The sequence below is a fragment of the Cognatundibacterium aquatile genome (genome assembly GCF_014699135.1).
GTDB lineage: Bacteria > Pseudomonadota > Gammaproteobacteria > Burkholderiales > Burkholderiaceae_D > Undibacterium > Undibacterium aquatile.
This window is the reverse complement of record NZ_JACOFT010000006.1, coordinates 57,672-115,342: the sequence shown is the minus strand read 5'-3', so window position 1 is coordinate 115,342 and position 57,671 is coordinate 57,672. Positions and strand designations below refer to the sequence as shown.

The window sequence follows — 57,671 nt, the reverse complement described above, 5'->3', positions numbered from 1 at the left end:
CAACCAGCGCTTTGATGTGATGTTGCAAGAGAAAATCGGTAATTGCGAGGCTGCGATCAATAATGACGGCTTCTGGTTTTTCTCCGTAAGGGGCAAAGCCGGAGTCGGCAAAATAGATCAGGGATTCTTGCGGCAGTGTCTGACGGATATGCTGCAACACTGATAAGCCGCCAACGCCGGAATCAAACACACCGATTGGTGCATCAGGGGCAAATGGCATACGTGGTTTTCATGAAAAAGGACTGAGGCAGAATTGTGCCAGTGACTCGCTGTCTGGTCTTATTCTGCTTCAGTCCTGTGGTGATTAGCTTAGGAAACTGCGGATATTACTGAACCGGAATGATGCCGATTTTTGCCTGCCATTCTTTAGGGCCGGTGTTATGCACCGAAGTCCCGTTTGAATCGACTGCCACAGTGACCGGCATATCCACCACGTCAAATTCATAAATCGCTTCCATACCCAGATCAGCGAAGCCAACAACCTTGGCAGATTTGATTGCTTTTGAGACCAGATACGCCGCGCCGCCGACTGCCATCAGATAAGCAGACTGATGCTTCTTGATCGATTCAATCGCGACCGGGCCACGTTCCGCTTTACCGATCATCGAGATCAGACCAGTTTTTTCCAGCATCATGTCGGTGAATTTATCCATGCGGGTTGCCGTGGTCGGGCCAGCCGGGCCAACCGCTTCATCGCGCACAGGATCAACCGGGCCAACGTAGTAAATTACGCGGTTGGTGAAATCAACTGGCAGCGATTCACCTTTGGCCAGCATGTCCTGAATACGTTTGTGCGCAGCATCGCGGCCGGTCAGCATTTTGCCGTTCAGCAGCAAAGTCTGGCCTGGTTTCCATGAAGCGACTTCCGCTTTTGTCAGCGTGTTCAGATCAACGCGCTTGGATTTTTCTGTATCCGGTGTCCAGTGAACATCGGGCCAATCAGACAGTTTCGGTGGTTCGATATAAGTCGGGCCAGAACCGTCGAGTACGAAGTGCGCATGACGTGTTGCCGCACAGTTAGGAATCATCGCAACTGGCTTAGATGCAGCGTGCGTCGGATACATATTGATCTTGACGTCGAGCACTGTCGTCAGACCACCCAGACCTTGCGCGCCTATGCCAAGTGCATTGACCTTGTCGCACAACTCGATACGCAATTCTTCGAGTTTGTTTTGTGGGCCGCGCTTTTTCAGCTCGTACATGTCGATGTCATCCATCAGGGATTCTTTCGCCATCAGCATAGCTTTTTCGGCTGTACCGCCGATACCTATACCCAGCATACCTGGCGGACACCAGCCTGCGCCCATGGTCGGCACGGTTTTCATGACCCAGTCCACCAGTGAATCAGATGGGTTCAGCATCACGAATTTTGTTTTGTTTTCAGAGCCGCCGCCTTTGGCTGCGACTTTGACATCAACGGTATTGCCCGGCACCAGTTCCATGTGTACCACGGCTGGCGTGTTGTCTTTGGTGTTCTTACGTTCAAACTGCGGATCGGCAACGATGGATGCGCGCAGCTTGTTATCGGCATTGTTGTAGCCCTGACGCACACCTTCGTTTACGGCATCAATGACGGAGCCGGAAAAACCTTCAAAACGCACGCCCATACCGATTTTCAGGAATACGTTGACGATGCCGGTGTCCTGGCAGATAGGGCGGTGGCCTTCAGCGCACATGCGCGAGTTTGTCAGAATCTGCGCAATCGCATCTTTCGCGGCAGGGCTTTGTTCTGCTTCATAAGCACGCGCCAGATGGGCAATGTAATCAGCAGGATGGTAGTAACTGATGAATTGCAGGGCTGCAGCAACGGATTCGATCAGGTCGTCTTGTTTAATGACTGTCATGATGTGGCTCTTGGCTAGGTGAATGAAAAAAGCGAGGGTTCTTTGCGCTGTATCTTTGCTGTGCCGATATTGGCACAGCGAATATTGGCGCGGGTATCAACCAGTGATGTGGCGGAACCCCAATAAAGATACGGGTGTCCAGATGACTGCTCAGGAAGACCGCATGAATATTGGGAGGCAGGGCACATGATTGGTTTGAGTTTGTGCGTTGTTATTAATGTTTAGCAGCGGCTTGCTGTGTCTTGGTCATAATCTGATCGCAGTAGGCGATTGCCATCGCGGACAGCAGAAACGCAATGTGTATTGCCGTCTGCGCGATGATCACTTCTGATTTGTAATTGCCGGCATTGATAAATGTTTTCAGCAAATGAATAGAGGAAATTCCGATGATCGCCATCGCCAATTTCACTTTCAGTACCGAAGCATTGACGTGCGACAGCCATTCCGGCTGATCCGGGTGACCGTCCAGCCCGAGACGGGAAACAAATGTTTCATAGCCGCCGATAATCACCATGATTAACAGGTTGGAAATCATCACCACGTCAATTAATCCCAACACCACCAGCATGATCGTGGTTTCTGTCAGTTTGGTCGGACGATCACCGCCAGTGGAAACCGCATCAAGAATGTGTTGCAGCGCAGCTTGATTGCCAAGTGCAGCACCGATCAGGTCAACCAGTTCTACCCAGAAATGAAAGACATAAACGCATTGCGCAAGGATCAGGCCGAGATACAGTGGCAGTTGCAACCAGCGGCTGAAAAATATCAGGTTAGCGAGTGGCGATAGTTTGCTATGGGTTTCTGGTGTTGACATGTGGTGTTCTCTTCGTCTCTTTAGGGCTTACGCAAAGCCGTCCCAGTGGCGTTATGGCTCCCGACCGACCTATTCGTACTGTCTTCGTCGCCATGCTTTGCCGGTACAACTTTGCGTAAGCCCTGTCTTTATCTGCCAGGTTGACATGAATGCAGGCGGTATTTTACATGGGCACTGACTGATCGTGTGAGAACGCTGGATTTGTTGAAGCGGTTTATTTTTGTGTGGCAACAGAGTGCGGCGGCAGATCGGCACGGCATAGCATTGGTGATGCCACTGCTGTTCTCGTTGTGATTGTTGTATTGTATGAGTGGCAGGATTTTACTGCAGATCTGATGTGGTAAATTGGTATTGTTTTGGTATTGCTTGCGCTTGCAAACCGTAAGGCTTGAGTAAGTCTCCAAGTTTAAGGTTTGCCTATTACTTCGTTGATGATTTCAATCAAACTATAAAAATTGGAGACACGTATGTCAGACCTTAATACCGCCCAAAATTCAGCGTCAGATGTAAAAGCCGAATCCCGGATTTTCCCTCCGCCAGCCGCTTTCGCTGCGAATGCAACGATTTCCGGCATGGATGCCTACCACGCGATGTGCAAGGAAGCAGAAACCGATTACGAAGGTTTCTGGGCCAAACTTGCGCGTGAAAATCTGCATTGGCACAAGCCATTTGAAACGGTGCTGGATGAAACCGATGCGCCGTTTTACAAATGGTTTGAAGATGGTCTGATGAACGTGTCTTACAACTGCCTGGATGTGAATCTGCAAAAAGGGAATGGCGATAAAGTTGCTGTCATTTTCGAGGCAGATGGCGGTGAGGTCACCAAAGTGACTTACAAAGAATTGCATCACAAGGTCTGCCAGTTTGCGAATGGATTGAAGTCGCTCGGCATCACTAAAGGTGATCGCGTTGTGATTTATATGCCGATGTCAGTGGAAGGCGTGGTCGCAATGCAAGCCTGCGCACGTATCGGCGCGACGCATTCCGTGGTGTTTGGCGGGTTTTCTGCAAAATCCTTGCATGAACGTATCGTTGACGTGGGGGCAGTCGCCGTTATCACCGCAGACGAACAGGTACGTGGTGGTAAACATCTGCCACTGAAAGTGATCGTGGATGAAGCGCTGACGCTTGGCGACTGCGAAAAAGTTAAAAATGTCGTGATCTACAAACGCACTGGCGGTGCAATTAATCTGACTGCCGGACGCGATCTGTGGATGAACGATCTGGTTGCCAATCAGTCTGCTGTCTGCGAGCCTGAATGGGTCAGCGCCGAGCATCCGCTGTTTATTCTTTACACTTCCGGCTCCACCGGCAAGCCAAAAGGCGTGCAGCATTCTTCCGGCGGTTACTTGTTGTGGGCGATTCTCACAATGAAGTGGACCTTTGATATCAAACCATCTGACGTATTCTGGTGTACTGCCGATATCGGCTGGGTCACAGGCCATACCTACATTACCTATGGCCCGCTGGCAGTCGGTGCGACAGAAATTGTATTCGAAGGTATTCCAACCTTCCCGAATGCAGGACGTTTCTGGGACATGGTAGAAAAACATAAAGCGACGATTTTCTATACTGCACCAACGGCAATCCGTTCACTGATCAAAGCCGCCGATGCGGATGCCAATGTGCATCCGGCAAAATTTGATCTGTCGTCCCTGCGCTTGCTGGGCTCGGTGGGCGAGCCGATTAATCCGGAAGCTTGGATGTGGTACTACAACAATATCGGGCGTGGCAATTGCCCTATCGTTGATACATTCTGGCAGACGGAAACCGGTGGTCACATGATGACCCCATTGCCAGGCGCAACGCCGCTCGTACCTGGTTCCTGCACCTTGCCTTTACCCGGAATCATGTCGGCCATTGTGGATGAAACTGGCCATGATTTGCCGAACGGGCAGGGCGGTATTCTGGTTGTGAAACGTCCATGGCCAGCGATGATACGCACAATCTGGGGCGATCCGGAGCGCTTCAAAAAAGGCTATTTCCCAGAGGAATTCGGCGGCAAGATTTATCTCGCCGGTGACGGCGCCATCCGCAATAAAGACACCGGCTACTTCACTATTACCGGTCGTATTGACGACGTACTGAATGTGTCTGGTCACCGCATGGGCACGATGGAAATTGAATCGGCACTGGTTGCACATCCGCTGGTGGCAGAAGCAGCCGTGGTCGGCAAGCCTGATGACACCACAGGTGAAGCGATTTGCGCATTCGTGGTGCTGAAACGCAGCCGTCCGATTGGCGATGAAGCGAAACAAATTGCGACAGAACTGCGTAACTGGGTTGCCAAAGAAATCGGCCCGATTGCCAAACCAAAAGAAATTCGTTTTGGTGATAATTTGCCTAAAACCCGCTCCGGCAAAATCATGCGTCGCTTATTGCGCGTTCTGGCAAAAGGCGAAACCATCACGCAAGACGTATCAACTCTCGAAAATCCAGCCATTCTTGATCAGTTGAAAGAAGCGCAGTAATTGATTTAGCCGTTGAATAAACGACGGTTTTTCTACTCAGCAAAAACGGCATTACCTGAACGGTGATGCCGTTTTTTTTTGCCGAATTTGCGCAGAGTTTGATAGATGCAAGCGTCTGCGCATTGATGATGCTGAATGTCTTATCGCTTGTTTCCTTGTTTATTCCGGAAGAACTTCCAAACTAAATAGCTGTTCAATGGGTACTTGTAAGCAGCGTGCAAGTTTGAGCGCCAAAATAATCGATGGCACCATATTCCCCGTCTCAATGGCGTTGATTGATTTTCGGGTGATGCCACTCATTTCTGCAAGGTCCGCCTGAGTCAGATCGCGCATCGCTCGCTGCACCTTCATGGTGGTTTTCAATTGTTCATTCATTTTATTGGCTCAAGAAAAATGGGCGGATCATCGACTAGCGATCCAGTATGAGTGTGGTAGCGATGAAGACGCTGAAGCCAAGCGTCAGGCTCATGCTGCACATGAGCCAAACGTTATTTTGTTGAATGAGTTGTAGTAAAAGGGCGAGTGTCGGTTGTGCGAATAAAACGCCGATAAATCCGTAACGATAGGCACGGTGCGCGCTCGCGACACGCAGCTCGTCTTCGAGTACGGCTTTCATCGCTGAGTCATTAGGGTCTAGCTTGAGCCCTTTTTTTCGAATAGAAAATATTCCTGCAACAATGAATATTGGCAGGATTTGTAAAAGCTGCTGTAGTCGATTGCCCCAGCCAGATTCAGGAAAGAGATTGATGGCGAGGGCGATTGCTCCTAGGAGAGCAACGACAATCAATGCAAGCCACAACATTGTTCGCGAAGCGTGAATAAGCTGATCGGTTTTTGCTCTATCTGATTTTTGCATGATGATCCTCTTCCTGAAAATGAATTATCGAATAGTCTATTAAGCCGGAGAATGGTAACTCATAAAACTCAAAAAGTAACTTATAAGTTACTTTTTTTGTTTTCAATTCACGCGGTCTCATTTTGCGACAATAGGAGCTTTTAGAAAAATTAGGGTATTGAGGCGAGAGTCGGAGAAACTGTTCTCTGCTAATTCTGAAAATTGCGGAGGGTTTTGAACGAGAAATTTTGATGTGACGCGCAGAGCACTGGTGTATGCAAGCGTCTGCGCGTTGATGTGGAATTGATTAGCGAATTAGCGGCTGTTGCGGGACATGAAGATCAGGCGTTCAAACAAGTGCACGTCTTGCTCATTTTTCAGCAGGGCACCATGCAGTGGCGGCACGATGGCTTTATTGTCTTTACTGCGCAGGGCGTCGGCTGGAATATCTTCTGCCAGCAAGAGTTTCAGCCAGTCGATAAATTCGGATGTGGAAGGTTTTTTCTTCAGGCCGGCCACGTCGCGCACTTCGTAAAACGTCTGCAAAGCTTGTGTCAGTAGATCTGCCTTGAGTTTGGGGAAGTGGACATCGACAATTTTTTGCATTGTCTCTTTGTCTGGGAATTTAATGTAATGGAAAAAGCAGCGGCGCAAAAATGCATCCGGCAATTCTTTTTCATTATTGGATGTGATGATGACCAGTGGTCGATGTTTGGCGCGCACCATTTCACGTGTTTCGTAGACGTAGAATTCCATGCGATCGAGTTCGCGCAGCAAATCATTCGGGAATTCGATATCGGCTTTATCAATTTCATCGATCAGCAGCACGACCGGCTGGTCAGCTGTAAACGCCTGCCATAAAACACCTTTGACGATGTAGTTATGGATGTCTTTGACGCGCTCATCGCCAAGCTGGGAGTCGCGCAAGCGGGAGACGGCATCGTATTCGTAAAGGCCTTGCTGGGCTTTGGTGGTGGATTTGATGTGCCATTGCAGTAAGGGCATATTCAGCGCTGCCGCCACTTCTTCTGCCAGCATGGTTTTGCCGGTGCCGGGTTCGCCTTTGATCAGTAGCGGACGCTGCAGTTTTAACGCAGCGTTGACGGCAAGTTTCAAATCATCGGTGGCGACGTAGTTGTCGGCGCCATCAAAACGGAGAGTCGTAGTTTCCAGCGTCATGGTGGTATCAGAAGAGTTAAATAAGCTTATTGAGTATAAGCGAGAATCTGTAATTTTGTGAACGGATGTGCGTTTTTCTAAATTAGCAAAATCGCCTTTTGTAGAGCTACACGACACAGGACGCAACAAACTGCTGCATGGTTGTGCAAATTGTGGGTTTTTGCTGACTTTTTTTTACGCAAAATTGATTTTGATCATATAGAATGCTGAGCTACATCAAGGTGTTGTCTTCATTTTTCAGTTTGTATAATTCTTATTAAAGCTCATATGAAAAAACTGTTCGCACTCCTCGTTTTCACGAGTCTCGCTCAAGCTGCAGCAGCGGCTGAAGTTGTTGGCAATGCTAAAGATGCTGCTGATAAAAAAATTGCTATGTGCATAGGTTGCCATGCCATTCCTGGATACAAGGCGACATACCCTGAAGTTTTTCAAGTCCCGATGATCGGCGGGCAGTCTGCTAAATACATAGAAAGTGCGCTGAAAGCATACCAAAAGGGTGAACGTAAACATCCATCTATGCGCGGTATTGCTGGTAGCCTGACTGATCAGGATATCGCTGATTTAGCTGCTTACTATTCACAACAAAAATAAGAGTCGGAGATCAAGATGAAAAAAGTCAAATTACTGGCGTTGCTGCTTTCGTTCTTTTCTGTTTCTGCTTTTGCTGCGGGCAATATTGAGGCTGGCAAAGCGGCAACTGAAAAAAATAACTGTGCGTCTTGCCACGGTAAAGATTACAACTCGCCGATTGATCCGGCTTACCCTAAACTGGCTGGGCAACATGTGGATTATCTGGCGCAGGCATTGAAGGCGTATCAGCGCGGTGCGGATGGCGCGAATGGGCGTGGCAATGCGATTATGGGCGGACAGGCAAAGGCTTTGTCGAATACTGATATTCAAAATATTGCTGCTTACCTGCACAGCTTGCCTGGCAGTCTGGTACTGAAAAAATAAGCCAGAAAAACGCTCGTTCATTGAGTGCAAAGCGTAAAAAGATAAAAAGCCACGTTGAACGTGGCTTTTTTTATCGGCATCGTTGTTGTAAGGCCTCAATATAGGCCTGACCATCCGGTGGCAGCCCGGTTCGCTGGGAGTTCCAGATCATCTCACCCAGACATTCCATGATCTGATGGTGTGCTTCATGTTCTGAGTTGTATTTGTTGGCGAGCATCTGAAATGCTGCTTTGACGCCGCGTGGCTGATCGACGGAGATTTGCTCTGAAATCGACAGATGCATCGATAAATGTAGAAAAGGATTGGTTTGCCCCTGATCGACGCTGTAATTCGCCTGCAGCGCTTCTTCTGCATCGTGTAAAGTCTCATCGTATTCAGGGTGTTGCCTGATCCAGTCTGAAGCAATCGCTTCCAGTGGTGTCAGAATCTCACGTGCCTGGTTTTTTCTGTAGGTTTCGCAAAAAAAACGTCTGACATCTTGTTGGCTGGGGTTAAACATAACATTGATACCGGAGCTTAAATTTGAAGTTTGCTATTGTAGGGGATTTTTCATTTATCGCTTTGAAGCCTGAACATTTTCAGACTTCATTTATTCATCTGCCACAGTAAAAAGGAAAAACAATGCTGAATCAAGACGCCCTCGACACTCTATTTTCCCACGCCCGCACGCATAATGTCTGGCTCGCCAAGCCAGTCAGCGACGCGCAGTTGTATCAGATTTATGAATTGATGAAGTGGGGCGCGACTGCTGCGAATTCAACGCCGGCGCGCATAGTCTTTGTAAAGTCGGACGCTGAAAAGGAAAAGTTAGCTGCCTGCGTCTCTGCGGGAAATGTCGATAAGGTAAAAACTGCACCGGTGACTGCCATTGTCGGTATGGATATGGCGTTTTATGAACAATTGCCTAAACTCTTCCCGCATACCGATGCGCGTTCATGGTTCGTCGGGAATCAGGCGGCGATTGAGTCGACGGCATTTCGTAATTCGTCATTGCAAGGCGCTTATCTGATGCTGGCGGCGCGAGCGATTGGTCTGGATTGCGGGCCTATGTCTGGCTTTGACGCAGAGAAGATCGATCAAAGTTTTTTTGCTGGAACGGAAGTGAAAGTTAATTTTATCTGTAATCTGGGTTATGGCGATGCAGAGAAATTATTCCCTCGTTCGCCACGTCTCAGTTTTGAAGAAGCCTGCAAAATCGTTTAACTATTCACTGCGCCCTTATTTTTTACACTTTGTCGGGTAAGGGCGTTTTTTGTTTGTACTCGCATAAGTCAGCGATCATACAATTCCAGCATTTGGGTTTTCTGGCGATACAGGTGTAACGACCATGCAGGATCAGCCAGTGATGGGCGTCCTGACGGAATTCTTTTGGTACGAATTTCATCAGTTTTTGTTCGACAATATCAACATTTTTACCCGGTGCGATGCCGGTACGATTTGATACTCTGAAAATGTGCGTATCGACCGCGATGGTTGGTTCACCAAACGCAGTATTCATCACAACGTTGGCGGTTTTTCTGCCGACACCGGGCAAGGCTTCCAACGCTTCGCGGTTGCGCGGCACTTCGCTATGATGCTCCGTCATCAGCAGATGACAGGTCGCTATCACATTTTTTGCTTTGGTCCTGAACAAGCCTATCGTCTGAATATACGGAATTAATCCATCAACACCGAGAGCGTAAATTGCTTCAGGGGTGTTGGCGACTGTATACAGCACGCGGGTAGCCTTGTTGACGGAAACATCGGTTGCCTGAGCCGACAATAAGACCGCAATCAGTAATTCGAAAGGCGTTTTGTATTCAAGTTCTGTCGTTGGATGCGGGTTTTCTTTTTGCAGACGCGTAAAAATGGCATGCCGTTTTTCTGCATTCATGATTTATTTTGCTCCGCTTCTGCTGCAATTTTTTTTAATCTGGCGCGTTCCATTGCGGCAGCAATCACCGCCTTTTTACGTTCTTTGCTGCGTATTTCTTCCTCGCTCAGCGCAGGTTCCAATTCCAGCGCCTTTAGTTTTGCGGCAGCCTTGGCCGCCAGGCGTTCGTCATTTTCACGCTTTTCACGCGCTAAACGCATGGTTCTGAATTCAAATTGCTGACGCGCGCTATTTGCCTGTTCCTGACTCCATGCGTCCCAACCGGTTTCCCCCTCAGTCGCCGGTAACATCGCGATGCAATCGACAGGGCAGGGGGTAACGCAGAGATCGCAACCTGTGCATAACTCTGCAATCACCGTATGCATCTGCTTAGGCGCACCAATAATCGCATCGACGGGGCATGCTTGTATGCAAAGCGTGCAACCTATGCAGTAGGCTTCATCAATGACCGCAACCGGGCGTTCCCGTTCAGCACCGCGGCCGATATCGAGTGCGATCACGGGCTGACCCAGCAAGTGTGCCAGACGTTCCACCCCTTGTTGACCACCCGGAGGGCATTGGTTATAGCTGGCTTCGCCAGAGGCAATTGCGGTGGCGTATAGGTGGCAGGATGGATAGCCACATTTTGTGCATTGCGTCTGCGGAAGCAGATCTTCGATTTGTGCTGCGATGGAAGTGGACACGGGAAATGAAGTAAACAAATAAATACGTTGTGCGAAGCCGAGATTATCTACGCAAATTTCAGGAACAACAATGGAAAAAGCCACTATCCGTGAGAATAGTGGCTGCTGATTCGCCGTCCTGACGCCTTGTGGATGGCAATGAAATCAGGCGTGTTTTTGAATAAATTCAGCAATTTTTGGCGCGATGATTTCGCGCCAGCGACGTCCTGAAAAAATACCATAATGTCCACAGCCGGGCGCGACGAAATCCTGTTTCATGTTTGCCGGGATGCTACTGCAAAGTTCGTGTGCGGCCTGAGTTTGCCCCGCGCCGGAAATATCATCCAGCTCACCCTCAACAGTGAATAAAGCCACCGTTTTGATGTCCTGCGGACGCACTGGCTTGCCTTCGACTTCCCAGGTTCCTTTAGGTAAATGGAATTCCTGAAACACGGTTTTAATGGTTTCGAGGTAGTAATCGGCTGGCATATCCAGCACTGCATTGTATTCGTCGTAAAACTTGCGATGCTGTTCGGCAGATTCGTCATCGCCTTTCACCAGATGCTGGTAAAAATCCCAGTGGCTTTGAGCATGGCGATCCGGATTCATGGCAACAAAACCAGTGTGTTGCAAAAAGCCCGGATAGACTTTGCGACCGTAGCCCGGGTAGTTTGCCGGTACGCTGTAAATAACCGTATTTTCAAACCACGAGAATTTCTTTTCGGTGGCGAGGTTATTGACTTGTGTCGGCGATTTGCGCGGGTCTATCGGCCCACCCATCATCGTCATTGTTTTCGGTAAATGTGGATCGTTATCCGTCGCCATCAGGGAAATCGCTGCCAGTACCGGCACAGTAGGCTGGCATACAGAAATAACGTGTACGTCCGGGCCTAAAGTGCGGATAAATTCCTGCACGTAGTAGATGTAGTCATGTAAATGGAAGCGGCCTTCCGACAGTGGCACCATGCGGGCGTCTGTCCAGTCGGTGATGTAGACATCATGAAGCGGCAATAAGCCACGAACCGTATCGCGCAGTAGGGTTGAATGGTGCCCGGAGAGTGGCGCAACCAGCAATACTGTCGGCTGCTTTAATTTTTGCAGATCTTTTGTTGGTAATACTTTTTTAAAGTGCAGCAGCTTGCAGAAAGGTTTAATGACCGCCGTTTCCTGAGTAATTTCAACGACTTGTTTGTTGATGGTCGTTGATGTGATGCCAAACTCTGGTTTCTCGTAATCTTTTCCTAAGCGAAACATTAACTCGTAACCAGCGGCAACTCTTTGCGCGTAAGGTGTATGCGCAAGGGGAGAAACCGGGTTAGTGAATAACTTGGATGATGCTTCTGCCCATTGAGTGAGCGGGGTCAGGAAAGCGCGATTAAGTTCGTGAAGTTGATAGAGCATGATGACATCTTTCTGGTCAAAGACGGATAGTCCGTTTTCTTACAACTGATTGGATTTTAGGAAAAGTTCTCTCTGCTTATGGCAGTATTTTTATAGGGATATTGCATTGCATCATAAACCAGTTTTGAATTTTTTGGTTTTTCTGTTGCTGCTGCTGATCGTTCGTGTGCAAATTAATGTTACAAACGTGATCAGGATATAAATTTATTGCCGAATAAGTATGATTCGATCATTTTTTCCCAATAAAAAAGCGCAAAGTTTTTACCTTTGCGCTTTTTTAGAAATGATACGACTTAGTCGAATGTCGGTGTATCCACACCCAGAATCTTGTGCAGTTTTGGTGATGTTGTCGTGTATTGCATGTGAATTTTCTTTTCAGGGAAAATATACGGTGCTGCACCGAAAGCAGCCAGCGCCGCTTCGTGGAAGCCCGACAAAATCAGTTTTTTCTTACCAGGATAAGTGTTGATATCACCCACCGCGAAAATACCCGGAACATTGGTTTCAAACTTCTCAGTGTCCATGACTTTCAATTGCTTGCGTTCGATTTCCAGACCCCACTCAGCGATAGGGCCGAGTTTTGGAGAGAGGCCGAAGAACACCAGCAAATTATCCAGCGGCATGCGGCGTGTGACGCCGTCTGCACCTGTCACTTTGATTTCAGACAGCAGGTCATCTTTGGTTTCAATGCCGGTAACCTGACCGATAGTCAGTTGCATTTCATAGTTGTCGCACAGCTCTTTCATCTTAGCGACAGAGGCTGGCGCTGCGCGGAAATCGTCGCGACGATGCAGAAGCACGATGGATTCTGCTTTGCCCACCAGATTCAATGCCCAGTCGAGCGCGGAATCGCCGCCGCCGCAGATCACCAGATTTTTGCCGTGGAACTGGCTAGGATCTTTGACGCGGTAGAACACCTGTTTGCCTTCAAACGCTTCTATGCCGTCGACTTTTAAGGTACGAGGTTGGAATGAGCCAACGCCTGCCGCAATGAAAATCGTTTTGGTGATAAAGCGGGTGCCTGTCGATGTTTCGAGGTCGAAACGACCATCTTCACGACGCGCAACCAGCGTGACTTCCTGACCCAGATGGAAAGTAGGTTCAAACGGTTCGATTTGCTTGAGCAGATTGTCAGTTAATTCCTGGCCTGTGCAGACAGGAACTGCAGGGATGTCATAAATCGGTTTATCAGGATACAACTCTACGCATTGACCGCCAACTACTGGCAGAGAATCAATGACGTGGGCTTTGATTTCGAGCAGGCCTAATTCGAACACCTGAAACAGGCCAACCGGACCTGCGCCAATGATGACGGCATCTGCTTCAATAACGCCATTTGCCTGGGTAGTTTGTTTGTTTTCCATACGACTAGATAGTTCCTGATATTGCTTAAAATTATGTGGATAAGCTGGACGGAGTTATCCGCGCCAGATTAGCGCTCCAGATATTGCAGTTTGTCTTTGACATCTTTCCAGTCATCCGCATCAGTGAGCGGTGCCACTGTTTTGGTGATGGAAGGCCAGTTGCGTGTCAGATCCGCATTGATCTTGATGAATTGTTGCTGGTCGGACGGCACATCTTCTTCAGCATAAATTGCATTTGCCGGGCATTCTGCAACGCAAACGGCGCAATCGATGCATTCGTCCGGATCAATAACCAGGAAATTCGGGCCAGCACGGAAGCAGTCCACTGGGCAGACATCCACGCAATCGGTATAACGGCAGCGGATGCAGGATTCGGTCACAACGTGGGTCATAACAGTCCAATCTAAAAAATTCGGGATGTTGGCGCAGCCAGATCGCAGAAAAACACATGCTTAGGCTGCAAAGCCTTGTATTTTAAGGCAATTTAAGAGTTCTCACAAACTGCACTTATATCGTTTGCGCATAAGCAAATGCGAACAGGGATTAAAAGCGATTCTGGATGTGCGCTTTTGTCAGCGGAAACGCAAAATCTTATTTTAAGTGGATTCACGATCATTGTTATTGATATGGGTCACTATCGATGAAAATCATCTATAGCATTCATTGCTGAGATGAAAGTTTTTAAGGACGCAGCGGAACCCGGAAAAACTTCTTTTTCGAGGTTAAGATAAGCAACCACCCGCCTTTAATGTAAAGAAAGTTGTTAACTATGAAACCAGCGATTTTGGTTGCCAGAGCGATATTTCCAGAAGTATTGAGCCGTTTGCATCAGCATTTTGAGGTCGAATCGAATCAGGACGACGTGATTTTCACGCCGGCAGAGTTGGCGCAGCGTCTGGCTGGCAAAGCAGGGATACTGGCGACAGGAAGCGCGCGCATCGATGCTGCTTTGTTGCAGCAAGTGCCGGAGTTGAAAATGGTCGCGAATATGGCGGTCGGTTACGACAATATTGATTTGCCGGCTTGCTCTGCGCATGGCGTGATGGCGAGTAATACACCTGACGTGCTGAATGAAACGACAGCCGATTTTGGCTGGGCGCTGATGATGGCGACAGCGCGGCGTATTACCGAATCAGAACACTGGCTGCGGGCAGGGAAATGGAATAAATGGCGTTACGACTATTTCCTTGGGCCGGATCTGCACGGTTCCACCCTGGGAATTATCGGTATGGGGCGTATCGGACAGGCGATTGCGCGCCGTTCCACAGGATTTAATATGCGGGTGATTTATCACAATCGTTCACGGATTACACCAGAGCTGGAAGCGCAGGCGAATAACGCCAGTTATGTCAGCAAAGAAGAGCTTTTACGCGAGGCCGATCATGTGATGCTGGTGTTGCCGTATTCACCGGCTTCCCGCCACACGATTGCGGCGGCTGAATTGGCTATCATGAAGCCGACGGCAACGCTGACTAATCTGGCACGTGGCGGCATTGTGGACGATGTGGCGCTGATTGCAGCGCTGCGCGAAAAACGTATCGCTGCTGCCGGGCTGGATGTGTTTGAAAGTGAGCCGAAGTTTCACCCGGATTTTCTGACGCTCGACAATGTCGTACTGACCCCGCATATCGCCAGTGCGTCGGAAAAAACACGCCTCGCAATGGCGAATTGTGCCGCCGATAATCTGATTGCCGGTTTGAGCGGGCAGGTGCCGCCGAACTTGCTGAAACTCTGAGGTTGGTTGCCAAAAATTGACGCAAAAAAAGCCCAGATCAGGGCTTTTTTTTAATTGCGTTTTTATTGTTTATTTCAGTGAGTTAATCAGATCAATGTACTGTTGCATCGCGGCTTCCTGCGTGGTGCCTTTCAGGCCAGCCCACGCATCAAACTTGGCGCGACCGACAAAGTCCGTCATGCCAGGGCGATCGCCAGTTGCGTCGCCAGTGCTGCCTTGCTTATACAAAGCATAGATTTTTAACAGCGTCATATTGTCAGGGCGTTCCGGCAAATTTTTAGAATCTGCCAATGCCTGGTTGAATTGTTCTTGCAAGCTCATGCGGGTCTCCGGCGGTCTTTAAACGAAAGCGCAAAAAATAACACGCTGAAGATGTGTTCGCCAGCATTTCTGCTAGAGGGTTCCTTCCAGCAAGATGAGCTTAGTACTGGATCAGCGCCAGTTGAATCAGGGACGATAATTTACTGAGTTTTCCGTACGTTGACACTACCGAACTCCCTGATCAGCGAAGCGATGACTTTACCTAAATATTCCTCGCCTTGGCCACCGTGCGAATAAAAAATCACGCCTGACTCTGTTATTTTTGCGGTGCCATCCGGCATTCTTCCGGCGACAGCGGATTGAAAATCGTAACGGGCACCTGTTGGTAATGTGACGGTTAACGCACCGATGGCGGCGAATAAACTGGCGACGCGATGTGCATCAGTAAAGGAAAATTCTATCGAATATTCTATGCCCATGGCGGCCTTTCAAGTATTTGCTTCGTCGTTGCTGCGTTATGAGTGAAGCTAGGGTCAATATTGACTAGCGGTTTGGCCGCTTTCAGGAGGAGAATAAACACAATATTTTCTTCCTGATGCCTGCCTGTTATCGTGAACCCGAATTAATGGATAGTTGGTTCAGCACCGCAGCAGACTTTGTATTTTTTACCGCTGCCGCAAGGGCAGGGATCATTGCGACCGACTTTCGCTGTTTCGCGTTTTACGGTTGTGACACCGGATTTGCGCAAAGGCACCCAGAAACGGCGTATCGCGGGAATCGATGCTTCCAGCGTCAGCGCCAGTTCGTGGCATTTTTCTGGTGTGTCAACGAAGCGCATTTCTTCTTCTTCGATTTCTTCAGCGCCGAGCAAATAGATAGGTTGCAGCAAAGGGCCGATTTCTTCGGATTCCCAGGCGGCTTCCCAGGCTTCTTCGCGTAACTGCATGCCTTCCCAGAAGCCCCAGGCCCAGGTTTCGCCGTCGATGAGTTCTTTGCCGTTTTGTTCCATCACGCAGAATAAAGGTTCATATTCCTGTGGTGCGACTTCAAACGTGATTTGTATTTCATTCATAAAACGCGCGATCAGTTGCGTGATGCGCTGCATTTCTTTTTCGTTTTTGAACTTAGGTTCGCCCTGTTCCGGCAGACCCCAGACTTTCGGCAGCCATTCCGCCATCGGTATCATTTCAGGCCCGAGCGCAATCGCTGTCAGATAGCCGTGCAAGGCGTCCATCGTCATACCTTCATCGCCTACCTTATCGGACATGAGAAATTTATCGAGTTCGTTGAATTCTTTGTCGCTGAGCGGTTCGTCGAGATGCATGGTGTTACCTGTTGGTGTGATGAAAATACCGGAAGTGTAGCGCTTTGTCGTCAGGCTGTGCAGGTGTTTTCTGCGTTTTTCCGTGGAATTAAATCGTTCTCAGAGGCGCGTAAATCAAAGCCTATGCTGGATAAGCACGTACAATTCGGCTATGACAGAACAAATTTCCCCTGTAACTTTGGCCGTTTCCTTCGCCGACCTGACGCCCGATCTGGTGCTTGATGCCGTTGACAGTTGCGGCTTGCATTGTGATGGGCGTTTATTGGCGCTCAATAGCTATGAAAACCGCGTGTATCAGCTTGCGCTGGATGACGCGCCTGCTGTGATCGCTAAGTTTTACCGGCCACAGCGCTGGAGCGATGCGGCGATTCTCGAAGAGCACCAGTTTGTGCGCGAGCTGGTTGAGCAAGAGATACCCGTTGTGCCTGCGATAGTGAATGCGGCTGGCGACAGTCTGCATCAGTATCACGGCTATCGTTTTGCCTTGTTCCCGCGGCAGAGCGGGCGCGCGCCGGAAATCGGCGATGCCGCCACACTGGAATGGTTGGGACGTTTCATCGGACGCATACACGCCGTTGGCGCAATGCAGACGTATTGTCACCGACCCGCAATTGATCAGCACACCTTTGGTATCGCACCGAGGCAATGGTTGCTGGAGCATGATTTCATTCCGCCAGATTTGCTGCAGGCGTATGCATCGGTATCGCAGCAGGCGCTCGATGGCATTGCGCGCTGTTACGAGCGGGCAGGGGAGGTGCAGATGCTGCGTTTGCATGGTGACTGCCACATGGGCAATGTCTTGTGGCTGGAATCGGGCGAGCAGGCCGGGCCGCATTTTGTCGATTTTGACGATAGCCGCATGGGGCCGGGCATACAGGATTTGTGGATGCTGTTGTCCGGCAGCCGTGCCGAGATGCAGAGCCAGCTGACCGATATTCTGGTCGGTTATGAAGACTTTTTCGACTTTGATGCGCGCCAGCTGCATCTGATTGAAGCGCTGCGTACCCTGCGTCTGCTGCATTATTCGGCGTGGTTGGCGCAACGCTGGGATGATCCGGCATTTCCGGCGGCGTTCCCATGGTTTAACAGCCAGCGTTACTGGCAGGATCGCATACTCGAATTGCGCGAGCAGATTGCGCTGATGGATGAAGCGCCATTGTGGCCGGTCTGAGCTTTACTATGTACTGGTCTGCTGTCCGGTAAAATAGCGCAAATTTTTTGAACTTTTGGACTGCAATACTAAAGTCCACGCTTGATTGGAAATCACATGACCCAGGATGAACTGAAACGCGCTGTTGCCCAGGCAGCGATTGCTTATGTTGTTGAAAATGAGATTGTCGGCGTCGGCACAGGCTCGACTGCCAATTTCTTTATCGATGAACTGGCAAAAATGAAGCATAAAATCAAGGCGGCCGTCGCGTCGTCGGAAGCCACTGCGCAACGCTTGCGTGATCACGGCATCACCGTACTCGATCTGAATGAGGTGACATCCATGCCCGTGTATATCGACGGTGCAGATGAGATTACGCCGCAAGGCGCGATGATTAAAGGTGGTGGCGCTGCGCTGACCCGTGAAAAAATTGTAGCTTCCGTGGCCGATAAATTTGTCTGTATCGCCGATGGCTCTAAACTCGTCGATCAACTGGGCAAATTTCCGTTGCCGGTTGAGGTGATTCCGATGTCGCATGCGGTGGTGACGCGTAAGCTCAATGCGCTGGGTGGCGAGGCGCGTTTGCGTCTGAAAGACGGCAAACCTTTGCTGACGGATAACGGCAATATGATCCTCGATGTGCATGGCCTGCAGATCGCTGATCCGGTGGCACTGGAAGCGACGATCAATAACATCGTGGGTGTCGTGACGGTGGGTTTGTTTGCGCAACAAGGCGCGAATGTCTGCCTGCTGGGAACGGCAGAAGGCGTGAAAACTCTGCAATTCTGAGCACGCGTTCTGAGTGCTCATTCTGAGTGAAATGCGGTAATTTTCACGACAGACCTGCAACTGATCTGCGACTGATTCGCAATGGACTCAAACAGATCGGTGAACATAAAAATGGCTGTCGTTGACAGCCATTTTTGCATACTCCCCCACTAATTTAATAAAACCACCGTCATCTCCTTATAAACAAAGGGCTGCTTTATATACTGGGGGGAGTATATTTTAAGCTTCCAGGCATTCTTTTTGGCATGCCGCAGGCATGAGGTCAGGGGGGCCATGTTACTGCGGTGTGAATTCGGTTAAGTCGATTTGTCTTGCGCCTCCTTTTTTGCTGGCGCAGTCAGGGCAATATGGCGTCATTATTTCCATCGATTTCATGTAGGAGTAACAGCCTTTATCTGGCGCTGCACCGCTATGGAAATACGCTTTGTAGCAAATTCTTGCCGTTGTGGCGCTGCGGTTTTCGATGACTTCATAGCCCCAGTAACCCGATTTGGTCGTGCAAGTGCTGAGCACCACGGGTGCGCCGATGACTTGCCAGCTATCGCAAATTGCGTCTGAAAACTGTTTATGATTTTGCGGCGTAGCGATGCCGTAGGCGCCGTATATTGGTCTCACATCCAAAGGTAGTGGCGTGACGCAGGAACCGTTAGAGAGTATTTGCGGCGCTTTGCAGGTCACTGGTGTCGGCGGCGTGACGCACACACCATTCTGCGGTATTTGTGGTGCATAGCAGGTTGGCGTGACTGGGGCTGCGGTGGAAGCGGCCGGATAGCCAGCCGTCATCAGATAATTGGTCGCGTCATTGACAGCGGTTTTGCCTCGGTTTGCGAGATTGTTTTGTATCGCTGTACGGAAGGCCGCTGCCAGGGCTGTATTGCTCGGGTAGGTTTTTGCCCGCCACAGCCGGTCGATAATCTGCCGGAATTCTTCCGCAACGCTTTTGGCATAAATTAAGGCTTCGGCGGTATCCGGGTCTTGTAACTCTTCATTGCTGACAAAAATGGAATTGACCAGTGTGTCGCAATCGTAAGGGCCCGCATAGCAGAGCATGACACCGTAATAGTTTCCGCTTTGAACCGGAGTGATGGTGAAATAAAACACAGGGCGAATCGGAACCGGCGCGGTGGCGGTGACGCAACTGCCATTTTGCAGTATTTGCGGTGAGGTGCAATTGACTGACGGCGGTGCAGAACTGGTTGAGGTGCTGAATCCAAAACGGCTGAGTTGTACCGGCTTTCCGTTTGGCAGTGTCATCGTCGCGGCATCGGCGGCAGTGAAGTTGAAGCTCATATCACCTGCATTGGCTTTTAGTCCCGCTGATTTGTAGCCGCCGATTAAGGTCTGACCGCCAGCATATTCCTGCAGTGATCCGCTGAGTTTGTTCGGTGCGGATAACGTGGCGGAACTGACGTACCAGGTCGGTTCGCCAGCGTTGTCGTACATGAAGCTGCCAATAAAGGCCTGATTGCCCTGTACTTCAATAAAATAGCCGCGCCCGCCTTCTTTGTCACTCCACCACCAGCCATTCTGAAAACTGGCTGCCGAAGCCTGAAACGGCGCCGGAGTGGAAATCGGAAACCGCTGCAGTTTGACCGTAATCGCGTTTTCACCGGTATCCGGCGTGACATATAGCGTACCTTCAGTCGCGGACGTAAACGAGAGTACTGCATATCCAACCTGACTCTGCGTCGCACCTTTATAGTCACCAGTCAGACTCTGCCCACCGGCAAAACGCGCCAGCGATCCTATGAATTGTTTGTTCGACTGCATTTCCATCGTGGTGACATACCAGGTCGGATGGCCATTGCTTTCGTACAGAAAGCCAGATAAAAATATCTTGTCTCCCTGACGTTCAATCGCAAAGCCACGACCGCCTTCTGCCGGGTTCCAGTACCAGCCTGTTTCGGGCAAAACATAGATTGTGTCGCTGACCGCACCGCTTGCAGTGACGGCACGAATGCCGGCAACTGGTGCGACCGTTTCTTTATTTGCAGAGGTGTCGCCTGACCCACAGGAAACGAGTGCCAGTAACGTGAAAATGCTGAACAAGCGACTGAGAGCGGTGAGGATAGTCCGGTACATGATGTCAACCTTGTCAGAACAAATCGTGCTTAATATTTTAGCATTCTCGATTGTGCTGACATTGAAATGCTGGCTGAGGTTGCACTGATACGACACTCACCGTATCTGTAAGACGAAGCAGAGTTCTGACGCCGCTCATGCAGTGATGACGAAGTGGCGCGTCATGGTATCTCTGAGTAATGCATGTATTTGTTCTTCGTTCATGGACGAGATCGTGTTGTAGACCGAACTGGCGATGTCGAGAAATTGTGCCAGCAGATCCGGGTCGAAATGGCTGCCTGCTCCTTCTCGTAAAATCGCAATGGCTTGCTCATAGCTGAACGGTTCTTTGTATGGACGCTTTGAACACAAAGCATCAAATACATCCACAATCGCAAATATTCTGGCTTCCAAGGGAATGGCGTCGCCCTGTAGCCCACGCGGATAACCCTGGCCATCCCATTTTTCATGATGTGCCGCGACCACGGCGGCTACGCTGGGCAACCAGCCTGCTCCTTTGACGATCTGTTCGCCATGTTCAACATGGGTGCGCATAATCTGCATTTCTTCCGGCGTATGTTTTCCCGGTTTTAACAGGATCGCATCCGGAATACCGATTTTTCCGACATCGTGTAAAAAACTGCCGATGATCAGTCCTTGCATGTGTTCGCCGCTCAAACCACGCTTCTCGCCCATCAGCGCTGACATCCAGGCAACCCGATAATTGTGCGAGCCGGTATCTGAATCCCGTTTTGCGATGGCGCGCCCGAGCGCTTCCATCATCGAAATGTGCGATTCATAGATCTGCAGCGTTTTGCGTTCGTTTTCTTTCGCGAGGTAGGTGACCACCGGGTAAATCGTCATCCCGCACAGCAATGACGCAATCGCCACCATCAGCGCAACGATGCTGGCATCGGCAGAAATTTGCTGCATTTGCCATTCGGGTATCACGCGCACACCTTCAAAATAGCCGCTCAGTTTCTTTTGCTTGTCAAACAGTGGAACGAACACACGGATGGCCGTTCTTTTTTCTCCTTCCAGACTGATCGCATTATTTTCGTAGTGCGTATCCTGATAGTTTGGGCGTGCATGATGTGGCAACTGGTTTTCAACCAGACTTCCGGTCGGTGTCATTTGTTCAGCTAATTTTTTGCCTTGCGCATCGTAGACTTCGGCAATGTCGAATATGCCGCTGGTCAGAATGTTTGCGCCATTTTGTGCTTGACTGGCGTTATCGGTATCAGATTTGCTTGCATCGTTCAGAAACGCCAGCGGGCGGCGACTTTCTTCGATGGCAAACAAAACGACTTCTTTTTCGGCATTTTCGCGTGAAATCAGCCAGGCCAGAGGGCTGCCAAGTATCGCCAGCAGCAGACTGACCAGTCCTATCCTGAGTGCTGCCCGTTTTTTGTAGATGTTCATCGTTGAACCCAGGGTTAGGTGCATTTTGGAATAGAAATATCAGTGAGAATGCTCAGCATAGATGGCATTTCTGAACAAAATCTTAAGAAAACACAAAAATGCACAGGTTTCCCATAAAAACAGCAAAAACTGATTTTTTAAATAACGGTGATTCTTTGATATGACGAAATACCATCATGCCGATATCGATACGTTGCGCGCTGATTTTTATGCGTTACTAAGAAAAAAGCCCGCGAGTTGCGGGCTTTTTATCTGAGCGGAAGGTGATTATTCCGTTGGAGGTACATAACCGGCAGCGGCGTCGGCACCGTCACCAAAGAAATGTTTTTCCATCTGCGTCGCCAGATATTTACGGGCGCGGGTGTCGGCAAGGTTCAGGCGGTTTTCATTGACCAGCATGGTCTGATGTTTCATCCAGCCAGCCCAGGCTTCTTTGGATACGCTTTCATAGATCTTTTTACCCAGCTCACCCGGATATGGCGGGAAATCCAGGCCTTCAGCTTCTTTGTTTAGTTTGATGCAGTGGACCATACGGGCCATAGTAATACTCCTTAGTAATTCGTCAAAACACAGCGGACGTCACAGTCATTCAACCGCCGTGGATTATAAAGCCAAGTGATCAGAGCTGCTTGATCAACACCAATGACTTGCGCTGCCAGTTGTACATTTTTTGCCGGTCTTTCGGCAAATCATCAACGGTTGCTTTGACAAAGCCGCGTTTCAGGAACCAATGCTCAGTACGGGTTGTCAGCACAAACAGTGAATGAAAGCCAGCGCGGCGTGCGCGTTTTTCTATGTGTTTCAGAATACGTTCACCGTCGCCCTGACTCTGTACGTCCGGATTGACCGTCAGGCAGGCCATTTCGCCCATTTTTTCAAACGGGAACGGATATAAGGCAGCGCAGCCGAAAATCACGCCATCATGTTCAATCACCGAGAAGTAATTGATTTCGCGCTCTATCAGTTCGCGGCCACGTTTCACCAGCGTGCCGTCGGCTTCGAGCGGTTCTATCAGTTTAATAATGCCGCCGACATCTTCAATCGTCGCTTCGCGCAGACTTTCGAGATTTTCCGACGAGACCATCGTGCCGACACCATCATGCGTGAACAATTCCAGCAACGCAGAACCATCCATTTCATACGGCACGATATGAATACGCGGTACGCCGCCACGCGAGGCTTTGACTGCATGTTCCAGATAAAACGCAGAATCCGGCGGCAGGTAATTGGCAGCCAATTCTTTTTCTGCCTGAATGAAGGAAAGCTCGCGGATTTCAGCACCTTCGCGATCCACCATCATCGGCGTTTCTGAAATGAAAATCAGCTTGTCGGCGCGCAGCGCACTGGCGGCTGAGACGGCAACATCTTCCATCGTCAGGTTGAATGCTTCGCCGGTAGGAGAGAAACCGAGTGGCCCCAGCAAAACCAGGCTGCCACCATCAAGAATACGGCCTATGGTGTCGTAAGCGACTTTGCGCGCGGTGCCTGTCAGGCCGAAGTCGATGCCATCGACGATGCCTATCGGTTTGGCGGTGACAAAATTACCGGAAATCAGTCGTATCGCGGCGTGTGCCATCGGGGTGTTGGGCAAGCCCTGACTGAATGCCGCTTCGATATCGAGACGCAATTCGCCAGCGGCCTCTTTCGAGCATTCGAGTGCGGCGATATCGGTAATCCGGATACCATTGTGAAAACGGCCTTCCACGTTACGCAAGGCGAGTTGTTCAGCGACCTGCGGGCGGGAGCCGTGGACGATGACAATTTTGATGCCAAGTGCGTGCAATAAAGACAAATCCTGTGCCAGCACGGGCAGTGCACCTGCCATGACCAGTTCGCCAGGAAAGGCGACCACAAAGGTTTTGCCACGAAAGGCGTGAATATACGGCGCGACTGAGCGCAGCCATTGAACGAATTGAACAGGATTTTCCATCCGCCAATTATAATCTTAGACGAGAAAGCAGATGACCTTGCAACGTGGTCGAATTTCCACATTGTTGTCAATCAGACGCCGGATCTCGTATCGGTAAGTGCCTGATCGCTAATATTTGAATGGCTTAATGGTACGTGGCTTTAATCCTTTCCAGTTTGCCTGCATATAAATTCCGGGCCTTGCGCGTGGTGCTGTTGGCCTGTGCCAGTGTAAGTTCTTCTATCGCGTCCTTGGTTTCACCCAGTTTTAAATGTGCCAGTGCAAGCCATAAATGGAATTCGTCATAATTCGGGTCGCGTTTTATTTCCCGTTTGAACAGGGCTTTGGCTTCGGCGTATTCACCACGATCCATGGCCGCCATGCCACGGTTAAAGTAGTGGAAGGGAGCATTCGGTTGCAGGTTTGCCAGTCTGTCGGCATACACCTGTGCTTCAGACTGGCGGTCGACTTTGCGCAATACTTCGATCAGATTGCTGAGCGCCATCGTGTTTTCTTTTTCTTTGCTTAGAATCTGCTTGAAGACATTTTCAGATAACGCCAGATCTCCATGCTGGTGATATACCACGCCAAGGGTATTGTAGGCGGCAATGAAATCAGGGTCGCTCATCAGGGCAGCGCGTGCAAACCAGTAAGCGTCGTTGACCTGATGTTGTGCCAGCGATTCAGCGGCGCGGTTGTTGAAATACATGGCAATGACGGTGGCTTCAGCTATCAGTTCCGCACGCTGACCACGCAGATCCTTGGGAGGGAGAAAATCTATCACCATGGATTGACTATATTCCTGCGCGGAGTTCCTAAATACCGATTTGTTTCCCAATACGATATTCACATGTCCTACCGCAAAATAAATATCGTTGTTGCGGCTCCAGGATTCATTCATCATGACATTTTGAAATTGCACATTCATGCCCAGTTCTTTTGCCAGTGCTGCAGTCATCAAAACCAGCGACAGGCAATTTCCGGAGCGGGCGTTGAAGGCCTGTGCAGCATTGCGGGTCATTTCCGCATCGTATTCAAGCTTGATCTGGCCTTTGGTGGAAAGTGCTTCAAACAGGGCTTTTTGTGGGGATTTTCCACGTAGCTGGGTAGTAATTTCATTTTTTATGTACGTATGCATTTCTTTGCTGACCGCCATGACATCTTCCGCATTGATGGATGTCGGTGCCGGGCCAAAGCCCTGATCGTGAAGTTGTAGGTTACTTAATTTTTGGTTGGGTTGGCTGGCGCAGGCGCTCAGCAAACTGGCGAAGAGCAGAATAATCCAAGTTTTCATTTTAATCCTCACGCGTCTGTATTTTGACTGAAACACACTTCAATTTTGTTGATGAAACAGGTTCTTCATTTAGACAGCAATCTAGGCTACTTTGGATTGCGACATAGCTACGCAAAATGGGTCGTAGACGTAAGGTGGTGGTCTCAAATTTTTGTTTTCTTCATTATAGGTAATGAAATAATGAAAGGATTTATTTATATGATTTGATGCTTGTTGCAAGTCCGATGCGTATCGGTTCGCAATCTTGTTTTGATCGGGGTGAAACCGCAGTGTTGTGGTGAACAGCGCAACATTTCCTGTGCAGCGTAAAAATCAGGGATAATGCGCAGCGCTATGTCTTCAAATAAAACACCTAAAAATTCCCAAAAAAAAGCAACGTCCACCACGATAGATGGTTTGTCGGGGTTGCGCGAGCTACGTCAACAATTGCGGCAAGCTGCACCAGTGGCAGAAAAACCGGCAACGCCGACAGCGAAGCCACCGGTCGCGCAGGTGCGGCAACCAGCATCATTCGCATCATCCGCATCGCCAGATCAGCGTGGGCGTTCTGAGCGAGACGCAGCTAAGCCTGCGCGTGCTGGCGCGAAGCCCGCCAATGCTAAAGCTGCTAGCGCTGCCACGGCTGCTGTAGTAGCCGATGAGAGCAGTCTGCCTTTCCGCAACCCTCTGCCGGTCATTACGTTTCCGGAAGAATTACCGGTGTCCGGTAAACGTGCCGAGATTGCCGAAGCTTTGCAAAAGCATCAGGTGATCATCGTCTGCGGCGAAACCGGCTCTGGTAAAACAACGCAATTACCGAAAATTTGTCTGGAACTCGGGCGTGGGCGCAAAGGCTTGATCGGTCATACCCAGCCGCGCCGGATTGCGGCTTCATCAACTGCCAAACGGATTGCGCAGGAACTGAATTCGCCACTCGGCGAGCATGTCGGTTTTAAGGTACGTTTTACCGATACGCTGAGCAAAGGTGCGTCGGTCAAACTGATGACCGACGGTATTTTGCTGGCAGAAACGCAGACCGACCCCTTGCTGCGTCAATATGACACCATCATTATTGATGAGGCGCATGAACGCAGCCTGAATATTGATTTCCTGCTGGGTTACCTCAAGCAATTGCTGCCGAAGCGCCGCGATCTGAAGATCATCATCACGTCCGCGACGATTGATGCGCAACGCTTTGCCAACCATTTTGCCGACGATGCTGGCAATCCGCGTGGAGCAGAACCTAAACCTGCGCCGGTCATAGAAGTATCGGGGCGGCTGTATCCGGTGGAATTGCGTTATCGCCCGGTACAGGACACCGATAAAGATAAAGAGCGCGATCTGATGACTGCGATCACCGATGCGGTCGATGAGTTGTGTCGTATCGGCTCTGGTGATGTGTTGGTGTTTTTGCCGGGCGAGCGCGAAATCCGCGATGCGGCGGAAGCCTTGCGCAAACATCATCCGCCACACGTCGAGATACTGCCTTTATTTGCACGCTTGTCGGCACAAGAGCAGGAGCGGGTGTTCAAGGTATCGAATTCACGCCGTATCGTATTGGCGACGAATGTGGCTGAAACCTCGCTGACAGTGCCGGGCATCCGGTTTGTGGTTGATACTGGCCTGGCGCGCGTCAAGCGTTACAGCTACCGGAACAAGGTAGAGCAGTTACAGGTTGAATCGATTGCGCAATCGGCGGCGAACCAGCGTGCAGGTCGTTGCGGACGTGTATCAGCCGGTGTTTGCATACGCCTGTTTGACGAGCAGGAATTTAATCAGCGTATCCGGTTTACAGAACCGGAGATTTTGCGTTCCTCGCTGGCGGCCGTTATTTTGCGGATGAAGTCTTTGCGACTCACCGATGTGGAAACTTTCCCGTTTATTGAACCACCGCCGGGCAGGGCGATTGCCGATGGCTATCAGCTCTTGCAAGAGCTGGGGGCGATGGATGATACCAATCAGCTCACAGCAGTCGGTCGGCAATTAGCAAAGTTGCCGTTAGACCCGCGAGTCGGACGCATGATCCTCGCAGCGCGTGATAATCAGGCTTTGCAGGAAGTGCTGATCATTGCTGCGGCTTTGTCGGTGCAGGATCCGCGTGACCGGCCGATGGAGGCGCAAGCGGCTGCCGATCAGGCGCATAAGAAATTTGCCGATGAAAAATCTGAATTCATCTCGTATCTGAAAATATGGAAATGGTTTGAAGACGCGATAGAGCACAAAAAAACGAACCGTCAGTTGCAGGATAATTGCCGTAGCAATTTCCTGAGCCAGATGCGCTTGCGCGAATGGCGCGAGGTGCATTCGCAATTGCTGACCATCGTGAAAGAGCAGGGCTGGCGTCTGAATGAAACTGCGGCCACTTATGAACAACTGCATCTGTCTTTATTGACCGGCTTACTCGGTAATATCGGCTATAAATCTGAGGAAGAAGCGCATTACCTCGGCGCCCGTAGTATCAAATTCTATATCTGGCCCGGCTCCAGCCTGGCGAAGAAAGCCGGACGCTGGATTATGGCGGCAGAGCTCGTCGATACAAGTCGTTTGTACGGGCGTTGTATTGCCCAGATACAGCCGGAATGGCTGGAAAAAATCGGCGGTCATTTACTGAAAAAGTCCTATGGCGAGCCGCGTTGGGAAAAGCGGACGGGTCAGGTGTCGGCGTTTGAACGAGCGACCCTGTATGGATTGGTTGTCTACAGCCAGCGCCGGATTCAGTATGGTTTGTATCATCCGGTCGAAGCGCGTGAGATTTTTATCCGCGAAGCTTTGGTGGAAGGCGAGTTCGAGACACGCGCATCGTTCTTCGCCCACAACCAGAAACTGGTGCGTGAGATTGAAAATCTGGAACACAAATCGCGCCGCCTCGATGTGCTGGTCGATGCTGAACTGATCGTCGCGTTTTACGACAAGCTGATTCCGCCTGACGTGTATAACGCAGTGCTGTTTGAAGAATGGCATAAAGAAGCGATCAAAGCCAATCCCAAACTGCTGCATCTGAATAAAGACGATCTGATGCGCCACGAGGCTGCAGGCGTGACGACGGATTTATTCCCGAAAACCATGCAGGTATCCGGTGTGGCGCTGCAACTCAGCTACCATTTTGAACCCGGCAGCCCGCGTGATGGCGTGACATTGACCGTGCCTTTGTTTTCGCTGAATCAGGTCTCGGCAGAACGCTGTGAGTGGCTGGTGCCCGGCATGCTGAAAGAAAAAGTGCATTTGCTGATCAAATCCTTGCCGCAAAAAATACGCCGCCATTGCGTGCCGTTGCCGGAATATGCGGCAGGATTTTGTGAGCGCAACGACTTTGGTAAGGGCAATTTTCTGGATGCCGTGATTGCCGATATCCGCGAGCAAAAAGGTTTGCTGTGCAAAACCACAGATTTTAAATTTGAAACCGTGCCTGTGCATCTGACGATGAATTTTAAAGTGGTGGATGAACATGGCCGCCAGTTAGAAATGGGGCGGAATCTGGCGAATCTGCGTGCTGAATTTGGCGGGCAGGCGCGTGAAAGTTTCCAGAAGATTGCGAGTGCAGAAAAGTTGGCGCTGTTGGACGCACAGGGAGCAAATGTGCGTGGTGCAAATCAGGGTAAAGCGTCTGCTGCAGCCGAGACCCCGCGCACATCCGCAGCGAATAAAAATGGAAGCGCAGCGTCTGCAGGCGCAATGCCCGCGCTGAAGCAGGAAAATTTCACTGGCTGGACTTTTGACAGCTTGCCGGAATTGCTGGAAGTACAGCAGGGTAAGCAAACCCTGATCGGTTATCCGGCGCTGGTGGACAAGCTCACGCATTGTCATATCGAGGTGTTTGATGATCCTGACGAAGCAGCGCGGGTGCACCGCATAGGCTTGCGCCGTTTGTTTGCTTTGCAACTCAAGGAGCAGGTGAAGTTCCTTGAGAAAAATATTCCGGGTCTGCAGCAAATGGGCATGCAGTTTATGGCGCTGGGCTCGCAGGAAGAATTGCGCGAACAGATTATCCAGACGGCGATTGAACGCGCGTGTCTGCAGCAGCCGCTGCCAGGCAATTCGGGTGAATTCAATATCCGCCGCGAGGAAGGGAAGGCGCGCCTGAATTTACTGGCGAATGAAATCGCTCGCATGGCGGGGCAGATTCTGGCGGAATATCACAGCCTGCCGAAGAAAATTCAGGGCATCAAAGCCCACGCGCAAGCAGCGGCTGATATCCAGAATCAGTTGCAGATGCTGATCACTAAACGTTTTATTGCCGAGACGGATTTCAGCCAGCTGGCGCATTTTCCGCGTTATCTGAAAGCGATCACGATACGTATGGATAAGCTGCGTGCCGATCCGGCGCGTGACGCTAAACTGATGGCCGAGTGGAACAGCGTCGCGCAACCGTGGCAACGGACGCCGCGAAAAACAGGTGCCGATGCTGATCCTAAGTTGCTGGAATTCCGCTGGTTGCTGGAAGAGTTGCGGGTGTCTTTGTTTGCGCAGGAGTTGCGCACGCCGATGCCGGTGTCGGTGAAGCGCTTGCAGAAAGTCTGGGAAAGTATGCAGCGTTAATTGCTTTGGAAATTGCAGTGAATGTCTGAATAAATACGTGCCTTTCCAGTGCTTTTTGGCTGGAGAGGCATATTTTTATTGGACTTGCCTAGATTTTTCTGTCGTGCGTGTTAGCGCACCCTGCAATTGATCTGACTCCAGAATCGCGACGCTATCGGTTGCAGTAAAGCTTGCATTCATGGCTGCATGCAGCATCGCGGCTGCAACATCAGCGACATCTACCGCGCGGTAGCGGCGCGGTATCAGCGAGCCAAATAGGTGGGATAAGAAGATCGCGATGGCTTCGGCCGGGCGTTTATCTTTTCTGGTGCCGCCGCTAAGCAGTGATGGACGTACTATTGTCAGCGCTGAAAATCCCAAAGCACGCAAATCATTTTCCACTTGGCCTTTAACCTGTAAATAAAAGGAACCGGCATCTGCATTCGCACCAAGTGCCGAGTTATACACAAAATGTCTTGTGCCTGCGGCTTTGGCAAGGCTGGCAGCGGCTATTACATAGTTGTGGTCGATACGGGAAAATGCGGCTTGTGATCCGGCGATCTTGATCGTCGTGCCGAGCGCACATAAGACCGCATCTGCCTGCCACCAGTCTGCATTCTGCGGCAAGTGGGCATAGTCAACGATGGGGTTGTGTAGTTTAGGATGCGGCGCCAACGCGGTGCGCGTCGGCGCGATCACTTGAGTTACATCCTTGTGCGCCAGGGCTTGCGCAATTAATTGCTGTCCCACTAAGCCGGTACCGCCCAGAATTAATAATTTCACTTTTACCTTCTCTCTTTTTGCTGTGCCATCAACTTAGCGACGGCAGCGTCTGCCGGTATTTTAGATGTGAATCGGACATATTGCAGCCATCATGCTGGTCGCCGCGGCCTGTGTCAGGGTGGTATGCTGTCGGACTTTGCTCACTGCCATTTCTTTCCTGTTCCGATTTTGTATGAATCATAAACTGACTCCCGGCACCATTTTTTTACTGGTATTGGCACCACTGCTTTGGGCAGGTAATGCGGTTGTCGGACGTATGATACATACGATGGTGCCGCCAGTGACCTTGAATTTCTTTCGCTGGGCAATCGCTTTTCTGATTTTGCTGCCTATGGCGGCCAGTATTTTTAAACGTGGCAGCATATTCTGGTTTCGCTGGTATCGCTATGCATTACTCGGGCTGCTCGGTGTGGGGATGTACAACGCCTTGCAATATCTGGCTTTACAAAGTTCGACGCCCATCAATGTGACGCTGGTGGCGGCGAGCATGCCAGTCTGGATGTTGTTAATCGGGCGCTTATTTTTTCATGCATCGATTTCCCGCTTTGCGGTAGCCGGTGTGGTCGTCTCGATAGCTGGGGTATTGCTGGTGCTGTGTCGTGGCGAGCTTCAGCATTTAATGGCACTGCGTCTGGTTCCCGGCGATATGCTGATGCTGCTGGCAGCGATTTGCTGGTCACTTTACAGCTGGCTGCTGACACGTGGCGGCGACGGTGAGTTGCGTGATCACTGGTCACATTTTTTATTGGCGCAGGTCAGCTTCGGGCTGGTGTGGTCGGGTTTGTTTGCGGCGGGTGAATGGATGCTTGTTGCTCCTGTGATTCATTGGAGCAGTACGCTGATCGCTGCGATCATTTTTGTCGCAGTCGGGCCGGCGCTGATAGCCTTTCGCTGCTGGGGCATGGGCGTACAACGGGTCGGACCAAGTATCGCTGCGTTTTTCAGTAATCTGACGCCCTTGTTTGCCGCTTTGCTGTCATCGTTATTTTTAGGTGAGACGCCACAACTGTTTCATGCGGTAGCGTTTTTGCTGATCGTTGCCGGCATCGTTTTATCTTCAAGACGTTGACGTAGTCTTGCAGATTAGCTGTGTTTTATAAAGGGTCGGGAGCGCCCGCAGCGATAGAGCCGTTACTGACGATATAGGAAAACAATTGTTCGTAGCGATAACGTTCACCTGTGTCGTCAAGCTGATGGCGATTTTCCATAAATGCCTGATCCACTTCCTGCCAATCGGTGACATTCAATACCAGTTTGGCGACCGGTAACACATCATTTTCCTCAGCGTGCATGTGCGCGTAATAGAAAAGAGCATATTGCTCCGCCAGATCTCTGAAATGCGGAAAAGCCGGGGCTCCGCAAAACTCGTATTTCAGCAACGCATTGTGCAGATTGCGCACCAGGCATTCGCCGTTGCCATGTTGTTCGATCAACGCATCCAGCACATTGTCGAGCTGGTGTGTACGCTCTTTAATCTTGGAAAACAGAAATCTGTCTTCTTTAGGATGATGTACTTTTTCCGGATATTCGCTGATGTAAAAAAGAATGGCGCGGAATAATTTAAGATCAGGTGGCGCGTCTCCTTTATCTGTCGAACGCACAAATTCCAGCATGGTCTGTATGACGGCAGACAAATGCTGATGTTCTTGCTGAATGATATCGATAGATATTGGATGGAAGTTTCTGGCGCACATAACGGTCTCCGCAGAATTTTTTTATACTGTACTCTGTGCACCTTATTCGCTGTTTGATGCCGATCAAATAAAGCGAGACGTACCAACGGATTTCGTTGACTTCCGCTGATTTTTTAGGTTGATCGGTGTTCGCGTCCGCATTCGGCTCTTGTTTTACTCTCCACTTATGCTCGTTTGATGAGTATTTTTTATTGCCCTGTTTATATAAAAAAACCTCGTTCCCATTAGCAGGGAACGAGGTTGACTGACTACGCTTTCTCAGCGTTTCAGCGTTTCAGCGTTTTGCAACGATGGCTTCAATCTGATCCATGATGCTGTTCATGCGTTTAAACACTGCTTGATATGGTGCTTGCGATGCCAGATCGACCCCGGCTTTTTTTACGAGATCGTAAGGATAAGCAGAGCCGCCAGCTTTCAGGATATTCAGATAATTGTCGCTTGCGCCTGCTTGCGATTTCAGGATTTCATCGGCAAACATCGAACCGGCAGCAATCGAGGTCGCATACTGGAACACATAAAAGCGATTATAGAAATGCGGGATGTAAGCCCATTCTGTTGCATAGACATCATCGATTTTCATGACGCCTTCTTTATCGCCATGATAGCGCTTCAGGGTGTCGCCGTAGATTTTAGTAAGGCCCTCACCAGTCAGTGATTCACCTTTGTCCACACGCGCATGCACTTCGCGTTCAAAGTCTGCAAACATAGCCTGACGGAAGAACGTGCCGCGCAAATTTTCCAGTGCGGAACCCAGATATAGCAGACGCTCATCGTCGCTCTTCGCGATTTTCAGCATGTGATCAAGCAATAATACTTCGTTGGTGGTCGAGGCAATTTCAGCGGTGAAAATAGGGTAGTCAGCGGTGCTGAACGGCTGATGTTTATTCGCCAGATACGAATGCATCGCATGGCCCCATTCATGCGTGAGTGTAGAGACTGACTCGTAATCGTCGTTGTAATTCAGCAGTATGTATGGGTGTACGTCATACGCGACGCCAGACATGTAGGCACCTGAACGCTTGCGTGGGCGAGGGTAGACGTCCATCCAGCGCGCAGTGCTCGCTTTGGTCATCGCATTGACGTAATCGTCGCCAAGCGGTTTGACTGAACTCAGCATCAGTTTCACACCGTCGTCGATGCTGTAAGTGAAATTGCCGGAAACCAGTTGCGGGTAAATATCGAAGTAGCGCAGATCTTGTACTCCGAGCATTTTTGCGCGTAATTTGAAATAACGGTGTAGCGTCGGCAGATTGGCGCGGGTCTGATCGACCAGCGTGTCATATACAGCGCGCGGTATATTGTTGCCATCCAGCGCATGGGTCAGTGAATCAGGATAATTGCGCACTTTGGCATACACTGCATCGCGTTTGAGTTGTTCGTAAAACGTGACGCCGTAGCTGCGTTCAAACTCTTTCCATTTGCCCCAGAACGCATCAAACACCAGCTTGCGGTCAGCACGATTCGGTGACGCGCGGTATTTGGTATAAGCGGCCTGATCGATGGTGACTTGCTGACCATCCGACAGCGTGACTTTTGGCCACGGCATCTCTGCATTGGACAATGTTGAGTACACAGCAGCGGGAGCATTCATTGCCATGCCAAAGCTTGCGATCAGTTCTTCTCCTTTTTTATCCAGCGTGTGTTGCGTGCCGCGCAGGATGTCGTGCAGGCCAAAGCGGTAGGCGGCGAGTGATTTGTCCTGATTCAGATATGCGTCGATTTTCTTTTGCCCCAGCTTCAGTATCTCCGGACGGAAGAAAGAACTCGCTTCTTCGAGCTTGCTGCCGATGATATCCGCATTTTGCGCAATGTCTTGTCCCTCGTTGTCACCGGTATCCTGATCGCGGAATTGCGACGCATAGGTCGCCAGGCGTGCATAACGTTTCAGAATATCCGCATTCAGATCGAGACAGGATTTAAAGCTGCTGATCTTGTCGCCCAGATGACCGCTGCATTTTTGCAGCTGGACTAACTGTGTTTCCAGATTTTTTGCATCAGCGTTCCACGCAGCGCGATTGGCATACAGATCGGTAAGATTCCAGCGTTGCGCTTCAGTGTCGTTGCTGTGCGCTGCAAAACCGCTGGCAGGAAAAGCAAACGCGAGTGCCAGCAGGCTGGCGATCAGATGTTTTTGCATAGAGTCTCCGGTGTTGAGTATTGTCGGCAAAAGCCGGTAAAGGTAATCACAAACGATGTAACGAACAATGTGACAGGTGATGCGATAAAAGCAAAAATATACAGGTAAATCTATTGCATGAATTCAGGTAACAGGCAGATGAATCACAGATTTGATAAAACCCGTGCAATTCCGGAGAATCTTCTGGCTTTGCTTCGTTTGACTATTTTTTATACGATTTAGATTTCCCTTTTTCTGATTTGAAAACGCAATTTTTTGTGCCCGGCATTGTACTTGGGTGCAGTTTGACTGTCACAGTTTTGCGAACAGCAGAATTGCATTTTGATGAGGGGAATATTTTCAGATGATTCAAGTACAATGAAGCTCGTTTTTATTTCTATTGCCGCCTATGAAACGCCCCCGCTTTTTACCTGACAACATGACTTTACTTTTGCTGGGCGTGATTCTGATCGCCAGTTTTTTTCCGGTAAAAGGAGAACTTGCAGTCAGCGTTGATCATCTGTCGACACTGATGATTGCGCTGCTGTTCTTTATGCACGGCGCTAAATTATCGCGTGAGGCGGTGGTGGCGGGGATGACGCACTGGCGTTTGCATTTGCTGGTGCTGGGGGTAACATTCGCCTTATTTCCTTTGCTGGGGATGCTGCTCAAACCAGCTTTGCTGACCGTGTTAACCCCGGATTTATATCTGGGAATTTTGTATTTGTGTCTGCTGCCATCGACGGTGCAATCGTCGATTGCTTTCACCTCGGTTGCGCGTGGTAACGTTCCTGCTGCCGTCTGCAGCGCTTCCGCGAGTAACCTGCTCGGCATCTTCATCACGCCTTTATTGGTCAGCCTGCTGATTAAAGCCAACAGTGATGGACATTCCTCTGCCGATGCGATGCTGAAAATCGTTTATCAATTGCTGTTGCCGTTTGTGGCTGGACAGATCATGCGCCCGTATTTACAGGCATGGATCACTAAACATGCGAGCGTGTTAAAAATGGTCGATCAGAGCTCGATTCTGCTGGTGGTATTCGTGGCGTTCAGTGAAGCGGTCGTACAAGGATTATGGCATCAGGTGCCAACGCTGATGCTATTCGGCCTGCTGCTGATCAGTGCGGTGATACTGGCATTGGTAATGGGTTTTACTACCCTGATCAGTCGTCGTCTTGGCTTTAGTAAGGAAGACGAAATCACCATTGTTTTTTGTGGTTCTAAAAAGAGTCTGGCAAGCGGTGTACCGATGGCGAAAGTCTTATTTTCCAGCGGTTCCGTCGGCACGGTGTTGTTACCCGTGATGCTGTTCCATCAATTGCAACTGATGGTCTGCGCTGTGCTGGCGCAACGCTACGCAAATAGACCAAAATAGAAATCAACAGAATCCGGCCAATGTCAGGCCTGCCTGAATACCGGGTTTTTTAAGGAGAAATACATGCCTCGTTTTGCTGCCAATCTCAGCATGATGTATACCGAAGTCGATTTTCCTGCACGTTTTGCTGCTGCGGCAAAAGATGGTTTCACTGGAGTGGAATATCTGTTTCCCTACGATTATCCGGCGCAGCAATTACGTGAATTGCTGGACGCGAATAATTTACAGCAAGTGTTGTTCAATGCGCCACCGGGGAACTGGGCATCCGGTGAACGTGGCCTGGCGTCGTTGCCGGGGCGCGAAGACGAATTTAAGCGTGGCTTTGATCAGGCGCTGGAATACGCCCGCGTGCTGGGCAACCGTCATATTCATGTGATGGCGGGCTTGATACAGCCAGAGCAAGATAGGGCGCGTCATCGCGCGGTCTATCTGGGTAATCTGGCGTATGCGGCATTACTGGCCTCGCGTGAAAATCTGACGGTGTTAATTGAACCTATCAATACCCGTGATATGCCGGGATATTTTTTATCTGAGCAAAATATGGCGCAGGAAATCTGTGAAGAAATTGGCGTCAGCCATTTGCAAGTGCAGTTTGATATGTATCACTGCCAGATTATGGAAGGCGATATCACACGCAAGCTGCAGCGGGATATGCGCAGGCCGCAGGCTGGCATCGGTCATATACAGATCGCTGGTGTGCCAGATCGTCATGAACCATCCGAAGGCGAAGTAAATTACCCGTATCTGTTTCAACTGTTGGATGATTTGGGCTATAACGGCTGGATAGGTTGCGAATACCGGCCACGGGCGGGAACCTCAGAAGGTTTGGCGTGGATCAGACCCTGGCAGCCCGCGAAGTAAATCGCTTCCGTATCGCGCGGCGAGTGTGATCGAAATAGCCCGACGATGTAATTCTCCGCTGATGGCGTCTTCATTTCATCGTCGGTAAGCAGAATAAAAAAACGGCCTGTGTTTTTCTCAGGCCGTTTTTTTGTGTCAGTTCAGATGAAAAATTACTCGTCTGCGACTTGCAGAATCAGCTTGCCGAAATTTTTTCCATCGAACAGCATCATCAGCGTGTCAGGGAAAGTTTCTATGCCTTTGACGATATCTTCGCGGGTGTGGAATTTACCTTCTGCCATCCACTTGCTCATTTCTGCGACCGCTTCGCCATAACGTGCGGCATAATCAAAAACGACGATACCTTCCATACGCGCACGATTGACCAGCAGCGATAAATAATTGGCTGGCCCCTTAACCGGTGTTGTGTTGTTGTATTGTGAGATTGCACCGCAGATGATGATGCGGGCTTTCATATTGATACGGGTCAGCACGGTATCGAGAATGTCGCCACCAACGTTATCAAAATACACGTCTACGCCATTCGGGCAATGTTCTTTCAGTCCATCACGTACAGAACCGGTTTTGTAATCGATGCAGGCATCAAAGCCGAGTTCATTCACCACGAAATCGCATTTGTCTTTACCGCCAGCGATGCCAACGACGCGGCAGCCTTTTTGTTTGGCAACCTGACCAACCGTTTGACCGACCGCACCCGCCGCACCAGAAACGACAACAGTCTCGCCCGCTTTCGGCTGGCCGACATCGAGCAAGCCAAAATACGCAGTCATGCCAGGCATGCCGAGCGCATTCAGGTATTTCGGTAAAGGTGCGAGTGCTGGATTAATTTTGTAGAAGGCCGCTGTTTTATCGTTCGCCGCGCCAACCCAGTATTGCTGCACGCCGGTGCCGCCGGAAACATAATCGCCGACCGCAAATAAAGGCGATTTCGATGCCACCACCTTGCCGACACCGCCAGCGCGCATGACTTCATCAATCGCGACCGGGCGGATATAGGATTTGCCTTCATTCATCCAGCCGCGCATCGCAGGGTCCAGTGAAATGTAGATCGTTTGGACGACGATTTCACCATCGTTGATCTCTCTGACTTGTTCGGTGGTGAATTTCCAGTCGCTGTGTTTCGGTGTGCCGACCGGACGGGCGGCGAGGCGGTATTGTTGATTGCTGAAGCTGCTCATAGTGTCTCCTGTGTTTTTGGTGATGTCTTACGTTTTACGGATGGTGGCTATCGCTGTTTTTGCGCCAGCCTTAATATACACGAAATAGAACGTACGTGCTTTTTGTTGCCGCTATTTTAAAACGCCGTGAAATTCAGAACCGATTCTCGCTAATCTGGCACCGATGCGCGACGTACCTGCGATGAACGTGCGACAATAGTCAGTTACGGTTTTTAGCTTTGTTTTGCTTTAAAATTGCGGGTTATTCCAAATTAAATTTGCCTCACCCCCGAATGTCATGTGTATTCGGGCGAAAAAATAACATGATGACCATACGACCAGAATATATTCTCACCCTTTCTTGTCCTGATCAACGCGGTATCGTACACAGCGTTTCAGGATTTTTAGCCAATCATGGCTGCAATATCATCGATTCTGCGCAGTTTGGTGATGAACAATCCGCCACGTTTTTTATGCGTGTGCATTTCGCTGTTGAAGATGCGGGCGTCAAAGAGGCAGCATTACGCGAAGAATTTGCGGAACTCGCTCACGGCATGCAAATGAGCTGGAAGCTCAATGACGCGCACCACAAACCCGCCGTGATACTGATGGTTTCAAAAATCGGTCATTGCCTGAATGATTTGCTGTTCCGCTACAAGAGCGGTTTATTGCCGGTGGAAATTAAAGCCATCGTTTCTAATCACACCGATTTTTATCAGCTTGCGGCCAGCTACAATATTCCTTTCCACCATTTGCCACTGGCTGCAGGTGCGTCGGCTGAGGCCAAGCGTGCGCAGGAAGAAAAAGTGTTGGAAATCGTCGCTGCTAATCACGCTGATCTGGTGGTGTTGGCGCGCTATATGCAGATTTTGTCGCCGCAGATGTGTGATGCACTCAAAGGCAAAGCAATCAATATTCATCACTCTTTCCTGCCTAGCTTTAAAGGTGCGAAACCCTATTATCAGGCGCATGAACGCGGCGTGAAACTGATCGGTGCGACTGCGCACTTTGTCACTGGCGATCTGGATGAAGGCCCGATTATTGAGCAGGATGTTGAGCGCGTTGATCATGCGATGGAACCGGAAACACTGACAGCCATTGGTCGTGATGTTGAATGCGTGGTGCTGGCACGTGCCGTGAAATGGTTTGTTGAACACCGCATTTTGCTGAATGGTCACAAGACAGTGGTGTTCAAATAATGGCCTTGAAATCGATTATCTACAAAGCCGATCTGAATATCTCTGATATGGATCGTGGCTATTACGCCGACCACAGTCTGACGATTGCCCGCCATCCATCGGAAACCGATGAACGCATGATGATACGCGTGCTGGCGTTTGCCATTCACGCCGCTGAGCGTCTGGAATTCGGCAAAGGCATTTCCGATACGGAAGAGCCGGATCTGTGGGAAAAAGACTATACCGACGCGATACAACTGTGGGTGGAAGTTGGTCAACCCGATGACCGCCGTTTGTTGAAGGCCTGCGGGCGCTCAGATAAAGTGATCGTCTACAGCTTTGCCAGTGCCAGCGATATCTGGTGGAAGCAGATGAACAGCCGCCTCGATCGCGCAAAAAATCTGAAGGTGATGAATGTGCCGTCAGAACAAAGTCAGGCGCTGGAAAAACTTGCACAACGTTCTATGCAATTGCAATGCACAATACAGGACGGGCAAATCTGGATGTCCGCAGGCGATGCCTCGGTGCAGATCGATCTGGAAATGCTGAAGGATTTTGGTTGATCTGCTTTTATAAGAGTGACGTAAAAACGGCTTGCGGAGAAATCAGAGATGGCTCTGTTTTTCCGCAAGCCGTTTTACATTGATGCGACGACTTTTTTATACAGCAACACCTGCTGCATCAAAGTAACCTTCAAATAACACTGAGCTTAAATAACGCTCACCGGAATCCGGCAAAATCGCGACGATGGTTTTACCTGCATTTTCAGGTAAAAACGCGAGTCGGGTTGCTGCCGCGACCGCTGCGCCGCACGAGATGCCGGCCAGTATGCCTTCTTCTTTGGCGAGTCGCTGCGCGAACAGCACTGCGTCTTCGTTGCTGACTTGTTCCACCTGATCGATCAGCGATAAATCCAGTACATCAGGCACAAAGCCAGCGCCTATACCCTGAATTTTATGCGGCCCCGGTTGCAAAGGCAGGCCTGCGCGTTGCTGCGTCAGTATCGGGCTGGAAGTAGGCTCTACCGCAACGGTATGCAGCGCTTTGCCCTGCGTCTTTTTCAGATAACGGGAGACGCCGGTAATGGTGCCGCCGGTGCCGACGCCAGCGACAAAAATATCGATGTTGCCCTTGGTGTCTTCCCAGATTTCCGGGCCTGTCGTGCGTTCATGTACTGCCGGATTCGCCGGGTTTTTAAACTGCTGCAACAAGACATAACGATCCGGGTCGCTGGCGCGGATTTCTTCGGCTTTGGCGATCGCGCCATTCATGCCTTTAGGCCCTTCGGTCAGTACCAGCTTCGCGCCGAAGGCAGCGAGTAATTTTCGGCGTTCTATGCTCATGGTTTCCGGCATCGTCAATGTCAGCGGTATGCCTTTGGCTGCTGCGACGAAAGCGAGGGCGATACCGGTGTTGCCGCTGGTGGGTTCTATCAGTTCTTTGCCTGCGCCAAGCAATCCGCGTTCTTCGGCGTCCGCGATCATCGCCGCGCCGATACGGCATTTGACGGAGTAGGCGGGATTGCGGCCTTCCACTTTCACCAGCACCGTTGCGCCTGCACCGGCGGTGATGCGGTTGAGGCGAATCAATGGTGTGCGTCCGATGGAATCTGCGTTGTTCAAATAAAGTGCCATGATGGTCTTTCAGAAGTTGGGTGTATGGATACTACGAGTCAGGTGATGCCGCGTGATTGATCTTTATTAAGCGTGCTTCCTTACATTTTTTGCGTATATCGATATGAAAAAAAAAGAGGGTGGACGCTCTTCCTTTTGTCATACTTTTTTGCTGCTCAGGATGTGCGCGTACTATACATCGCAAACAGTGAATGCGGGCATGGTGCGGTCGTTCTGATGCGCTGATCGCCATTGCTGCTGAACTCAGGCAAGCCTCAGTTTTGCGCTTTGATTTTATAAAAAAATGACGAAAAACGGGGAGTATATGCAAAAAACGCCTTATTCTCAGCAGAAAATAAGGACGTTTTAAAATACTGGGGGGAGTATATTTAAGGCATTTTTGCCTCTTGCAACGGGCAACAGGTGCAAATTTACGCTGCCAGCACCTTGTGCAACCACAGCCCGATATCGCGGATTTCTTCGGCGCAGACCGAATGCGGCATCATGTATTCATGCCATTCGACCTGATAACCCAGCTCTTTCAGCAAATCGCGCGATTGCTCTGCGCGTTGAATGTGAATCACAGGATCGGCGCGGCCATGCACCAGAAACACCGGCGTATCCTGATTCGCTGCGTTGCGTTCAGCAGCAACCACATCACGCAATGGCACGTAGCCGGATAAACACAGCAAGCCTGCCAGTTTTTGCGGATAGCGTAAGCCGGTTTGCAAGGTCATCGCACAACCTTGCGAGAAACCCGCGAGGAAAATTTTATTAGCCGGAATGCCGCGTGCCACTTCGCGCGCGATCAGTTTTTCAATTTCCGCTTGCGATGCGCGTAAGCCTTTTTCATCTTCGCGGCGGGCGATGTCGGTGCCCAGAATGTCATACCAGGCGCGCATCACGTAGCCATTGTTGATCGTCACCGGCATCGTTGGCGCGTTCGGGAACACGAAGCGTATGCCGGGTAAGCCGCTCAGATTGAGTTCCTGAACGATGGGAACGAAATCATTGGCATCTGCGCCCAGACCATGCATCCAGATAATGGCGACGCTGGGATTGGTGGCGCTTTCAATTTCTACGGTGTCGAGGTAATTGCTCATGGCTGACGGAGTATTTTTCTTGGTTGAAGGGGAATTGCGGATGTCGGATGATTTCTGTTGTTTCTTAGTTGTGACTGCGGTGACTGCAGTCACCGCGTTCACAGTTACCCCAAAGGCGTTATTGAGCAGGCCGAGCGCAGAAGTGCCGAGCAAAGCAGTAATCCATAATCGTCTTGCTGATGGCGGAAAATCTGCTTTGTTCATCTGTCTGCGTACATTGCTGGCGACCCGATTTAACAGAGGCAATCAGGATTTTTGTCGTAACGCCGATTTAGGGCGGAAGACTTTGCACACGGATTCGTGCGTTTCTATGTAAGGCCCGCCGATCAGGTCGATGCAATAAGGAATCGCTGCAAAAATGCCAGACACAATCTGTTTGCCATCCGCATCTTTCAAACCTTCCAGCGTTTCTTTAATCGACTTCGGTTGCCCCGGCAAATTCAGAATCAATGCGGCGTGATCAGCGGCTTCACGTATCACAGCCACTTGCCGCGACAAGATCGCGGTTGGCACAAATTGCAGGCTGATCTGACGCATCTGCTCGCCGAATCCCGGCATCTCTTTGGTGGCGACCGCCAGCGTGGCTTCCGGCGTCACATCGCGCCGCGCAGGGCCGGTGCCGCCAGTGGTGATCACCAGATCGCAGCGCGCCACATCCACCAACTCAGTCAGCGCTTGTTCGATCGCCTGACGTTCATCGGGAATCAGGCGGGTTTCCATCACCCAATTGCTCGCCATGGCAGTGCTGAACCATTCCTGCAACGCGGGCAAACCCTGATCCTGATAGACACCGGCAGAGGCGCGGTCAGAAATCGAGACCAGGCCTATGCGCAATGCGCGGTCGGCTGTATCCGTATTACTCATTGTCCTCATCCTCTTGATCTTCTGCATCCTCATCATCCAATGCATCATCGCCCGCGGGCGCTTTCTGCAATTGCTTCAGAATCTGGAAAATCTCGCGGTAGGCTTTTGGCGGTTTGTTTTCTGCCTGTTCCTTACGCGCGTTGCGGATCAGGGTGCGCAATTGCTGTACATCGAGATGCGGATGTTCAGACAGTAACTCTGTCAAAGCATTGTCATCTGTCAGCAGTTTGTCGCGGCGGCGTTCCATCGCATGCATCGCGGCGGTTTCTGCTTTCGACGCACCTTTCCAGCTGTCGATGGTTTTCTGGATCAGGGCAACTTCCGCCTCATCCAGCGTACGCATTTTTTTGCCGACAAATTGCATCTGACGACGACGACCTTCATGGTTCGTGATTTGCTGACATGCGAGAATCGCATCGCGCACATCTTCCGGCATAGGAACGCGTTTGACGCGGTCACGCGCCTGTTCGACCAGTTCTTGTCCCAGTTTTTGCAACGCGGTCATTTCGCGTTTGAGCTGAGATTTTGAAGGGCGTTCGTATTCCTCTTCAAATTCGCTCGATTGGTAGCCACATGAGCCCCGGTTTGGATTTGGCATAATTCTGCGCCTTTACTATAAACTTAATGAAACGGCTGATATGATAACCGTTTTAGTTCCGTCTCCAAAGAAACCTCATCTATGAGCAAGCCAGTTTTTACCCATTCCCAAGATCAACTGAAACAAATTGCGCAGGATATGTTGCTTTTTGCTAAGGAAAAAGGCGCTTCCGATGCGGCCGTCGAAATCAGCGAAGGCGAAGGTTTATCGATCAGCGTGCGCAAAGGCAAGGTGGAAACGATAGAGCAGAACCGCGATAAAGGTATTGGTATTACTGTTTATATCGGACAAAAACGCGGCAATGCGAGCACCTCTGATTTTTCCCGTCAGGCGCTGAAAGATACGGTTGATGCAGCGTATAACATCGCCCGTTTTACTGCCGAAGACGATTGCGCCGGCCTGGCGGATGCGGAACTGTTTGAAATGGCACCGCGCGACCTGAAGCTGTGCTATCCGTGGCAGATCAGCGCAGAAGATGCGATCGATATCGCCACGCGCACCGAAGCGGCGGCGTTTGCCGTCGATAAACGGATTACGAATAGTGAAGGTGCCAGCGTCCATGTGCAGCAATCGCATTTCGTTTCTGCGAACTCACGTGGCTTTATCGGTGGTTACCCGCTCTCCCGTCATACGATTGCTGTGGCACCGATTGCAGGTAAGGGCGCCAAGATGCAGCGTGACGATTGGTATTCATCGCAACGCAATCCAAAAAAACTGGCGCAACCCGAAGCCATCGGTCGTTATGCTGCCGAACGCGCGCTGGCGCGTCTGAATGCACGCAAACTGACTACCCGTAAATGCCCGGTTCTGTTTGAAGCACCATTGGCCGCAGGCTTGCTGGGATCGTTTGTGCAGGCGGTTTCCGGCGGTGCCCTGTATCGTAAATCCTCGTTTTTACTCGATTCGCTGGGGACGCAGATTTTTCCTGAACATATTCAGGTGGTCGAAGATCCGCATGTGCCGGGCGCGGTAGGTTCATCGCCATTTGATGATGAAGGTGTCCGCACCCAGCGCCGTGATGTCGTCAGCAATGGCGTGTTGCAAGGCTATTTCCTGTCGACCTATTCGGCGCGCAAGCTGGGGATGCAAACAACCGGCAATGCGGGCGGCTCGCATAATCTGAGTCTGCTGTCATCCAATACAAAAAAGAGTGATCATTTTGCCGCCATGCTCAAAAAAATGGGTACTGGCTTACTGGTGACCGAGCTGATGGGGCAGGGCGTGAATTACGTGACGGGTGACTACTCGCGCGGTGCTTCTGGCTATTGGGTGGAAAATGGTGTGATTCAATATCCGGTCGAAGAGATCACCATCGCTGGCAATATGCGCGACATGTTCACGCAAATCGTCGCGGTTGGTGCGGATACATTAGTACGCGGCACCAAGCAGACTGGCTCGATACTGATCGAGAGCATGACGATTGCAGGTAACTGATCATTTACTGACTGTTCAAATAAAAACGACCATCACAGATGGTCTTTTTTTTATGCTGAATTCCTTATTTCAATACCCACTATGCCCGTTAAAAATTTACTTTCCTTTTTTGCTTTGTTGTTGCTCTCACATGAGGGAATTGCGCAGCAGTCTTTGCAAGGCGTTGAGGTATTGGGAAATAAACTGTTAGCGAGGGAGACCATTCTGAGTGGGTTTCCTCTGCAAACGAATATGCCGTTATCTTCTGATATGTCCTCGTTTAAAGCATGGTGTGATAAGTTGGAGGTCCGGCTTCATGTTCCGTTCGCGCGATGCAGTATAGTCGGTTTTGGCGGAGGTAAGATCTATGCAGTAGTCGACGTTGTTGAAGCGGGGAACGACAGTAAATTAAAAATTCAGGAGAAGATGCCATATCGCGACATTGAACTGAATTCAGACTTATACAAGTTATCAAGGCAACTGACTTCCGTCTGGATAGAAAAACTCAAGAAAAATGTCGGCGTAAATAGTTTTGTCTCGCGCGGTGTTTTTCTTGATTATGACGATCAAGAACTATCGTTGTTGGCTAATCAGTTATTTTTGCTTGCTTCGATGCAAAAACAGACGATATTTGACGTACTACTATATTCAAAGAGCGAGTCGCAGCGCACAGAGGCAGCACATTTGCTGAACTGGTGTGGCGACCCGCAGGCAGCGATGATCAAAGCAATGATCGCTTTCAGAGATGAGAGCTCGTCAGTAAGAAACAATCTTGTTCAATTCATTTCTTTTTATTTTACATATATACCGTCAGCAGACATACACCATCTTATCGGCGACCTTGCATGGCAATTGAACCTGCCTTCTCACACCGACAGGAATAAAGCCTTGGGAGTACTGTTTTTGCTTTTAAAACAGCATCCTGAAATAGCAAAACAGGTGAGGGAACTCGCTGAAGATGAAATCACTTATCTGGCTAAAAATAGCGTGTTGCCCAATGTTGGCGGAGTGGCGAAAAAAATTCTGGAGCAATTAAATAAGGATGCACCGGGATAACGGTGCTTTGCGACTGACTTGTCATCAGATAATCGCAAGCGATTGCCTGCGATTCGGATTTCGGATTGCTGATTACGTTTTGGTTGGCATTCGAGATCAGGCACCAAGATAAGCTTCGATCACTCTGGGGTTGTTCAGCAGATTCTGACCGCTGTCTTGCAATACAATTTCTCCGTTTTCAAGAACGTAACCGCGTTGGGCGATTTTCAGTGCTTGCCTGACGTTTTGTTCCACCAGTAAAATCGTCAGTCCGGTCTGGTTAATCTCTTTCAGCACGCGGAAAATTTCCTGCACCATCAACGGCGCCAGACCCATGGATGGCTCGTCCAGCAGCAGCACTTTGGGTTTCGCCATGAGGGCGCGACCAATTGCCAGCATTTGTTGTTCGCCACCTGATAGGTTGCCTGCCAGTCCGGAAGCGCGGTTTTTCAGCACCGGAAACAGATGAAATACGTAGTCCAGATCCTTGTTGATCTGCGCTTTATCTTTGCGGGTGTATGCGCCGAGATCAAGATTTTCCTGCACCGTTAATGTGGTCAGAATGGCGCGCCCCTCGGCCACTTGCACCACACCTTTTTGCACGATCTGATGCGGCGAGAGTGTGGTCAGATCTTCGCCCTCAAACAGGATTTTTCCTGCATTGGTTTTGATCAAGCCGGAGACCGCCAGTAATGAGGTGCTCTTGCCCGCGCCATTGGCACCGACGAGAGCGGTAATTTCGCCGGCGTTCAGTTCCAGTTGTATGTTTTTGACGGCGCGGATGTGGCCATACGATACGCTGAGGTTCTGGATGCTTAATATAGTGCTCATGCCGCATCTTCCTTACCGAGATAGGCTTCGATGACGTCAGGATTGGCGCGCACTTCATCCGGCGTGCCTTCTGCGATGATTTTGCCGAAATTGAGTACAGCGACGCGATCGCAGAGTTCCATTACAAAGCGCATGTCGTGTTCAATCATAAAAATCGAAAATCCACGTTGGCGGATATTTTTAATTTCTGCCATCAGCTCGGTTTTTTCTGCGGGATTCATACCGGCGACCGGCTCGTCGAGCAGCAATAGTTTGGGCTGCGTCGCGAGTGCCCGCGCGAATTCCAGCTTGCGTTGTTCGCCGTAAGATAAATTGTCGGCCAGCATGTGTGCTTTGTGATCGAGTCTTACCCAGGTCAGCAATTCATGCGCACGTTCACGCGCTTTCGCTTCTGCATTTTTAAACGAAGCAAGATTAAACAACATGCTGCCGACGCTGTAATTCAGGTGCTCATGCATGCCGACGACGACGTTTTCCAGCAAACTCATTTCCTTGAAAATGCGGATATTCTGAAACGTGCGGGCGATGCCGAGCTGCGTAATCTTGTGGGGTTCCACCACACTCAGATCCTGATTGTTGAAACGTATCTCGCCACTGGAGGGGCGCAACAGACCGGTGATCAGATTCACGATGGTGGTTTTACCTGCGCCATTCGGGCCGATCAGGCCGAAAATACTGCCTTCAGGCATGGTGAAGCTGACGTCCTGCAAGACCTGCAAGCCGCCGAAATTTTTACTGATAGCTTGTAACTGCAACATTTAAGCAACCTCTTCAGACTTGCTGGATGTGAATTTGCGGCGCAGCGCGCGGATTTTAGCCGGATCCCAGATGCCTTTAGGCAGGTACAGAATCACGATGATCAGAATCAGGCCATTCGCGGCGAGTCGGTAGTCCTTCAGCGAACGCATCACTTCAGGCAGCAATGTCAGGATGGTGCTGCCAAGCACCGGGCCAATCAGATTACTTGTGCCACCGAAGACAGCCATGGTAAGAATTTCGACGGCATTTTCAAACGCATAATTTCCTGGGCCTATCGTGAAGGTGTAATGTGCGTTCAGACCGCCTGCGACACCGGCGATCACTGCGCCGAGCACAAACGCCAGCAGTTTGTAGCCCGCAACGTTGACACCCATTAAGCGCGCCGCAATTTCATCTTCCTTAATCGCTTCAAATGCACGTCCGGTTTTCGAGCGACGTAATCTCGCCAGTACAAATAAGGTGATGCCTAAAATAACAACGATGTGCCACCACTCTGTTTTAAGTGGAATGCCGTTCAGACCCATAGGGCCACCGGTGATTTCCATATTCAGGACGATGACGCGTACGACTTCGCCAAAACCCAGAGTGGCCATCGCCAGATAAACACCCGACAAACGCAAGGTCGGAATGCCGACGGCGAGAGCGACAAGCGCCGGCGCAACACCCGCTGCAAGCAAGGCGACCGGGAACGCAAGCTCGGTCTGCATGCTGATCATCGACGCGGCATACGCGCCTATACCCATGAACGCTGCGTTGGCAAGCGACAGCAAGCCGCACGACAGGGTCAGATAAATTGAAAGTGCCAGCATCGCGTTGATGCCAATACCAAAAATAACAGTGCTGTAAATAGCCCAGAAACCATCCCACCATTCGAGCATGATCTTATGCCTTTCTTTCTAAAATCTTGCCAAACATGCCGGAAGGACGAACCAATAAGATCACAAACAATAAACCAAATGCCACGGCATCACGGAAGTCACTGGATAAATACGCAACGCTCATGACTTCGGCAAAACCAAGAAATAAACCACCGATGAGTGCACCACGGATATCGCCCATGCCACCCAGAATAATCACTGCAATACCTTTGTGCAGCATGGGTTGTCCCATGAATGGTGAAATCGCGTTGAAAGACAGACCGACCAGCACACCTGCTGCGCCGCCGAGTGCTGCCGCAGCAAAAGATGTGAACAGGAACAGACCCTCAACATTAATGCCGAGCAGATACGCTGCCTTAGGTGATTCTGCAATCGCCCGCAAGGCTCTGCCCAGTTGTGTGCGACGCATAATGATCAGCAGCACAACCATCAGCGCAAATGAAATCAGGACGATGGCCAACTGCACGGCGGTCAGGTGCAGATTACCGACAGTAAAACTTTCTTCCGGTATCGTGCCAAACGGGAAGCGTTTGTTTTCTGCGCCAAAGAAACCCTGTGCCACATTCGTAATCATGATGGCGACGCCGATAGTGGCGATCATCGGAGCCAGATGCGGGGCATTCCGTTTACGCAAAGGTCGAAGTACAAGGAAATCGACGATCACGCCAATCACACCGCAGGTCAGCATCGCGATCAGCATGGCCAGCCACAAGGACATCTGGAATTGGTTGACCAGCAATAAGGCTACATAGCTGCCCAGCATGAATATCGCGCCATGAGCGAGATTGATGACGCCCAGCACGCCAAAGACGAGAGTAAAACCGAGCGCAAACAATGCATACACGCTACCGAGTGAAAGGGCATTGATAAGTTGTTGTTCAAACATGATGATCCAGGCGAAAAACTGTTGCAACTCTTGTCGCTGTTGAGTTGCGTATCAGTTTTGTCAGAAAAGCGTTTTATGGAAATGAGAGAAAGTTCAGATCAAAAAACACAGATGCAAAGCAGGAAAAAGCTGCTGAAAAAGTGAAAACTTATACGAAACAAAAATTCATACCTTAGAAACACAGCAGCGGTTCGCACTATCGGTAGCGGAACCGCTGTGTTTTAAAGAAGAATGTCATTTCAGCAGTATAAACTTACCGCCCTTAGCAATATTCACAATGGCCTCTTGCTGTGCATCGTAACCTGCTTCTTTTCCATCTTTTGCAGCAGCGCGGCGGAAAGCAAATTTGCCGGTAGCACCTTCAAATTTGATCGCAGGCAGGGCATTGCGTAGCGCGACCCGGTCTTTATCGATGCTGCCGGTCAGTTTTACTGTTTTCAATGCTTCGGCAACGATATTGAGCGCGTCAAAAGCCTGTGCCGCAAACTGATCAGGTTCATTGCCGAATTTCGCTTTGTAATCGGCGATGAATTTTTTGTTTGTGGCAGAAGTATTTTCTATCGACCATGGGCTACCCATCAAAGTGTCGTCAGCCGCGTCTTTGGCGATTTCAAACAGCTTAGGTGAGTTGAATCCATTACCACCGATAAATGGCTGTTTCATGCCCAGAGAGCGGGTTTGCAGAATAATATTGGCGGCCTCTTCTGCCAGACAGGAGCAAACAATTGCATCAGGATTCGACGCTTTGATTTTGGTCAGTTGTGCCTTGAAATCAACGTCGCCCTTCGCATAGGTTTCGGTATCGGTGACACTGATTTTCTGATCCGCGAGTGCTGACTTGAAAACATCGTAGCCGCTCTTCGTAAAGGCATCGTCATTGCCATACAACACCGCAACTTTTTTGATATTGAATTTTTTTACTGCCGCACGAGTGGTGACTGGCAAGACGTCGGCTTCCATCACAGAGTTACGGAAAGTGAAAGGGCCCATATTGGTAATACCATCAGCAGTATTGCTGGTGCCAAAAACCACGGTTTTAGTGGCGTTGGCGATAGGGTCAGCGGCAAACGCGGAATTGGATAAAGTCGGGCCGAAAACCAGTAAAACCTTTTCCTGGAAGATCAGTTTTTTGAAAACATTGATCGCTTCTTCTTTCTTACCTTGTTCGTCTTCCACAACCAGAGCGATTTTGTTTCCGTTGACGCCACCTTTTGCGTTGATGCCATCGGCTGCCAGAGTGAACCCGTTTTTAATTGCTACGCCGTATTTCGCTGCCGGGCCAGTCAGTGCTTCGGCAACGCCGACTTTGATATCGGCGGCATTGCCGATGACAGTCCATCCGAGCAAGGCACTTGCAACCATCAGTTTTAGTTGGTGTGACATAAAGGGTTCCTGAAAGAATGTGATGAAAAGGATTTACTGGTCACCGATAGCGTGAAATAGCATGCGTCTCTATTAACTTGCGGCCCAGAATAATCGCCGTAGAATTTTTATTAGATAAATATTTATTTTCGCCAAATATTGTATTGGCTGCGAAGCAGAAGGGCAATATAACATGGTGTTGCGGTGCAATATCCGCTGCTTAAGTAGAATTACTTATAGCATCGGCAGAGCTGGGGTGGAAGCGGGTCTTGAGGTGGGAAGGTGCAGCCCTAATATGGACTTGGGCTGCACCTGATGCTTGTTGTTAATACGAGAGTTTATGCGAGCGACTGGCGTGCACGTGCAATTGCTGCCCGCACCTGATTTGGTGCGGTGCCGCCGATGTGATCGCGAGCAGCGACAGAACCTTCCAGTGTCAGCACCTGGAAAATATCCTGTTCAATCAATGCAGAGTAGCCGCGTAATTCGTCAAGCGACATTTCGCTGAGGTCGCAGCCTTTTTCCACGCAAGTTTTGACGGCGTGTGCAACAGCTTCATGCGCATCACGGAACGGCAAACCTTTTTTCACCAGATAATCGGCGAGATCGGTTGCAGTTGCATAGCCTTGCAAAGCAGCAGCACGCATGGCTTCAGGTTTGACGCTGATGCCAGTCGCCATATCGGCAAAAATGCGCAGTGTATCGACCAGGGTATCGACCGTATCAAAAAGCGGCTCTTTGTCTTCCTGATTGTCTTTGTTGTATGCCAGCGGCTGACCCTTCATCAACGTCAGCAGCGCAATTAGGTGACCATTGACTCGACCTGTCTTGCCACGGGCAAGTTCTGGCACGTCTGGGTTTTTCTTTTGTGGCATGATCGATGAGCCGGTGCAGAAACGATCGGCAATATCGATAAAGCCGACCCGCGGGCTCATCCAGATCACCAGTTCTTCAGACATGCGAGAGATATGTGTCATCACCAGCGCGGCAGCGGCGCAGAACTCAATCGCGAAGTCGCGGTCAGAAACTGCATCCAGGGAGTTGTAGCAAACTTCATCAAAGCCCAGTGTTTTAGCAACGCGTTCGCGGTCGATCGGGAAGGTGGTGCCCGCCAGTGCTGCTGCACCCAGCGGCAGACGATTGACGCGTTTGCGGCAATCCAGCATGCGCTCGGTATCACGTCCGAACATTTCAACGTAAGCGAGAATGTGATGCCCGAAAGTGATCGGTTGTGCGACTTGCATGTGCGTAAAGCCCGGCAAAATCGTCGCTGCATTTTTTTCTGCCAGATCAATCAACGCGCTGCGCAGGGAGCGCAGCAGGGTGACGATATTATCAATCGCAGAGCGCATGTAAAGGCGGATATCGGTCGCGACCTGGTCGTTACGCGAGCGTCCGGTATGCAGTCGTTTCCCTGCGTCACCGACCAGCTCGGTCAGGCGTTTTTCTATGTTCAGATGCACGTCTTCCAGATCCAGTAACCATTCAAATTTGCCCGATTCAATTTCTGACTGAATTTGTGCCATGCCGCGTTGAATATCAGCGTAATCCTGAGCGCTGATAATATTTTGTGCACTCAGCATTTCCGCATGCGCGAGAGAGCCCTGAATGTCCACCGCCGCCATGCGATTATCAAAAAATACCGAAGCGGTGTAGCGCTTGACGAGGTCGGAAACTGGCTCGGAGAAACGGGCAGACCATGCCTCGCTTTTTTTATTGAATTGTGATGTCATAATGGATTGATTGCCGTTTTGGCTGCGGTTAGCGATAAATATTCTCCGATTATAAAACACCGCACCACTTTTCCCCGAGCAAAACCACGATGACGACTGTTTTATCTGTCCCAAAGAATGAACCTGTGATTCCCGATTGCTGCAATATCGGCGTGATTTTCCGCGTGCTGGCGGGTGTCAGTGTGGTTGTTTTGCTGGGATTAGCCTCGCGTGGCGATGGTTGGGCGCTGGTTTTGGAGAATTTCATTGAAGCGTCGATGCTGATAGAAGCGATTTGTCTGCTTTCGCTTTTCCTGTTATGTGCTTGTCGCCGCTATGCCTATTCACATGCCTCCCCAGTCTGGCTACAGCGGCTGGCCTGCGTATTGATTCCCGCTGCTGTCAGTATTTTTCTGCTCGCCTTCTTTGGACAGTTTGAATGGTTTTTGCTTGCTTTCCCACGTCTGAACACGGGTTTTATTCTTATTTTCACTGCTGTTTCAGGATTTTGCCTGCAACAGTATTTTGAGCTGCGTACCCGTGCTTTTTCACCTGCATTAGGTGAGGCGCGCTTGCAGGCGTTACAGGCGCGGATACGACCGCATTTTTTGTTTAACAGTTTGAATACCGCATTGTCGCTGATACGAAAAGACCCGCGTCGGGCTGAATCGGTGATAGAGGACTTATCTGATTTGTTTCGGGTGCTGATGCGCGATACCCGAACCATGACAAGTTTGCATGATGAGTTGCATCTTTGCAGGCAATATCTGGCAATTGAGTCTTTGCGACTTGGGGAGCGTCTGCAGTTAGCCTGGAACACAGAGCAGTTGACGGACGACGATATGCGCCAGATACAAATCCCTGTGTTATTACTGCAACCGATACTGGAAAATGCGGTTCACTACGGTGTCGAGCCATCTTCCGGAGCGGCAACGATTTTCATCGACATTCAGAGAGGATTGGATAAAATCGAAATCCGTGTGCGGAATTCTGTACATCAGGACGCCAGATTATCTTCCGGAAATCAAATGGCGCTCGACAATATCCGGCAGCGCTTAAAATTATTGTATGACGTTGAGGCACAATTAAGTATCAGAAAATCAGATGATAGTTTTGAAGTGATATTACATTTCCCGGCACAAAGATGAGTATTCCCACCATTTTTATTGTTGATGACGAAGCTCCTGCGAGGGAGCGGTTGACAACTTTATTGTCTGATATACAGGCCGAATGCCCGCATCAGCTTGTCGGTGAAGCATCCGATGCAAAGTCTGCCCTTGAAAAGATTGCAGAATTGCGACCGGATATTATTTTGCTGGATGTGCAGATGCCGGAAATGAGTGGGATGGAAATGGCGCAGTATTTGCGCGATCACGCAGTCGTTTCCGGAGTGCCGGCGATTATTTTTATCACGGCCTATGATGAGTTTGCGTTCCCTGCTTTTGGTGTGCAAGCAGCAGATTATCTCCTTAAGCCGGTGAGGGCGAATCGTCTGGCTGATGCAGTTACCCGGGTAGCGAATCGCCTTCCGATGGCAATGTCTGTGAACGCGACCATTCAGCAAGTACCTGCGCATGTTTGCCGCGAGAATTTTTCTGTTCCTGAGCGTGGACGTATTTTGCTGGTTCCGGTTCGTGATGTTTTATTTTTGAAGGCGGAGCAGAAATACGTGACTTTATATACGTCGCAAAAGGAATTTTTGCTGGAGGAATCCCTGACTTCATTAGAAACAGAGCTGAAAGATAAATTTGTACGCATCCACAGAAATGCATTGGTTGCGAAAGCGGCGATTGCAGGTGTCGAGCGAGCGACTCACATTGTCGATATGGATGGCGAGAACGAGAAAGTAAGTGAAAATTGGCAGGTGATCGTCGCTGGTTCTGTTGAACGCCTGCCTATTTCAAGACGCCAATGGCCGTTGATCAAGGCATTGGTTCGTTGAGTGTCTTCAGCGCCAGATAGGAAGACCCGTCAGATCGGTATTCTCATCATTAACCCAAGCTGGCAGTCCACTGATATCTGTCGGGCCCAGCGCCGCAAGCAAATCAAGTTGTTCCTGCCGGATGTTTTTTCCTTGTCGGGGTTTGGTATTTCCCTTTCTGACCTCCGGAGCCTCAAACGCAGGTTCACCGAATCCGGGTAATTCCATTGTCGCGTTATCTTTATAATCTTTCATCGGACTTCGTCTGAATCAGTGCGTCAGTTTTTTCTGTAAAAAAATAATTAGTCGTACCAAGGAATACCGCATTGATAAACGAATGACTGCCCTGATTTTTTAATGGGATATTTATAAAAACAAGTGATACACCAGAACAATGCTGTTGCGTACCGAATATCTCAGACTAAGATTGGACAGGGATTTTTCGATTGAATCGAGTAACTGTCGGTTCGACAGGTCTGAGATAGGCTGATTGGTTGCGGGGGCAGGATTTGAACCTACGACCTTCGGGTTATGAGCCCGACGAGCTGCCAGACTGCTCCACCCCGCGTCTGAAGAGGGCGAATGATACATGGCAAGTGGCCCATATACAAGTGCGCAACGAAAATAAATTCCGCGAGCCCCGTAAAGTTGTTACTGGTCGAAATTCAATGATTAAAATCATCTGCAAGATATAAATGGTTTACTGCGAGGCATAATGGGGAATGTATGAAGGCTAGTACTGAAATAAAGTACGGAAATAACATTGTGTCGAGAGTTTGATGTGCGGAATTAATTTGATTGATGCGGAGAAAAGCAGTGATGGAATATGAAGTGATTGATAGTCAGATTGCACCAGAAGGTCGCATGGAAGTATTGTCTAAGGCGGAAGTCAGTAAGTTGCTCGATAACAGCCATGGCGGTTTGTATCAGGTGTTTCGTAGTTGTGCGTTAGCGGTATTGAATTGCGGCAGCGGTCTGGATGATGGCAAGGAATTGCTGGAACGTTATAAAAATTTTGATATCAGCATTGTTCAGCGTGAGCGTGGAATTAAACTGGATATCAAGGGCGCACCTGCTCTGGCTTTTGTCAACGGCGTCATGATCAAAGGAATTCAAGAGCATCTGTTCGCCGTATTGCGCGACATTTTGTTCATGAATGCAGAAATGGAAAACAGTGTCGCGACTGGAATTGCAGACAGAAATAAATTCAATCTGAATTCCAGCGAGGGAATCACTGACGCGGTGTTCCATATTTTGCGTAACGCGAATTTGTTACGCCCTCAGGTGAACCCGAATCTGGTGGTGTGCTGGGGTGGTCACTCTATTTCTGGTCATGAGTATGACTACACCAAGCAAGTCGGTTATCAGCTTGGTTTGCGTAACCTGGATATTTGCACCGGTTGCGGCCCAGGTGCGATGAAGGGGCCGATGAAGGGAGCGACGATAGGTCATGCGAAGCAACGTATTGCACATAGCCGCTACATAGGTTTGACCGAACCGGGAATTATCGCCGCCGAGGCACCGAATCCTATCGTCAATGATCTGGTCATTTTGCCGGATATTGAGAAGCGGCTCGAAGCTTTTGTTCGCATCGGGCATGCAGTCATCGTTTTTCCAGGTGGCGCTGGCACGGCTGAAGAGATTCTCTACTTGCTCGGTATTTTGCTGCATCCTGAGAATGAAGGAATTCCGTTCCCTCTGATTTTTACAGGCCCTGATGGTGCGGCTGATTACTTTCATCAGATTGATCAGTTTATCGCCAGCACTTTGGGTTCTCAGGCGCAGCAGCACTACCAGATTATTGTAAATGATCCCGTCGCGGTTGCCAGCGCCGTTGAACAGGGTATAAAACAGGTAAGAGAATTCAGAAAGCAAAAGGGTGACGCTTATTATTTCAACTGGATGTTGAAGATCGATGAAGAGTTTCAGCGACCATTTGAACCCAGTCACGAAAATATGCGCAATCTGGCAATTCATAAAAATCAGCCGCAGCACATACTGGCCGCCAACCTGCGCCGTGCATTTTCCGGGGTGGTTGCCGGTAATGTGAAGAATCAGGGAATCAGGGCGATAGAACAATATGGGAATTTTGAAATCTGTGGTGACCCCGCCATCATGGAATCCATGGATGCTTTATTAAGCTCGTTTGTTGCACAAAATCGTATGAAATTGCCGGGGAAAGCGTACACTCCTTGTTATCGGATTATTAAATAAAACAGATGCGGGGTACTTGCGCTTTTATCGTCTTATTTTTGTTCAGTAACTGCAAAAAGATGTGAATTCCCCGTCTTGAAAGATAAATTTGTTTGGCTTATCCGTTGAAATTGGTAACATACCATCGAACCAGTTCTCTTTAATTTAGAAGGAAATATCTATGAGTACAGTACAGCAGGAAGTGGATGAGCGTACCAATCTCACCGGTTCGAATAAATTTGAATTGCTGCTGTTCAGATTGGGTGGCGATACAAATGGCGATCGTTCTGAATTGTTTGGTATCAACGTGTTTAAAGTGCGCGAAATCGTTGCGATGCCTGCGATTACTGCTGTTGCCGGCTCTCTTCCCCATATGCTGGGTGTAGTGAACTTGCGCGGGCAAATAATTCCAGTGATTGATTTGCCTGCGGTTGTCGGATGTACGCCGAAAACAGGCCTGAATATTATGCTGGTCACTGAATATGCGCGCACCACTCAGGGATTCGCTGTGGAATCTGTTGAGGAAATCGTGCGGCTTGACTGGAGTCAGGTGCTATCAGCAGAAAACAGTGCTGTAGGTGGCATGGTAACCAGCATTGCACGTCTTGACGGTGATGTTGAGAATACCCGTCTCGCTCAGGTGCTCGATGTAGAGCAGATCCTGCGTGAGATTACGCCATCGGACACGAAAGATGTTGACCCGGATACGATTGGCGATAAGTTGCTGATGAAAGAAGGCGCTGTCATTCTGGCGGCGGATGATTCTGGCGTGGCTCGCAGCTTGATCGAACAGGCGCTGAATGCGATAGGTGCGCCGTTTATCATGACTAAAACGGGTAAAGAGGCCTGGGATAAATTGCAATCAATGACGGCAGCCTCGCTTGCGGATGGTAAGCCTGCCAGCGATAAAGTGGCGATGATACTCACCGATCTGGAAATGCCTGAAATGGATGGCTTTACCCTGACACGTAAGATCAAGCAGGATGATCGTTATAAGAATTTACCCGTGATTATCCACTCGTCTCTCTCCGGTTCCACGAACGAAGAGCACATTAAGAGCGTTGGAGCAGATGCCTATGTCGCCAAGTTTGTGGCAGAAGAGTTGGCAGCAGCAATCAGGAAAATTTTGAAAAATAAATAGTAAGTCAGCGATTGTTTGCCATGTAAAAAGGACGCCGGGTTGGCGTCCTTTTTTTATATCGCCATTTATATCGCGACCGATGTCGCCACCTTGGAATTGAACATGGCTAATAAAGTTAGCGTCCTTGCGCGGGGACTTTCCTCCAGCCGCCCGGACAATCTTTAATTGCAGGATAAAAGCCGTCTGGCTGATTACAGTACAGCCAGTCGCTGTTATTGCTTGTTACCGGGATTGGGTCGGAATAGGTATAACTGGTCACAGGTTCACTGATATACACTGGACTGGAGTAGGTACTATATGTCGTTGCGTATGCTGGGTAGGGCGCATACGTTGTGTACGTCTGGTTGCTATACACGACAGAT

General features: G+C 49.9%; 55 protein-coding genes and 1 tRNA gene (2 of these 56 cut by a window edge). 19 read left to right on the top strand and 37 right to left on the bottom strand.

Annotated features, from left to right (window positions below; translation table 11 throughout):
* The 3 genes from murI to H8K26_RS15505 all read right to left on the bottom strand — a co-directional run.
* Positions 1–220: the 5' end (the start) of a glutamate racemase gene (murI, locus tag H8K26_RS15515; protein WP_190480759.1), read on the bottom strand. It extends 632 nt beyond the left edge of the window; 220 of the gene's 852 nt are visible here — the first part of the coding sequence; its start codon is at positions 218–220; its stop codon lies beyond the left edge, outside the window.
* Between the two features lie 106 nt (positions 221–326).
* Complete coding sequence (locus tag H8K26_RS15510) at positions 327–1,844, bottom strand: fumarate hydratase (RefSeq protein ID WP_190480758.1); 1,518 nt, start codon at positions 1,842–1,844, stop codon at positions 327–329.
* Positions 1,845–2,058: 214 nt separating this feature from the next.
* A complete protein-coding gene (locus H8K26_RS15505; protein ID WP_186885782.1) occupies positions 2,059–2,658 on the bottom strand; it encodes a TIGR00645 family protein in 600 nt (199 codons plus the stop codon).
* 467 nt (positions 2,659–3,125) lie between these two features.
* Here H8K26_RS15505 and acs point away from each other — a divergent pair, with 467 nt between their 5' ends.
* Entirely contained in the window at positions 3,126–5,129 is a 2,004-nt protein-coding gene (acs, locus tag H8K26_RS15500) for an acetate--CoA ligase (RefSeq protein ID WP_190480757.1), read from the top strand.
* Positions 5,130–5,288: 159 nt separating this feature from the next.
* On the opposite strand, the gene H8K26_RS15495 is transcribed toward acs, so the two are convergent.
* The 3 genes from H8K26_RS15495 to H8K26_RS15485 form a co-directional block, all read right to left on the bottom strand.
* Positions 5,289–5,504, bottom strand: a complete 216-nt coding sequence (locus H8K26_RS15495) for a helix-turn-helix transcriptional regulator (RefSeq protein WP_223827055.1) — start codon at positions 5,502–5,504, stop codon at positions 5,289–5,291.
* Positions 5,505–5,538: 34 nt separating this feature from the next.
* Positions 5,539–5,985, bottom strand: coding sequence for a hypothetical protein (locus tag H8K26_RS15490; protein ID WP_190480756.1), 447 nt, complete (start codon positions 5,983–5,985; stop codon positions 5,539–5,541).
* Between the two features lie 294 nt (positions 5,986–6,279).
* Positions 6,280–7,143: an AAA family ATPase gene (locus H8K26_RS15485; RefSeq protein ID WP_190480755.1), complete on the bottom strand. Its 864-nt coding sequence runs from the start codon at positions 7,141–7,143 to the stop codon at positions 6,280–6,282.
* 267 nt (positions 7,144–7,410) lie between these two features.
* Between H8K26_RS15485 and H8K26_RS15480 the strand changes: the two genes are divergently transcribed.
* Both H8K26_RS15480 and H8K26_RS15475 read left to right on the top strand, forming a co-directional pair.
* Positions 7,411–7,734, top strand: coding sequence for a c-type cytochrome (locus tag H8K26_RS15480; RefSeq protein ID WP_186885785.1), 324 nt, complete (start codon positions 7,411–7,413; stop codon positions 7,732–7,734).
* Positions 7,735–7,749: 15 nt separating this feature from the next.
* A complete protein-coding gene (locus H8K26_RS15475) occupies positions 7,750–8,097 on the top strand; it encodes a c-type cytochrome (protein ID WP_190480754.1) in 348 nt (115 codons plus the stop codon).
* Between the two features lie 70 nt (positions 8,098–8,167).
* Here H8K26_RS15475 and H8K26_RS15470 read toward each other — a convergent pair whose 3' ends face one another.
* Complete coding sequence (locus H8K26_RS15470) at positions 8,168–8,596, bottom strand: DUF1841 family protein (protein WP_186885787.1); 429 nt, start codon at positions 8,594–8,596, stop codon at positions 8,168–8,170.
* Positions 8,597–8,718: 122 nt separating this feature from the next.
* On the opposite strand from H8K26_RS15470, the gene H8K26_RS15465 reads away from it, so the two are divergent.
* A complete protein-coding gene (locus tag H8K26_RS15465) occupies positions 8,719–9,300 on the top strand; it encodes a malonic semialdehyde reductase (protein ID WP_190480753.1) in 582 nt (193 codons plus the stop codon).
* Between the two features lie 22 nt (positions 9,301–9,322).
* Here the strand turns inward: H8K26_RS15465 and nth are convergent, their stop codons facing one another.
* From nth to fdxA, 5 genes are all read right to left on the bottom strand, one after another.
* On the bottom strand, positions 9,323–9,970 hold the full coding sequence (nth, locus tag H8K26_RS15460; protein ID WP_190480752.1) for an endonuclease III: 648 nt from the start codon (positions 9,968–9,970) through the stop codon (positions 9,323–9,325).
* A complete protein-coding gene (rsxB, locus tag H8K26_RS15455) occupies positions 9,967–10,677 on the bottom strand; it encodes an electron transport complex subunit RsxB (RefSeq protein WP_390367082.1) in 711 nt (236 codons plus the stop codon). The genes nth and rsxB overlap by 4 nt, the downstream gene beginning before the upstream one ends.
* Positions 10,678–10,797: 120 nt before the next feature.
* On the bottom strand, positions 10,798–12,033 hold the full coding sequence (locus H8K26_RS15450) for a polyhydroxyalkanoate depolymerase (RefSeq protein WP_186885790.1): 1,236 nt from the start codon (positions 12,031–12,033) through the stop codon (positions 10,798–10,800).
* A 293-nt stretch (positions 12,034–12,326) separates the two neighbouring features.
* The gene (locus H8K26_RS15445) at positions 12,327–13,397 is read right to left on the bottom strand and encodes an NAD(P)/FAD-dependent oxidoreductase (protein ID WP_186885791.1); all 1,071 of its coding nucleotides are present in this window, start codon (positions 13,395–13,397) and stop codon (positions 12,327–12,329) included.
* A gap of 68 nt (positions 13,398–13,465) precedes the next feature.
* Positions 13,466–13,789 (bottom strand): ferredoxin FdxA, encoded by a 324-nt coding sequence (gene fdxA / locus H8K26_RS15440; protein ID WP_186898148.1) that lies wholly within the window; start codon positions 13,787–13,789, stop codon positions 13,466–13,468.
* A gap of 377 nt (positions 13,790–14,166) precedes the next feature.
* Between fdxA and H8K26_RS15435 the strand changes: the two genes are divergently transcribed.
* Positions 14,167–15,132, top strand: coding sequence for a 2-hydroxyacid dehydrogenase (locus H8K26_RS15435; protein ID WP_190480751.1), 966 nt, complete (start codon positions 14,167–14,169; stop codon positions 15,130–15,132).
* 69 nt (positions 15,133–15,201) lie between these two features.
* Here H8K26_RS15435 and H8K26_RS15430 read toward each other — a convergent pair whose 3' ends face one another.
* The 3 genes from H8K26_RS15430 to H8K26_RS15420 form a co-directional block, all read right to left on the bottom strand.
* The gene (locus tag H8K26_RS15430; RefSeq protein ID WP_186898146.1) at positions 15,202–15,453 is read right to left on the bottom strand and encodes an acyl-CoA-binding protein; all 252 of its coding nucleotides are present in this window, start codon (positions 15,451–15,453) and stop codon (positions 15,202–15,204) included.
* Positions 15,454–15,593: 140 nt separating this feature from the next.
* On the bottom strand, positions 15,594–15,872 hold the full coding sequence (locus H8K26_RS15425; RefSeq protein ID WP_190480750.1) for a hypothetical protein: 279 nt from the start codon (positions 15,870–15,872) through the stop codon (positions 15,594–15,596).
* Between the two features lie 143 nt (positions 15,873–16,015).
* Positions 16,016–16,717 (bottom strand): UPF0149 family protein, encoded by a 702-nt coding sequence (locus H8K26_RS15420; RefSeq protein WP_186885796.1) that lies wholly within the window; start codon positions 16,715–16,717, stop codon positions 16,016–16,018.
* Between the two features lie 151 nt (positions 16,718–16,868).
* Here H8K26_RS15420 and H8K26_RS15415 point away from each other — a divergent pair, with 151 nt between their 5' ends.
* Together H8K26_RS15415 and rpiA are read left to right on the top strand one after the other, a co-directional pair.
* Complete coding sequence (locus H8K26_RS15415; RefSeq protein WP_190480749.1) at positions 16,869–17,888, top strand: serine/threonine protein kinase; 1,020 nt, start codon at positions 16,869–16,871, stop codon at positions 17,886–17,888.
* A gap of 96 nt (positions 17,889–17,984) precedes the next feature.
* On the top strand, positions 17,985–18,656 hold the full coding sequence (gene rpiA / locus H8K26_RS15410; RefSeq protein ID WP_190480748.1) for a ribose-5-phosphate isomerase RpiA: 672 nt from the start codon (positions 17,985–17,987) through the stop codon (positions 18,654–18,656).
* Positions 18,657–18,932: 276 nt separating this feature from the next.
* Here rpiA and H8K26_RS15405 read toward each other — a convergent pair whose 3' ends face one another.
* From H8K26_RS15405 to H8K26_RS15385, 5 genes are all read right to left on the bottom strand, one after another.
* Positions 18,933–20,738: a hypothetical protein gene (locus H8K26_RS15405; protein WP_190480747.1), complete on the bottom strand. Its 1,806-nt coding sequence runs from the start codon at positions 20,736–20,738 to the stop codon at positions 18,933–18,935.
* A gap of 135 nt (positions 20,739–20,873) precedes the next feature.
* A complete protein-coding gene (locus H8K26_RS15400) occupies positions 20,874–22,139 on the bottom strand; it encodes an HD-GYP domain-containing protein (protein ID WP_190480746.1) in 1,266 nt (421 codons plus the stop codon).
* A gap of 267 nt (positions 22,140–22,406) precedes the next feature.
* A complete protein-coding gene (locus tag H8K26_RS15395) occupies positions 22,407–22,679 on the bottom strand; it encodes an oxidative damage protection protein (RefSeq protein WP_186885801.1) in 273 nt (90 codons plus the stop codon).
* A 79-nt stretch (positions 22,680–22,758) separates the two neighbouring features.
* A complete protein-coding gene (gene argA, locus H8K26_RS15390) occupies positions 22,759–24,069 on the bottom strand; it encodes an amino-acid N-acetyltransferase (protein ID WP_190480745.1) in 1,311 nt (436 codons plus the stop codon).
* A gap of 124 nt (positions 24,070–24,193) precedes the next feature.
* On the bottom strand, positions 24,194–25,342 hold the full coding sequence (locus tag H8K26_RS15385; RefSeq protein ID WP_190480744.1) for a tetratricopeptide repeat protein: 1,149 nt from the start codon (positions 25,340–25,342) through the stop codon (positions 24,194–24,196).
* A 333-nt stretch (positions 25,343–25,675) separates the two neighbouring features.
* On the opposite strand from H8K26_RS15385, the gene hrpA reads away from it, so the two are divergent.
* Entirely contained in the window at positions 25,676–29,857 is a 4,182-nt protein-coding gene (hrpA, locus tag H8K26_RS15380) for an ATP-dependent RNA helicase HrpA (RefSeq protein ID WP_190480743.1), read from the top strand.
* Positions 29,858–29,932: 75 nt separating this feature from the next.
* Here the strand turns inward: hrpA and H8K26_RS15375 are convergent, their stop codons facing one another.
* Complete coding sequence (locus H8K26_RS15375) at positions 29,933–30,619, bottom strand: NAD(P)H-binding protein (protein WP_190480742.1); 687 nt, start codon at positions 30,617–30,619, stop codon at positions 29,933–29,935.
* 172 nt (positions 30,620–30,791) lie between these two features.
* Here H8K26_RS15375 and H8K26_RS15370 point away from each other — a divergent pair, with 172 nt between their 5' ends.
* On the top strand, positions 30,792–31,688 hold the full coding sequence (locus tag H8K26_RS15370) for a DMT family transporter (protein ID WP_190480741.1): 897 nt from the start codon (positions 30,792–30,794) through the stop codon (positions 31,686–31,688).
* A gap of 25 nt (positions 31,689–31,713) precedes the next feature.
* Here the strand turns inward: H8K26_RS15370 and H8K26_RS15365 are convergent, their stop codons facing one another.
* On the bottom strand, positions 31,714–32,313 hold the full coding sequence (locus H8K26_RS15365; RefSeq protein ID WP_190480740.1) for a hemerythrin domain-containing protein: 600 nt from the start codon (positions 32,311–32,313) through the stop codon (positions 31,714–31,716).
* Between the two features lie 274 nt (positions 32,314–32,587).
* The gene (gene pepF, locus H8K26_RS15360) at positions 32,588–34,450 is read right to left on the bottom strand and encodes an oligoendopeptidase F (RefSeq protein ID WP_190480739.1); all 1,863 of its coding nucleotides are present in this window, start codon (positions 34,448–34,450) and stop codon (positions 32,588–32,590) included.
* A gap of 388 nt (positions 34,451–34,838) precedes the next feature.
* On the opposite strand from pepF, the gene H8K26_RS15355 reads away from it, so the two are divergent.
* Together H8K26_RS15355 and otnI are read left to right on the top strand one after the other, a co-directional pair.
* Complete coding sequence (locus H8K26_RS15355; RefSeq protein ID WP_190480738.1) at positions 34,839–35,804, top strand: bile acid:sodium symporter family protein; 966 nt, start codon at positions 34,839–34,841, stop codon at positions 35,802–35,804.
* Between the two features lie 63 nt (positions 35,805–35,867).
* Positions 35,868–36,665, top strand: coding sequence for a 2-oxo-tetronate isomerase (otnI, locus tag H8K26_RS15350; protein WP_190480737.1), 798 nt, complete (start codon positions 35,868–35,870; stop codon positions 36,663–36,665).
* A 152-nt stretch (positions 36,666–36,817) separates the two neighbouring features.
* Here the strand turns inward: otnI and H8K26_RS15345 are convergent, their stop codons facing one another.
* Complete coding sequence (locus tag H8K26_RS15345; protein WP_186885811.1) at positions 36,818–37,843, bottom strand: NADP-dependent oxidoreductase; 1,026 nt, start codon at positions 37,841–37,843, stop codon at positions 36,818–36,820.
* A gap of 302 nt (positions 37,844–38,145) precedes the next feature.
* Between H8K26_RS15345 and purU the strand changes: the two genes are divergently transcribed.
* Both purU and H8K26_RS15335 read left to right on the top strand, forming a co-directional pair.
* Complete coding sequence (gene purU / locus H8K26_RS15340; RefSeq protein WP_390367052.1) at positions 38,146–39,021, top strand: formyltetrahydrofolate deformylase; 876 nt, start codon at positions 38,146–38,148, stop codon at positions 39,019–39,021.
* A complete protein-coding gene (locus H8K26_RS15335) occupies positions 39,021–39,563 on the top strand; it encodes a YaeQ family protein (RefSeq protein ID WP_190480736.1) in 543 nt (180 codons plus the stop codon). Before purU ends, H8K26_RS15335 begins: the two co-directional genes overlap by 1 nt.
* Positions 39,564–39,659: 96 nt before the next feature.
* Here H8K26_RS15335 and cysK read toward each other — a convergent pair whose 3' ends face one another.
* The 4 genes from cysK to yjgA form a co-directional block, all read right to left on the bottom strand.
* Positions 39,660–40,634, bottom strand: a complete 975-nt coding sequence (cysK, locus tag H8K26_RS15330) for a cysteine synthase A (RefSeq protein ID WP_190480735.1) — start codon at positions 40,632–40,634, stop codon at positions 39,660–39,662.
* Between the two features lie 410 nt (positions 40,635–41,044).
* Entirely contained in the window at positions 41,045–41,716 is a 672-nt protein-coding gene (locus H8K26_RS15325; RefSeq protein ID WP_190480899.1) for an alpha/beta hydrolase, read from the bottom strand.
* A gap of 246 nt (positions 41,717–41,962) precedes the next feature.
* A complete protein-coding gene (gene mog, locus H8K26_RS15320; RefSeq protein ID WP_190480734.1) occupies positions 41,963–42,589 on the bottom strand; it encodes a molybdopterin adenylyltransferase in 627 nt (208 codons plus the stop codon).
* Positions 42,573–43,178 carry a ribosome biogenesis factor YjgA gene (gene yjgA / locus H8K26_RS15315; RefSeq protein ID WP_190480733.1) on the bottom strand — a complete coding sequence of 202 codons (606 nt, stop codon included), beginning with the start codon at positions 43,176–43,178 and terminating at the stop codon, positions 42,573–42,575. Before yjgA ends, mog begins: the two co-directional genes overlap by 17 nt.
* Positions 43,179–43,259: 81 nt before the next feature.
* On the opposite strand from yjgA, the gene pmbA reads away from it, so the two are divergent.
* Together pmbA and H8K26_RS15305 are read left to right on the top strand one after the other, a co-directional pair.
* Positions 43,260–44,612, top strand: a complete 1,353-nt coding sequence (pmbA, locus tag H8K26_RS15310) for a metalloprotease PmbA (protein WP_190480730.1) — start codon at positions 43,260–43,262, stop codon at positions 44,610–44,612.
* An 81-nt stretch (positions 44,613–44,693) separates the two neighbouring features.
* Positions 44,694–45,647, top strand: a complete 954-nt coding sequence (locus tag H8K26_RS15305; protein WP_190480729.1) for a hypothetical protein — start codon at positions 44,694–44,696, stop codon at positions 45,645–45,647.
* Between the two features lie 96 nt (positions 45,648–45,743).
* Here the strand turns inward: H8K26_RS15305 and H8K26_RS15300 are convergent, their stop codons facing one another.
* The 6 genes from H8K26_RS15300 to argH all read right to left on the bottom strand — a co-directional run bounded on the left by H8K26_RS15300 (position 45,744) and on the right by argH (position 52,075).
* Positions 45,744–46,457 carry an ABC transporter ATP-binding protein gene (locus H8K26_RS15300; RefSeq protein WP_190480727.1) on the bottom strand — a complete coding sequence of 238 codons (714 nt, stop codon included), beginning with the start codon at positions 46,455–46,457 and terminating at the stop codon, positions 45,744–45,746.
* Positions 46,454–47,215, bottom strand: coding sequence for an ABC transporter ATP-binding protein (locus H8K26_RS15295; RefSeq protein WP_190480725.1), 762 nt, complete (start codon positions 47,213–47,215; stop codon positions 46,454–46,456). The genes H8K26_RS15300 and H8K26_RS15295 overlap by 4 nt, the downstream gene beginning before the upstream one ends.
* A complete protein-coding gene (locus H8K26_RS15290) occupies positions 47,216–48,094 on the bottom strand; it encodes a branched-chain amino acid ABC transporter permease (protein WP_190480723.1) in 879 nt (292 codons plus the stop codon).
* A gap of 4 nt (positions 48,095–48,098) precedes the next feature.
* A complete protein-coding gene (locus H8K26_RS15285) occupies positions 48,099–48,980 on the bottom strand; it encodes a branched-chain amino acid ABC transporter permease (RefSeq protein ID WP_186885821.1) in 882 nt (293 codons plus the stop codon).
* Positions 48,981–49,214: 234 nt separating this feature from the next.
* Complete coding sequence (locus tag H8K26_RS15280) at positions 49,215–50,342, bottom strand: ABC transporter substrate-binding protein (RefSeq protein ID WP_223827068.1); 1,128 nt, start codon at positions 50,340–50,342, stop codon at positions 49,215–49,217.
* Positions 50,343–50,680: 338 nt separating this feature from the next.
* A complete protein-coding gene (argH, locus tag H8K26_RS15275; RefSeq protein WP_190480718.1) occupies positions 50,681–52,075 on the bottom strand; it encodes an argininosuccinate lyase in 1,395 nt (464 codons plus the stop codon).
* Positions 52,076–52,164: 89 nt separating this feature from the next.
* On the opposite strand from argH, the gene H8K26_RS15270 reads away from it, so the two are divergent.
* Entirely contained in the window at positions 52,165–53,202 is a 1,038-nt protein-coding gene (locus tag H8K26_RS15270) for a sensor histidine kinase (protein WP_190480716.1), read from the top strand.
* A complete protein-coding gene (locus H8K26_RS15265) occupies positions 53,199–53,996 on the top strand; it encodes a LytR/AlgR family response regulator transcription factor (protein ID WP_190480715.1) in 798 nt (265 codons plus the stop codon). The genes H8K26_RS15270 and H8K26_RS15265 overlap by 4 nt, the downstream gene beginning before the upstream one ends.
* Before the next feature lie 6 nt (positions 53,997–54,002).
* Here the strand turns inward: H8K26_RS15265 and H8K26_RS15260 are convergent, their stop codons facing one another.
* The gene (locus H8K26_RS15260; protein WP_190480713.1) at positions 54,003–54,230 is read right to left on the bottom strand and encodes a hypothetical protein; all 228 of its coding nucleotides are present in this window, start codon (positions 54,228–54,230) and stop codon (positions 54,003–54,005) included.
* Positions 54,231–54,466: 236 nt separating this feature from the next.
* Positions 54,467–54,543: transfer RNA gene (locus tag H8K26_RS15255), tRNA-Met, on the bottom strand.
* A 251-nt stretch (positions 54,544–54,794) separates the two neighbouring features.
* On the opposite strand from H8K26_RS15255, the gene ppnN reads away from it, so the two are divergent.
* Positions 54,795–56,189 (top strand): nucleotide 5'-monophosphate nucleosidase PpnN, encoded by a 1,395-nt coding sequence (gene ppnN / locus H8K26_RS15250; protein WP_223827067.1) that lies wholly within the window; start codon positions 54,795–54,797, stop codon positions 56,187–56,189.
* A 160-nt stretch (positions 56,190–56,349) separates the two neighbouring features.
* The gene (locus H8K26_RS15245; RefSeq protein ID WP_186885827.1) at positions 56,350–57,309 is read left to right on the top strand and encodes a chemotaxis protein; all 960 of its coding nucleotides are present in this window, start codon (positions 56,350–56,352) and stop codon (positions 57,307–57,309) included.
* Between the two features lie 115 nt (positions 57,310–57,424).
* On the opposite strand, the gene H8K26_RS15240 is transcribed toward H8K26_RS15245, so the two are convergent.
* Positions 57,425–57,671: the 3' portion of a hypothetical protein gene (locus H8K26_RS15240; RefSeq protein ID WP_190480711.1), read on the bottom strand. Its footprint extends 269 nt past the window's final position; 247 of the gene's 516 nt are visible here — the last part of the coding sequence; its start codon lies off the right edge, out of view — the gene reads right to left on this strand; its stop codon occupies positions 57,425–57,427.

Bases quoted from the DNA above. Each gene is read 5' to 3' on its own strand.
- H8K26_RS15415 (WP_190480749.1), top strand. From the start codon at position 16,869: ATGACAGAACAAATTTCCCCTGTAACTTTGGCCGTTTCCTTCGCCGAC.
- fdxA (WP_186898148.1), bottom strand. From the start codon at position 13,789: ATGACCCACGTTGTGACCGAATCCTGCATCCGCTGCCGTTATACCGAT.
- H8K26_RS15480 (WP_186885785.1), top strand. From the start codon at position 7,411: ATGAAAAAACTGTTCGCACTCCTCGTTTTCACGAGTCTCGCTCAAGCT.
- H8K26_RS15280 (WP_223827068.1), bottom strand. From the start codon at position 50,342: ATGGTTGCAAGTGCCTTGCTCGGATGGACTGTCATCGGCAATGCCGCC.
- cysK (WP_190480735.1), bottom strand. From the start codon at position 40,634: ATGGCACTTTATTTGAACAACGCAGATTCCATCGGACGCACACCATTG.
- H8K26_RS15465 (WP_190480753.1), top strand. From the start codon at position 8,719: ATGCTGAATCAAGACGCCCTCGACACTCTATTTTCCCACGCCCGCACG.
- H8K26_RS15510 (WP_190480758.1), bottom strand. From the start codon at position 1,844: ATGACAGTCATTAAACAAGACGACCTGATCGAATCCGTTGCTGCAGCC.
- H8K26_RS15395 (WP_186885801.1), bottom strand. From the start codon at position 22,679: ATGGCCCGTATGGTCCACTGCATCAAACTAAACAAAGAAGCTGAAGGC.
- pmbA (WP_190480730.1), top strand. From the start codon at position 43,260: ATGAGCAAGCCAGTTTTTACCCATTCCCAAGATCAACTGAAACAAATT.
- H8K26_RS15385 (WP_190480744.1), bottom strand. From the start codon at position 25,342: ATGAAAACTTGGATTATTCTGCTCTTCGCCAGTTTGCTGAGCGCCTGC.
- H8K26_RS15475 (WP_190480754.1), top strand. From the start codon at position 7,750: ATGAAAAAAGTCAAATTACTGGCGTTGCTGCTTTCGTTCTTTTCTGTT.
- argA (WP_190480745.1), bottom strand. From the start codon at position 24,069: ATGGAAAATCCTGTTCAATTCGTTCAATGGCTGCGCTCAGTCGCGCCG.
- otnI (WP_190480737.1), top strand. From the start codon at position 35,868: ATGCCTCGTTTTGCTGCCAATCTCAGCATGATGTATACCGAAGTCGAT.
- H8K26_RS15290 (WP_190480723.1), bottom strand. From the start codon at position 48,094: ATGCTCGAATGGTGGGATGGTTTCTGGGCTATTTACAGCACTGTTATT.
- H8K26_RS15295 (WP_190480725.1), bottom strand. From the start codon at position 47,215: ATGTTGCAGTTACAAGCTATCAGTAAAAATTTCGGCGGCTTGCAGGTC.
- nth (WP_190480752.1), bottom strand. From the start codon at position 9,970: ATGAATGCAGAAAAACGGCATGCCATTTTTACGCGTCTGCAAAAAGAA.
- H8K26_RS15490 (WP_190480756.1), bottom strand. From the start codon at position 5,985: ATGCAAAAATCAGATAGAGCAAAAACCGATCAGCTTATTCACGCTTCG.
- H8K26_RS15445 (WP_186885791.1), bottom strand. From the start codon at position 13,397: ATGGAAAACAAACAAACTACCCAGGCAAATGGCGTTATTGAAGCAGAT.
- H8K26_RS15430 (WP_186898146.1), bottom strand. From the start codon at position 15,453: ATGAGCTTGCAAGAACAATTCAACCAGGCATTGGCAGATTCTAAAAAT.
- yjgA (WP_190480733.1), bottom strand. From the start codon at position 43,178: ATGCCAAATCCAAACCGGGGCTCATGTGGCTACCAATCGAGCGAATTT.
- H8K26_RS15325 (WP_190480899.1), bottom strand. From the start codon at position 41,716: ATGAGCAATTACCTCGACACCGTAGAAATTGAAAGCGCCACCAATCCC.
- purU (WP_390367052.1), top strand. From the start codon at position 38,146: ATGATGACCATACGACCAGAATATATTCTCACCCTTTCTTGTCCTGAT.
- ppnN (WP_223827067.1), top strand. From the start codon at position 54,795: ATGGAATATGAAGTGATTGATAGTCAGATTGCACCAGAAGGTCGCATG.
- H8K26_RS15420 (WP_186885796.1), bottom strand. From the start codon at position 16,717: ATGCATCTCGACGAACCGCTCAGCGACAAAGAATTCAACGAACTCGAT.
- H8K26_RS15285 (WP_186885821.1), bottom strand. From the start codon at position 48,980: ATGTTTGAACAACAACTTATCAATGCCCTTTCACTCGGTAGCGTGTAT.
- H8K26_RS15245 (WP_186885827.1), top strand. From the start codon at position 56,350: ATGAGTACAGTACAGCAGGAAGTGGATGAGCGTACCAATCTCACCGGT.
- H8K26_RS15435 (WP_190480751.1), top strand. From the start codon at position 14,167: ATGAAACCAGCGATTTTGGTTGCCAGAGCGATATTTCCAGAAGTATTG.
- H8K26_RS15300 (WP_190480727.1), bottom strand. From the start codon at position 46,457: ATGAGCACTATATTAAGCATCCAGAACCTCAGCGTATCGTATGGCCAC.
- H8K26_RS15425 (WP_190480750.1), bottom strand. From the start codon at position 15,872: ATGGGCATAGAATATTCGATAGAATTTTCCTTTACTGATGCACATCGC.
- H8K26_RS15345 (WP_186885811.1), bottom strand. From the start codon at position 37,843: ATGAGCAGCTTCAGCAATCAACAATACCGCCTCGCCGCCCGTCCGGTC.
- H8K26_RS15400 (WP_190480746.1), bottom strand. From the start codon at position 22,139: ATGAACATCTACAAAAAACGGGCAGCACTCAGGATAGGACTGGTCAGT.
- H8K26_RS15365 (WP_190480740.1), bottom strand. From the start codon at position 32,313: ATGTGCGCCAGAAACTTCCATCCAATATCTATCGATATCATTCAGCAA.
- H8K26_RS15505 (WP_186885782.1), bottom strand. From the start codon at position 2,658: ATGTCAACACCAGAAACCCATAGCAAACTATCGCCACTCGCTAACCTG.
- hrpA (WP_190480743.1), top strand. From the start codon at position 25,676: ATGTCTTCAAATAAAACACCTAAAAATTCCCAAAAAAAAGCAACGTCC.
- H8K26_RS15355 (WP_190480738.1), top strand. From the start codon at position 34,839: ATGAAACGCCCCCGCTTTTTACCTGACAACATGACTTTACTTTTGCTG.
- H8K26_RS15270 (WP_190480716.1), top strand. From the start codon at position 52,165: ATGACGACTGTTTTATCTGTCCCAAAGAATGAACCTGTGATTCCCGAT.
- H8K26_RS15450 (WP_186885790.1), bottom strand. From the start codon at position 12,033: ATGCTCTATCAACTTCACGAACTTAATCGCGCTTTCCTGACCCCGCTC.
- mog (WP_190480734.1), bottom strand. From the start codon at position 42,589: ATGAGGACAATGAGTAATACGGATACAGCCGACCGCGCATTGCGCATA.
- H8K26_RS15335 (WP_190480736.1), top strand. From the start codon at position 39,021: ATGGCCTTGAAATCGATTATCTACAAAGCCGATCTGAATATCTCTGAT.
- pepF (WP_190480739.1), bottom strand. From the start codon at position 34,450: ATGCAAAAACATCTGATCGCCAGCCTGCTGGCACTCGCGTTTGCTTTT.
- rpiA (WP_190480748.1), top strand. From the start codon at position 17,985: ATGACCCAGGATGAACTGAAACGCGCTGTTGCCCAGGCAGCGATTGCT.
- H8K26_RS15405 (WP_190480747.1), bottom strand. From the start codon at position 20,738: ATGTACCGGACTATCCTCACCGCTCTCAGTCGCTTGTTCAGCATTTTC.
- H8K26_RS15305 (WP_190480729.1), top strand. From the start codon at position 44,694: ATGCCCGTTAAAAATTTACTTTCCTTTTTTGCTTTGTTGTTGCTCTCA.
- acs (WP_190480757.1), top strand. From the start codon at position 3,126: ATGTCAGACCTTAATACCGCCCAAAATTCAGCGTCAGATGTAAAAGCC.
- H8K26_RS15485 (WP_190480755.1), bottom strand. From the start codon at position 7,143: ATGACGCTGGAAACTACGACTCTCCGTTTTGATGGCGCCGACAACTAC.
- H8K26_RS15260 (WP_190480713.1), bottom strand. From the start codon at position 54,230: ATGAAAGATTATAAAGATAACGCGACAATGGAATTACCCGGATTCGGT.
- H8K26_RS15470 (WP_186885787.1), bottom strand. From the start codon at position 8,596: ATGTTTAACCCCAGCCAACAAGATGTCAGACGTTTTTTTTGCGAAACC.
- H8K26_RS15370 (WP_190480741.1), top strand. From the start codon at position 30,792: ATGAATCATAAACTGACTCCCGGCACCATTTTTTTACTGGTATTGGCA.
- H8K26_RS15265 (WP_190480715.1), top strand. From the start codon at position 53,199: ATGAGTATTCCCACCATTTTTATTGTTGATGACGAAGCTCCTGCGAGG.
- H8K26_RS15495 (WP_223827055.1), bottom strand. From the start codon at position 5,504: ATGAATGAACAATTGAAAACCACCATGAAGGTGCAGCGAGCGATGCGC.
- argH (WP_190480718.1), bottom strand. From the start codon at position 52,075: ATGACATCACAATTCAATAAAAAAAGCGAGGCATGGTCTGCCCGTTTC.